Source organism: Porphyromonas crevioricanis, from assembly GCF_900167225.1.
GTDB classification, from domain to species: Bacteria; Bacteroidota; Bacteroidia; order Bacteroidales; family Porphyromonadaceae; genus Porphyromonas; species Porphyromonas crevioricanis.
The window spans coordinates 1-57,577 of sequence record NZ_FUXH01000012.1; the positions used below are offsets into that span (position 1 = coordinate 1).

General features: G+C 46.7%; 52 protein-coding genes, 1 tRNA gene and 1 pseudogene. 28 read left to right on the top strand and 26 right to left on the bottom strand.

Annotation, left to right across the window (positions count from 1 at the left end; translation table 11 throughout):
• The first annotated feature begins 654 nt into the window (after nucleotides 1-654).
• From B5D48_RS06845 to B5D48_RS06880, 8 genes are all read left to right on the top strand, one after another.
• Entirely contained in the window at nucleotides 655-1,614 is a 960-nt protein-coding gene (locus B5D48_RS06845; RefSeq protein WP_023936657.1) for a DMT family transporter, read from the top strand.
• A 133-nt stretch (nucleotides 1,615-1,747) separates the two neighbouring features.
• Nucleotides 1,748-2,821, top strand: coding sequence for a DUF4837 family protein (locus B5D48_RS06850; protein ID WP_052115537.1), 1,074 nt, complete (start codon nucleotides 1,748-1,750; stop codon nucleotides 2,819-2,821).
• 70 nt (nucleotides 2,822-2,891) lie between these two features.
• A complete protein-coding gene (gene pdxA / locus B5D48_RS06855; protein WP_023936661.1) occupies nucleotides 2,892-3,989 on the top strand; it encodes a 4-hydroxythreonine-4-phosphate dehydrogenase PdxA in 1,098 nt (365 codons plus the stop codon).
• A 33-nt stretch (nucleotides 3,990-4,022) separates the two neighbouring features.
• A complete protein-coding gene (locus B5D48_RS06860; RefSeq protein WP_023936663.1) occupies nucleotides 4,023-4,514 on the top strand; it encodes an FAD synthase family protein in 492 nt (163 codons plus the stop codon).
• 20 nt (nucleotides 4,515-4,534) lie between these two features.
• Nucleotides 4,535-5,275 (top strand): SDR family NAD(P)-dependent oxidoreductase, encoded by a 741-nt coding sequence (locus B5D48_RS06865; RefSeq protein WP_023936665.1) that lies wholly within the window; start codon nucleotides 4,535-4,537, stop codon nucleotides 5,273-5,275.
• Between the two features lie 31 nt (nucleotides 5,276-5,306).
• Complete coding sequence (locus tag B5D48_RS06870; RefSeq protein WP_023936667.1) at nucleotides 5,307-6,230, top strand: CDP-alcohol phosphatidyltransferase family protein; 924 nt, start codon at nucleotides 5,307-5,309, stop codon at nucleotides 6,228-6,230.
• A 7-nt stretch (nucleotides 6,231-6,237) separates the two neighbouring features.
• Nucleotides 6,238-7,098, top strand: coding sequence for a lysophospholipid acyltransferase family protein (locus tag B5D48_RS06875; protein WP_023936669.1), 861 nt, complete (start codon nucleotides 6,238-6,240; stop codon nucleotides 7,096-7,098).
• A 17-nt stretch (nucleotides 7,099-7,115) separates the two neighbouring features.
• The gene (locus B5D48_RS06880) at nucleotides 7,116-10,457 is read left to right on the top strand and encodes a UvrD-helicase domain-containing protein (RefSeq protein ID WP_023936671.1); all 3,342 of its coding nucleotides are present in this window, start codon (nucleotides 7,116-7,118) and stop codon (nucleotides 10,455-10,457) included.
• Nucleotides 10,458-10,465: 8 nt separating this feature from the next.
• Here B5D48_RS06880 and B5D48_RS06885 read toward each other — a convergent pair whose 3' ends face one another.
• Genes B5D48_RS06885 through B5D48_RS06910 form a run of 6 tightly spaced genes read right to left on the bottom strand, consistent with a single transcriptional unit; the run spans nucleotide 10,466 to nucleotide 15,989 of the window.
• Nucleotides 10,466-11,785 (bottom strand): phosphatase PAP2 family protein, encoded by a 1,320-nt coding sequence (locus B5D48_RS06885; RefSeq protein WP_052512518.1) that lies wholly within the window; start codon nucleotides 11,783-11,785, stop codon nucleotides 10,466-10,468.
• Nucleotides 11,786-11,816: 31 nt separating this feature from the next.
• Nucleotides 11,817-13,055 (bottom strand): peptidase T, encoded by a 1,239-nt coding sequence (pepT, locus tag B5D48_RS06890; protein ID WP_042120190.1) that lies wholly within the window; start codon nucleotides 13,053-13,055, stop codon nucleotides 11,817-11,819.
• 25 nt (nucleotides 13,056-13,080) lie between these two features.
• On the bottom strand, nucleotides 13,081-13,755 hold the full coding sequence (gene ung / locus B5D48_RS06895) for a uracil-DNA glycosylase (protein ID WP_023936677.1): 675 nt from the start codon (nucleotides 13,753-13,755) through the stop codon (nucleotides 13,081-13,083).
• A 5-nt stretch (nucleotides 13,756-13,760) separates the two neighbouring features.
• Nucleotides 13,761-14,177, bottom strand: a complete 417-nt coding sequence (locus B5D48_RS06900; protein WP_023936679.1) for a YraN family protein — start codon at nucleotides 14,175-14,177, stop codon at nucleotides 13,761-13,763.
• Nucleotides 14,164-15,132 carry a glycine N(alpha)-acyltransferase GlsB gene (locus tag B5D48_RS06905; RefSeq protein WP_023936680.1) on the bottom strand — a complete coding sequence of 323 codons (969 nt, stop codon included), beginning with the start codon at nucleotides 15,130-15,132 and terminating at the stop codon, nucleotides 14,164-14,166. Before B5D48_RS06905 ends, B5D48_RS06900 begins: the two co-directional genes overlap by 14 nt.
• Nucleotides 15,129-15,989: a 1-acyl-sn-glycerol-3-phosphate acyltransferase gene (locus B5D48_RS06910; RefSeq protein WP_023936682.1), complete on the bottom strand. Its 861-nt coding sequence runs from the start codon at nucleotides 15,987-15,989 to the stop codon at nucleotides 15,129-15,131. Before B5D48_RS06910 ends, B5D48_RS06905 begins: the two co-directional genes overlap by 4 nt.
• A gap of 386 nt (nucleotides 15,990-16,375) precedes the next feature.
• On the opposite strand from B5D48_RS06910, the gene B5D48_RS06915 reads away from it, so the two are divergent.
• The 6 genes from B5D48_RS06915 to B5D48_RS06940 all read left to right on the top strand — a co-directional run bounded on the left by B5D48_RS06915 (nucleotide 16,376) and on the right by B5D48_RS06940 (nucleotide 22,061).
• The gene (locus B5D48_RS06915) at nucleotides 16,376-17,392 is read left to right on the top strand and encodes a DMT family transporter (RefSeq protein ID WP_023936686.1); all 1,017 of its coding nucleotides are present in this window, start codon (nucleotides 16,376-16,378) and stop codon (nucleotides 17,390-17,392) included.
• A gap of 267 nt (nucleotides 17,393-17,659) precedes the next feature.
• Nucleotides 17,660-18,250, top strand: a complete 591-nt coding sequence (locus B5D48_RS06920; protein ID WP_023936688.1) for a hypothetical protein — start codon at nucleotides 17,660-17,662, stop codon at nucleotides 18,248-18,250.
• A 185-nt stretch (nucleotides 18,251-18,435) separates the two neighbouring features.
• Entirely contained in the window at nucleotides 18,436-19,176 is a 741-nt protein-coding gene (locus B5D48_RS06925) for a hypothetical protein (protein ID WP_143742822.1), read from the top strand.
• A 319-nt stretch (nucleotides 19,177-19,495) separates the two neighbouring features.
• Nucleotides 19,496-20,621 (top strand): peptide chain release factor 2 gene (prfB, locus tag B5D48_RS06930; protein WP_111759317.1). Its coding sequence is split into 2 segments (ribosomal slippage): nucleotides 19,496-19,558 and nucleotides 19,560-20,621, totalling 1,125 coding nucleotides; the frame shifts between segments, so codons are not numbered across the junction.
• Nucleotides 20,622-20,661: 40 nt separating this feature from the next.
• Nucleotides 20,662-21,765, top strand: coding sequence for a DNA replication/repair protein RecF (gene recF / locus B5D48_RS06935; RefSeq protein ID WP_023936692.1), 1,104 nt, complete (start codon nucleotides 20,662-20,664; stop codon nucleotides 21,763-21,765).
• 5 nt (nucleotides 21,766-21,770) lie between these two features.
• Nucleotides 21,771-22,061: a DciA family protein gene (locus tag B5D48_RS06940; RefSeq protein WP_023936694.1), complete on the top strand. Its 291-nt coding sequence runs from the start codon at nucleotides 21,771-21,773 to the stop codon at nucleotides 22,059-22,061.
• 16 nt (nucleotides 22,062-22,077) lie between these two features.
• Here B5D48_RS06940 and B5D48_RS06945 read toward each other — a convergent pair whose 3' ends face one another.
• The 5 genes from B5D48_RS06945 to B5D48_RS06965 form a co-directional block, all read right to left on the bottom strand.
• Nucleotides 22,078-23,310, bottom strand: coding sequence for an L-serine ammonia-lyase (locus B5D48_RS06945; RefSeq protein WP_036889515.1), 1,233 nt, complete (start codon nucleotides 23,308-23,310; stop codon nucleotides 22,078-22,080).
• Nucleotides 23,311-23,370: 60 nt separating this feature from the next.
• A complete protein-coding gene (locus tag B5D48_RS06950) occupies nucleotides 23,371-24,000 on the bottom strand; it encodes an IMPACT family protein (RefSeq protein ID WP_023936698.1) in 630 nt (209 codons plus the stop codon).
• Nucleotides 24,001-24,128: 128 nt separating this feature from the next.
• A complete protein-coding gene (locus B5D48_RS06955) occupies nucleotides 24,129-24,677 on the bottom strand; it encodes a hypothetical protein (protein WP_023939984.1) in 549 nt (182 codons plus the stop codon).
• Between the two features lie 201 nt (nucleotides 24,678-24,878).
• The gene (locus tag B5D48_RS06960) at nucleotides 24,879-25,541 is read right to left on the bottom strand and encodes a YiiX/YebB-like N1pC/P60 family cysteine hydrolase (protein WP_023936701.1); all 663 of its coding nucleotides are present in this window, start codon (nucleotides 25,539-25,541) and stop codon (nucleotides 24,879-24,881) included.
• Between the two features lie 108 nt (nucleotides 25,542-25,649).
• Nucleotides 25,650-26,030: a hypothetical protein gene (locus B5D48_RS06965; RefSeq protein ID WP_023936702.1), complete on the bottom strand. Its 381-nt coding sequence runs from the start codon at nucleotides 26,028-26,030 to the stop codon at nucleotides 25,650-25,652.
• A 398-nt stretch (nucleotides 26,031-26,428) separates the two neighbouring features.
• On the opposite strand from B5D48_RS06965, the gene B5D48_RS06970 reads away from it, so the two are divergent.
• The 3 genes from B5D48_RS06970 (at nucleotide 26,429) to B5D48_RS06985 (ending at nucleotide 29,642) form a co-directional block, all read left to right on the top strand.
• Nucleotides 26,429-27,001 (top strand): sigma-70 family RNA polymerase sigma factor, encoded by a 573-nt coding sequence (locus B5D48_RS06970; RefSeq protein WP_023936703.1) that lies wholly within the window; start codon nucleotides 26,429-26,431, stop codon nucleotides 26,999-27,001.
• 364 nt (nucleotides 27,002-27,365) lie between these two features.
• The gene (gene rpe, locus B5D48_RS06980) at nucleotides 27,366-28,022 is read left to right on the top strand and encodes a ribulose-phosphate 3-epimerase (protein ID WP_023938742.1); all 657 of its coding nucleotides are present in this window, start codon (nucleotides 27,366-27,368) and stop codon (nucleotides 28,020-28,022) included.
• 3 nt (nucleotides 28,023-28,025) lie between these two features.
• Nucleotides 28,026-29,642, top strand: coding sequence for a ComEC/Rec2 family competence protein (locus B5D48_RS06985; RefSeq protein WP_023938740.1), 1,617 nt, complete (start codon nucleotides 28,026-28,028; stop codon nucleotides 29,640-29,642).
• Here B5D48_RS06985 and B5D48_RS06990 read toward each other — a convergent pair.
• From B5D48_RS06990 to B5D48_RS07005, 4 genes are all read right to left on the bottom strand, one after another.
• Entirely contained in the window at nucleotides 29,557-30,117 is a 561-nt protein-coding gene (locus tag B5D48_RS06990) for a shikimate kinase (RefSeq protein ID WP_042120627.1), read from the bottom strand. The genes B5D48_RS06985 and B5D48_RS06990 overlap by 86 nt on opposite strands.
• A gap of 33 nt (nucleotides 30,118-30,150) precedes the next feature.
• Entirely contained in the window at nucleotides 30,151-32,196 is a 2,046-nt protein-coding gene (locus B5D48_RS06995) for an HD family phosphohydrolase (RefSeq protein WP_023938738.1), read from the bottom strand.
• 458 nt (nucleotides 32,197-32,654) lie between these two features.
• On the bottom strand, nucleotides 32,655-34,844 hold the full coding sequence (locus tag B5D48_RS07000; RefSeq protein WP_023938734.1) for a leucine-rich repeat protein: 2,190 nt from the start codon (nucleotides 34,842-34,844) through the stop codon (nucleotides 32,655-32,657).
• 24 nt (nucleotides 34,845-34,868) lie between these two features.
• Nucleotides 34,869-36,572, bottom strand: a complete 1,704-nt coding sequence (locus tag B5D48_RS07005; protein WP_023938732.1) for a T9SS type A sorting domain-containing protein — start codon at nucleotides 36,570-36,572, stop codon at nucleotides 34,869-34,871.
• Nucleotides 36,573-36,928: 356 nt separating this feature from the next.
• Between B5D48_RS07005 and B5D48_RS07010 the strand changes: the two genes are divergently transcribed.
• Nucleotides 36,929-37,012: transfer RNA gene (locus tag B5D48_RS07010), tRNA-Leu, on the top strand.
• 146 nt (nucleotides 37,013-37,158) lie between these two features.
• Here the strand turns inward: B5D48_RS07010 and B5D48_RS07015 are convergent.
• Nucleotides 37,159-37,500 (bottom strand): hypothetical protein, encoded by a 342-nt coding sequence (locus B5D48_RS07015; protein WP_023938727.1) that lies wholly within the window; start codon nucleotides 37,498-37,500, stop codon nucleotides 37,159-37,161.
• A 162-nt stretch (nucleotides 37,501-37,662) separates the two neighbouring features.
• Nucleotides 37,663-38,133: a hypothetical protein gene (locus tag B5D48_RS07020; protein ID WP_023938725.1), complete on the bottom strand. Its 471-nt coding sequence runs from the start codon at nucleotides 38,131-38,133 to the stop codon at nucleotides 37,663-37,665.
• A 739-nt stretch (nucleotides 38,134-38,872) separates the two neighbouring features.
• On the opposite strand from B5D48_RS07020, the gene dtd reads away from it, so the two are divergent.
• The 3 genes from dtd to deoC are packed head-to-tail and all read left to right on the top strand — an operon-like array spanning nucleotide 38,873 to nucleotide 40,581.
• On the top strand, nucleotides 38,873-39,325 hold the full coding sequence (gene dtd / locus B5D48_RS07025) for a D-aminoacyl-tRNA deacylase (RefSeq protein WP_023938724.1): 453 nt from the start codon (nucleotides 38,873-38,875) through the stop codon (nucleotides 39,323-39,325).
• Between the two features lie 59 nt (nucleotides 39,326-39,384).
• Nucleotides 39,385-39,696, top strand: a complete 312-nt coding sequence (locus B5D48_RS07030; RefSeq protein ID WP_143742823.1) for a nucleotide pyrophosphohydrolase — start codon at nucleotides 39,385-39,387, stop codon at nucleotides 39,694-39,696.
• 24 nt (nucleotides 39,697-39,720) lie between these two features.
• Complete coding sequence (gene deoC / locus B5D48_RS07035) at nucleotides 39,721-40,581, top strand: deoxyribose-phosphate aldolase (protein ID WP_023938720.1); 861 nt, start codon at nucleotides 39,721-39,723, stop codon at nucleotides 40,579-40,581.
• Between the two features lie 114 nt (nucleotides 40,582-40,695).
• Here the strand turns inward: deoC and rny are convergent, their stop codons facing one another.
• The 5 genes from rny to B5D48_RS07060 all read right to left on the bottom strand — a co-directional run bounded on the left by rny (nucleotide 40,696) and on the right by B5D48_RS07060 (nucleotide 44,934).
• Complete coding sequence (rny, locus tag B5D48_RS07040; RefSeq protein WP_023941438.1) at nucleotides 40,696-42,240, bottom strand: ribonuclease Y; 1,545 nt, start codon at nucleotides 42,238-42,240, stop codon at nucleotides 40,696-40,698.
• Nucleotides 42,241-42,379: 139 nt separating this feature from the next.
• Nucleotides 42,380-42,694, bottom strand: coding sequence for a cell division protein ZapA (locus tag B5D48_RS07045; RefSeq protein ID WP_023938083.1), 315 nt, complete (start codon nucleotides 42,692-42,694; stop codon nucleotides 42,380-42,382).
• Nucleotides 42,694-42,990: a hypothetical protein gene (locus tag B5D48_RS07050; RefSeq protein WP_023938082.1), complete on the bottom strand. Its 297-nt coding sequence runs from the start codon at nucleotides 42,988-42,990 to the stop codon at nucleotides 42,694-42,696. Before B5D48_RS07050 ends, B5D48_RS07045 begins: the two co-directional genes overlap by 1 nt.
• A 136-nt stretch (nucleotides 42,991-43,126) precedes the next feature.
• Nucleotides 43,127-43,705, bottom strand: a complete 579-nt coding sequence (locus tag B5D48_RS07055; protein WP_023938081.1) for a ribonuclease HII — start codon at nucleotides 43,703-43,705, stop codon at nucleotides 43,127-43,129.
• 14 nt (nucleotides 43,706-43,719) lie between these two features.
• On the bottom strand, nucleotides 43,720-44,934 hold the full coding sequence (locus B5D48_RS07060; RefSeq protein WP_023938080.1) for an aminotransferase class V-fold PLP-dependent enzyme: 1,215 nt from the start codon (nucleotides 44,932-44,934) through the stop codon (nucleotides 43,720-43,722).
• 155 nt (nucleotides 44,935-45,089) lie between these two features.
• On the opposite strand from B5D48_RS07060, the gene porX reads away from it, so the two are divergent.
• The 6 genes from porX to B5D48_RS07090 all read left to right on the top strand — a co-directional run bounded on the left by porX (nucleotide 45,090) and on the right by B5D48_RS07090 (nucleotide 50,651).
• The gene (gene porX / locus B5D48_RS07065; RefSeq protein ID WP_042120426.1) at nucleotides 45,090-46,631 is read left to right on the top strand and encodes a T9SS response regulator signal transducer PorX; all 1,542 of its coding nucleotides are present in this window, start codon (nucleotides 45,090-45,092) and stop codon (nucleotides 46,629-46,631) included.
• A 9-nt stretch (nucleotides 46,632-46,640) separates the two neighbouring features.
• The gene (tsaE, locus tag B5D48_RS07070) at nucleotides 46,641-47,063 is read left to right on the top strand and encodes a tRNA (adenosine(37)-N6)-threonylcarbamoyltransferase complex ATPase subunit type 1 TsaE (RefSeq protein WP_023938077.1); all 423 of its coding nucleotides are present in this window, start codon (nucleotides 46,641-46,643) and stop codon (nucleotides 47,061-47,063) included.
• An 89-nt stretch (nucleotides 47,064-47,152) separates the two neighbouring features.
• Nucleotides 47,153-47,872: a UMP kinase gene (pyrH, locus tag B5D48_RS07075; protein WP_023938076.1), complete on the top strand. Its 720-nt coding sequence runs from the start codon at nucleotides 47,153-47,155 to the stop codon at nucleotides 47,870-47,872.
• A gap of 35 nt (nucleotides 47,873-47,907) precedes the next feature.
• Nucleotides 47,908-48,468 carry a ribosome recycling factor gene (frr, locus tag B5D48_RS07080; protein WP_023938075.1) on the top strand — a complete coding sequence of 187 codons (561 nt, stop codon included), beginning with the start codon at nucleotides 47,908-47,910 and terminating at the stop codon, nucleotides 48,466-48,468.
• A gap of 65 nt (nucleotides 48,469-48,533) precedes the next feature.
• Nucleotides 48,534-49,481 (top strand): ribosome small subunit-dependent GTPase A, encoded by a 948-nt coding sequence (gene rsgA, locus B5D48_RS07085; RefSeq protein WP_036888315.1) that lies wholly within the window; start codon nucleotides 48,534-48,536, stop codon nucleotides 49,479-49,481.
• Between the two features lie 87 nt (nucleotides 49,482-49,568).
• On the top strand, nucleotides 49,569-50,651 hold the full coding sequence (locus B5D48_RS07090) for a leucine-rich repeat domain-containing protein (RefSeq protein WP_023938073.1): 1,083 nt from the start codon (nucleotides 49,569-49,571) through the stop codon (nucleotides 50,649-50,651).
• A 457-nt stretch (nucleotides 50,652-51,108) separates the two neighbouring features.
• Here the strand turns inward: B5D48_RS07090 and B5D48_RS07095 are convergent, their stop codons facing one another.
• From B5D48_RS07095 to B5D48_RS07105, 3 genes are all read right to left on the bottom strand, one after another.
• Complete coding sequence (locus tag B5D48_RS07095) at nucleotides 51,109-52,257, bottom strand: Ig-like domain-containing protein (protein WP_023941451.1); 1,149 nt, start codon at nucleotides 52,255-52,257, stop codon at nucleotides 51,109-51,111.
• Between the two features lie 59 nt (nucleotides 52,258-52,316).
• Nucleotides 52,317-53,414, bottom strand: coding sequence for an Ig-like domain-containing protein (locus B5D48_RS07100; RefSeq protein WP_148292444.1), 1,098 nt, complete (start codon nucleotides 53,412-53,414; stop codon nucleotides 52,317-52,319).
• A 291-nt stretch (nucleotides 53,415-53,705) separates the two neighbouring features.
• Nucleotides 53,706-54,467 carry an Ig-like domain-containing protein gene (locus tag B5D48_RS07105; protein ID WP_042120424.1) on the bottom strand — a complete coding sequence of 254 codons (762 nt, stop codon included), beginning with the start codon at nucleotides 54,465-54,467 and terminating at the stop codon, nucleotides 53,706-53,708.
• A 606-nt stretch (nucleotides 54,468-55,073) separates the two neighbouring features.
• Between B5D48_RS07105 and B5D48_RS07110 the strand changes: the two genes are divergently transcribed.
• Nucleotides 55,074-56,735 carry a leucine-rich repeat protein gene (locus tag B5D48_RS07110; protein ID WP_023938069.1) on the top strand — a complete coding sequence of 554 codons (1,662 nt, stop codon included), beginning with the start codon at nucleotides 55,074-55,076 and terminating at the stop codon, nucleotides 56,733-56,735.
• Nucleotides 56,736-57,065: 330 nt separating this feature from the next.
• Here the strand turns inward: B5D48_RS07110 and B5D48_RS07115 are convergent.
• A pseudogene (locus tag B5D48_RS07115) lies at nucleotides 57,066-57,577 on the bottom strand (transposase); the annotation flags it as partial.

A 57,577-nucleotide genomic window follows, 5' to 3' on the forward strand; every position in this document is an offset into this window, starting at 1 on the left:
TCGAAAGTGCCACAACCCTTGATCGGGTTGTGGCACTTTCTTTGTTTAGAGCATGGGCCAAAGCCTCCCCTCCTGTGCACAATGTGTGGGCAGATCTAAGAGGCTGTTACAGCTGCTTTCCATGAAATCATCGTGTCCTCATGCAACAACCCTTCCCGTGAATCTCACAAAGAGCAGCTGAGCAATCAGAATGCAGTCAAGAAGCTCCTATTTTATCCTCTCGGAATAGACATGTTTTGTAAATTCTTCTCGAGGCAAAAATCGAGGAAAAAGGAGGAAAAAAGAGTTCCGTATAGGGGTGGATATATCTCCCTCTTATATGCTCCGAATTGCTCTCCCAAAACACCGATGAATAGGGCGTTCTGAGAGGGTCGAAATTCTCTCCTGAGAAAAATTTTGCTAACACAGGAGAGAATTATTTTTTCCTCAGGAGAGAATTTTTGTTTTCTCCCGTGTCAGCAAAAAATGTCTCCCGTCAGCATCAAAAAGAGGAGGGAAAATCCTTGGAAAAAGTCCCCAATTCGGGCATAAAAAACACCTCAAAACCAAAACAAAAAGACACAAAAGAAAACAAAAAGATACAAGGGCTAAGCCCGAGAATACTTTGAGAATTTAACTCGCCCAAGCAAAGGTCTCTATGACTACCTTTGTAGCATGAATCGACCCTCCAAATCTACCGGTTGGCTGATCGGGATCCTCTCTTCGGCCTCTTTCGGTCTTATACCTCTCTTTTCACTCCCTATCCTAAAATTGGGTGTGCCACACGAGACGGTTGTCTTTTACCGTTTTCTTTTCGCTTCGCTTATGCTCGGGGCTATTCACTTAGCTAATGGAGGGAGTTTCCGGATCAATAGGCGAGAGCTGCCTCCTTTGCTGATATTAGGCGGATTATACACCGCTTCGGCTATGCTGCTGTTCTGGGGGTATTCGCAGATGTCCTCGGGTATCGCCACGGTGATTCACTATATGTACCCGTTCTTTGTGAGCATTATACTCTTCTTGTTTTTCAGAGAGCGCATTGGGGTCGTTACCTTGTTGGCTATGTGTTTGGCTGTGCCGGGTGTCTCTTTCCTCATGGGGCTTTGGGAGAATACCGGGCATATTAGCATGACCTTTTGGGCCTTTCTCGTGGTACTGGCTTCAGGACTGTCGTATGCTCTCTACATCGTTGTGGTGCACCACTCCGCTGTTCGTAGTATGTCCGGCAGGTTGCTCTCTTTTTGGGTTCTGCTGATCGCAGCCGGAGGGAGCCTGATCAACACACTTGTGGCACATGGGCAGGTGGCAGCTTTGCCGGATTATACCTCCTGGATCAATATCCTGCTGTTGGCCCTCGTGCCTACGGTCATTTCCAACATTGCGCTGGTGGTGGCAGTGCAGCAAATCGGGGCTACTCGCACGGCCGTGTTGGGAGCCATGGAGCCACTTACGGCTGTGTTGGTAGGCGTCAGCTTCTTCGATGAGAAAATCCCGGCCTCCGGCTATGTAGGTATTTTGTTTATCCTGGCAGCTGTGTTACTCACGGTCTTGTCCGGAGGGTTGGAGCAAAAAGTCCGTAATTACATCCGTCACCTCAAGCGGAAAATCACCCGACGATCCGTAGAAGGCTCTTAGCCCCAAGACAAGCCCTCTCTCAATCGCTTTTTGAGGGCTGAAATCGGCATCGGGAGTGGCTGTGGCAAAAGAACTTCGGAGTACGCCAAAAGTGACTACCTTTGGAGAGATAATCAGACAAAAGATACAAACCATGAAGTTTTGTCCCTGCATTAGAAGTCTTGCTGCTTTGTCGGCAATCTTTTGTTTTCTGCTATCGCATATCTCTTGTAATAACAGTGGCAGTAGCAGCTATCTGAAGGCTACCGGTATGCCGGGAGAAATTTTGCTGGTGATGGACAACGAGCAGTTGTCGGGGGCTGCCGGCCGGGCTGTCGAAGACCTGCTTGCGCAGTCGGTGCCCGCATTGCCACAAGACGAGCCGCTGTTTAAGGTCTCTCGCAGTACTATAGAGGGGTTTAGTGGTTTCTTGACTTATGTGCGCAACGTGATGTATGTAGAAGTCGATGAGTCGCGCTTTACAACCACCTCGGTCAAGTTCGACTACAACGTTTGGGCCAAGGGACAGATGCTTGTGAAGATGACCAGCCCAAACGCCGATTCGATTGTCTCCTATATAAAGGACAAAGGGGAGGCTTTGGTAAATCTGGTTTTGCGGCATGAGTTCTACCGCTTTGCGGATCTGCTGCACGATGAGTTCAGCCCCACAGCCATGCAAAAAGTAGACAGTATGTTCGGCTATCGGATCAATGTCCCTAAGGATATTCGCAGCTACAAAGTGGGGAAAGACTTCTTGTGGATGTCTAACAATGCAGCGTCCAAGCGACACGATTTGTTGGTCTATACATATCCCTACCGCAGCAAAAGGGATTTGGAAATGGATCGTATGATAGAAGTACGAGATTCCGTGCTAAGGCAGAATATAGAGGGAGGGGACGAAGGGTCGTACCCCTCTACCGAGACCGGCTTCAACCTCTATCATCGCTATGTCTTCGGTCCCGAAAAAGGGCAGATGCGCTCCGAACTTCGAGGGCTGTGGAAAATGACAGGCGGAGGCATGATGGGAGGCCCCTTTGTCTGTCAGGCTACATACGACAAGGAGAGCGGTTTGGTATACGTAGCAGAGGGCTTTGTCTATCACCCCAACGAACCCAAACGCAACCTGATACGAATGATGGAGGCTTCGCTCTATACTTTTAGGAAGAGAGCTCAAAAGGATTTCAATCCCGAAGGTCTCAAAAAGATGACTTATTCTCCGGTGTTCTAAAGGAATTGTTGCTCATGGGAGTCACCTCTTTCCCGAAGCAATACCAAACAGATCACTCTACAATAAAACAATGGAAAAGAACCTTCTACGCATAGCTATCACACACGGAGATATTAATGGCATTGGCTATGAAATTTTGCTCAAAGCCTTTGCGGAGCCGATGTTTGCAGAGCTGTTTTGCCCAATCGTGTATGGCTCAGCCGTGGCAGAGAAGTACTGGCGCGATGCGCTACAGATAGAGAGTGAGCCATGGCAATTGATCTCTCAGGCCTCGGAAGCACGTCCGGGGCAGGTCAATCTGATAGATGTATGTGGCGAACAAATACAGGTACAGCCCGGGGAAGCCAATCGCACGAGTGGTATGGCTGCTTTGGCAGCTCTCGAGAGGGCAATGTCCGACATCAAGAGTCGGCAGTGCGATGCCTTGGTGACAGCTCCGATCAACAAATCGGCTATGCCGGTCGATGTATTTCCATTCAAAGGGCATACCGACTACTTGGCACACAAATGCGGAGCAGAGGCCCGGGGCTTGATGATCCTCTTTAGCGATGAATGCCGGGTGGCTCTGGCCACAACCCACTGTGCATTGCAGGAGGTATCACAGCATCTCTCCGTGGATTTGATCGTAGACAAACTGCAACAGATGGAGCATAGCCTGATACAGGACTTCGGCATAGTCAAGCCTCGCATAGCTCTCCTCTCTGTCAATCCGCATGCTTCGGATCATGGGCTGATGGGGGATGAAGAGGAGCGTATTCTTCTCCCAGCCTTGGAGCAAGCCCAGCGGGAGCATATCCTGTGCTTCGGCCCCTATGCCGCAGATGGTTTTTGGGGTTCGGATTCGTCGATGCGTTTCGATGCCATATTGGCCATCTATCACGATCAGGGGTTGGCTCCATTCAAGGCCTTATATATGAATAGAGGGGTCAATTTCACTGCCAATCTACCTTTTGTACGCACATCTCCCGACCATGGCACCGGGTACGACATTGTGGGCAAAGGGGTTGCCAGTGAGGAATCTCTGCGCTCGGCCGTCTATGCGGCAATTGATATTTACCGGGCTCGCAGTCGCTATCAGGAGGCAACGAAGTCTCCCTTGAGAAAAACTTATTTCGAGAAAGGGAACGATAACGAAAAGCTCGAAACACCACCCGGAGGGGAGGAGTAACCAAAGAGCAGACAAAAGATAAAAATCAGCGATATGTTTAAGGACAAGACCATTGTGTACACTTCGGGAACATTCGATATGTTCCACTACAATCATCTTAGGATGATCAACTACGCCAGAGCATTGGCTGATATCCTTATTGTGGGGGTGAGTACGGACGAACTGGTATCCTCCTACAAAGCTCCTCCGATCATTCCTTTCAACGAGAGAATGCAGATCCTCGAAGCTCTCAAAACTCCGGATATTGTGATTCCCCAGCATACGCTCGACCACACCGAGATCGTAAAAAAGCTCAATATAGACGCTTTTGTGGTGGGAGATGACTGGAACGGCAAATACGACTATCTCAAGGATCTGGGGGTGCAGGTATTCTACTTCCCCTATGGCACAGGTGTTTCTTCCAGCAACATCAAGAAAGCTATCCACGAGAGTTATGACCACCAACTCCGAAACGAACAGCAGCAAAAACCGCATTCGGTGCTGCATTCGCATGGAGCCAGTCTGGAGAAGGTGAGCAAGGAATAAATATAGATCGATAGGGTAGGATGGAGAATCTGACCGACAAAACCGTACTGATAACCGGGGCGAGTAAGGGGATAGGCTTGGCTGTCGCCCGCCGATTGGCCAAAGAGGGCTATCGATTACTGCTCACCTATGGGCATGATCACGAAGCGGCGGAGAAAGCATGTACTCTTTGCTTGCAAGACGGAGCTTCCGATGTACAAATAATACAGGCCGATGGAACCGACCTGCGGACGATAGAGACGGTGAAGCAGGCTGTCCACCAACACACGGAGGGTTTGAGTGGCTTGATTCTCAATACCGGCATCACTTGCCGCTCTCCTTTCGAGGAGATTAGCTACGAGGACTGGTCTCAGGTGTTTGTAGCCAATGTTCACTACCCAACCTTCCTGCTGCAGCGTCTGTTGCCATTGCTGCAAAAGGGTAGTGCGGTGATTTTCACCGGCTCGATGATGGCCGTACAGCCACATGGCATGGCTCTACCTTATGGAGTGAGCAAATCGGCCGTACATGCTTTGGTGCACAATCTGGTCAAGCACCTTGAGCCCTATGGGGTCCGTGTCTGTGGTGTGGCCCCGGGTTTTGTAGACACCGATTGGCAAAAGGGGAAACCGGAAGCGATCCGGAAAAATATAGAACGGAAAGTGGCTGTACACCGCTTTGCCCTGCCCGAAGAAATTGCCGAAGCATATCTCTTTTTGCTCCAGAACAACTATTGCAATGGCGAGATATTACAGCTCAGCGGAGGGTATGCCTACGCCTGAGAGAAGCAGGCTCTGAATACACAAATCGTATATGGAGAATAATACAAAAGACAGCTATCTGTCTTCGCTCAAATCAATTGAAACAGAGAATTGGTTGGACCGCCAATTCTACCGCCCGATAGGTTATCGCCTGGCAATGGCACTCAAAGGCACAGGCATAACCCCCAATATGGTTACCATAGCCTCTATATTCGTAGGTCTGGGGGGCGGGTTGAGCTTCGTTCATTCCGAACCTTTGTGGTGGGCTTTTGTCGGTATCGCCTGTATGGTTGCAGCCAATATCATGGATTGTGTGGATGGTCAGCTTGCTCGGCTTACGGGTATCAAGAGCGAAGTCGGTCGTATTCTGGATGGTCTGGCTGGAGACATTTGGTTTGCCTGCATCTATATCTGCCTTGTGGTAAGGCTTTCGCATGAGCATGCCACTTGGCTCAATGGAAAGGGGTGGATCCTCTTCCTTGCCATGGCAATCCTCTCCGGCTTCAGTCATTTGGTGCAGGCTGCTGTTACGGATTACTACAAGACGATCCATTTGTTTTTTATCTCCCCGGAGAAAGGGCGAGATTTTGAATCCTCGGATGAGATCCGCAATCGTCTGTGTCGGATGAGGCCCGGTATCAATCGAGTACTGACCTCGGCTTACCTTGTTTATACTTCCGTGCAAGAATTCTTTTCCCCTCACCTGCAATCCTATTTGCGCAAACTCTTGGAGCAATATGGGGCAGCAGGCATACCACAGGAGCAGCGCAAAGCATTCCGGAGTGGCAGCCAAAAAGTGATGAAAGTATTGGATCTGCTTACTTTCAATGGTCGCTCGATACCTCTGTTTGTGTTCGTTTTGCTGGGGCAGGTGTGGCTCTATTTCATTTATGAGTTTGTGGTGCTCAATGTCGTGCTGGTGCTGAGTATCTCCAAGCACGAAGCAATGTGCAAGAAGCTGGCCACAGCAGCGTGACGGCAAAATGAAGAAAGATGTCCTTTCCGAACAAGATGTGTATGAGCTTTTCCCGGCTGTGGATAAGCCCGGCATCCGTCGCCTGATACGTACCATACTCAGGCGACTCAAGATTGTAGACATCAACGAAGTACACGCCAGGCATATCCATTTGCGGGGAGCCGAATTTGCTCGTGCGGCCCTCTCCGATCCGGCTATTGATGTGCGCTATGTGCTCCATGGGGCGGAGCGTCTGGAGCAAATGAAGCAAGATGGGGCCTTTGTGACAGTCTCCAACCATCCTTTTGGCTCGGTGGATGGTATTATGCTCATTGATATTGTCGGATCTGTTCGTCCTGACTATGGGGTTTTGGTAAATGGGTTTTTGAGTCAGATCGGCTGTCTCAAAGACAGTTTCATACCAGTTAAGCCTCCCAAGGGAATTAGTGGAGGCAGTAGCAGAGAAGACAATGCCTCGGGACTGAGAGAGCTGATAAATCGTCTTTCGGAAGGACATCCGGTAGGTTTTTTCCCGGCCGGAGGGATCTCGATATACAATGCACGTTTCAACAGTGTGATGGATGTTCCTTGGCAAGACAGTTGCTCCAAGATCATCCTGCATAAGCCGGTTCCCGTCTATCCCATTTATTTCCATGGGCGCAACAGCTTGTATTTCCATTTTCTCGGCTGGCTCAGTTGGGCCATACGCTCTCTACGCATACCGGCAGAGCTATTCAACAAGAGAGGACATACCTTCCATGTTTATATAGGAGAGCCAATCAGTGCCGAAACGATCCGTCAATTCAAGGGAAAGGCCCATGAGTTGTCTTTGTTTCTCTACGATCGAACCTATGCCCTGCGTCCCAAGCGAGACCATCGCCAAGAATAAGCCACTCCGAGTCTTGTATGTCTGCCCCTACCAAGCCTTCTCTTTCTGTGTACAGTGCTTCTGCCGGATCTGGCAAGACACACACACTTACGGGTGAATTTCTTCGGCTGGCTTTGCAAAACAGCACTTCTTTCCGACAAATACAAGCCATTACTTTTACCAACAAGGCCACAGCGGAGATGAAGGAGCGTATCCTCTCCGAGCTGCACACCTTGCATACCAATCCCGAGGTTTCGCCTTTCCGGGAGGAATTGCTGTCTCTTTTTCATGGCAGCATGGAGCAACTGTCGCATAGGGCAGGGGAGGTCTTGTCGGAGATTTTGTCCGGTTACAGCTATTTGCGCGTTAAGACCATCGACTCGTTTTTTCAGGAAGTAATTAGGGGTTTTGCTCGAGAGTTAGGAATTAGAGGGAGTTTTCGTGTAGAGCTTGATCAGAATGATGTATTGGAGCGATCTGCCGTGCAGCTGATCACCCAACTTGACTTGGGCGAAAACCGAGACCTGAGCATTTGGCTCAGAAGGCTCGGGCGAGATATGATCAACCGAGGCAAGGGCCATAATGTGATAGGTGAAATCAAAAGACTTGGCCGGGAGCTTTTCAAAGAAGGTCTATTGGAGGCGGAGAACAGCAGACTTCCCGAACGGGAGTTGATAGAGGCCTATCGGAAAGACATGAGCGGCATCATCGAAAGTTTTGAATCCGAACTGAACGATCATGCCGAAGTACTGCAGGCGATATTCGACTCTGCCACATTTCACCCGAGTGACTTCAAATGGGGTTCGACCTCCGCTCCGGCCTCTCTGTACAACTCCCTTGTTGTAAAAAAAGAGATAAAGGAGCCGACAAGTAGGATGAAGAAGTTTGTCGATGGAGAGATTTTATCCAAAGACAGCTTGGGCAAAATTTCCGAAGAAGATCCCCTGGTATTGAAGTTGGTGGAGCTTATAGCCTCCTACATAGAGCTGTTCCGCAGCAAATATCCTCTCTATCTGTCGGCCAAAGCTGTACTTGAGAATCTTTTCCGTCTTGGTATCCTCCGAGACTTGCAGCTATCTATACAGCAACTCTCGGATGAGGAAAATACGATGCTAATATCGGATAGTACAAGTCTGATATCTCGCATTATAGACAATTGCGATACCCCTTTTATATACGAGCGACTTGGCAGTACGATCAAGCACCACATGATAGACGAGTTTCAAGATACCAGTCGTAAGCAGTACGACAACCTCAAGCCGTTGTTGGAAGAAGGGGTATCTCACAGCTGGTTCAATCTGATCGTTGGGGACGTAAAGCAAAGTATCTACCGTTTCAGGAATGCAGATCGCAGCATCCTGAGCGAACAACTTCCGAAAGACTTTGCAGACTGCTATCGCTTGTTCAATCTGCAACAAAACTGGCGCAGCTTGCCCCAAATCGTCTCTTTCAATAATGCTCTCTACGGAAAGGTTCCCTCTCTGGTGAGGGATTTTATGAGGGAAAGGCTTCGGACAGAAGAGGAAATTTTGCCGGAGCATAAGTTGGAGTGTATGTTGGAGCCGATAGTTGCTGCTTATGAAGGGCAGAAGCAGGTGGTTGCGCGCCAATCGGATGAAGAAGGGGCTGTCGTACTGCATCTATACGATTCGAGCCATCCCCAGTCCGAAGAGACCGAGCAACAAGAGGCAGAAGAGGCTGCTGATGATGTCCTTTGTTCTCTGCCCGAAACGCTCATAGACATACAAAAACGAGGAGTGCAGGCATCGGATATAGCCATATTGGTGCGAGACCGGAAAGACGCAGGCCGGATAGCGACCTATCTGATGTCCTGGCAGAAAGAGTATCCGGACTATAACCGCTCCTTTCCGCATATTACCCTCAATGTCCTGTCATCGGAGGCTTTATCTGTCAAGTCCTCTCCCAGCGTGCGATTTTTGACAGATGCAATGGCATTCTTGGCAGGCCCCTCGGATGAGAATTTGCGCAAGAGTGCTTACCAAAGTTTTATACGAATCGGAGACAGAGAGCGAGCAGAGGCCGCCCTGCACTATAATGAATACAAGCAGGCCGATTTTTCGCCACAAGAAACAGAGAGATTATTGCAGATAGCACGCACCGATCTGCCCAATATGGTAGAGATGTTGATTGCCATGATCGGAGAAAAAATGGAGAGCAGCGAACAGCCCTATGTGTTGGCTTTTCTCGATCTGGTTTCCGAGTACTTGGAGCATGGCCTTCCTGACCTACGCTCGTTTTTGAGCTGGTGGGAGAGCAAGAGTGCGAGCAGCTGTATCGAATCTCCGGCTAATGCCAATGCCATTCATATCCTCACTATCCACAAGTCCAAAGGGCTTGGATTTCCGGTAGTTCTCTTGCCCTATGCCGATTGGGGCATTGATATTGACTACAAAAAGGCTAATGGTCAAATCATCTGGTGCACGACGCAGCAAATAAAAGACGATCGCTTCCACCGGTTGAGCCACGTCCCCCTTTCGATGAACTCTGGCTTGAGCAACACGCTCTTTGCCGAATATGATGCTCAGGAGCGAATCAACTGTGCTATCGACAACCTGAACCTCCTCTATGTATTGACGACCAGAGCAAAGGACGAACTTCATATTTGGATAAATACACACAAGGGCAAAGAGAGCAAAAGTGAAAAACCGCCACAACAAACTGTCCAGCAGATCATAATAGACAGCCTTGAGGTGGATGTAAATAGCAATAGCTCTCTATATACTTTGCACAGGCTTGGGGAGGAGTCGATTACAGACCTTGCTCTACCAGTCTATCGACCCGTACAGAAACAACAAGTAGAGCAAATAAATCTCCGTATCACAAATACTCGAGACAGTCTTGACCCCCATCTACTCAGCCGGAAATTGAAAATCAAGCGTGAAGCCGACCATTATACTTCCGGAGAGCAGGTCGATGCCATAGCAAGAGGTAGAGCCTTGCACTATGTACTGGAGCAGACAGAAACAACCAAAGACTTGGATTCGGCTATCGAGAAAGCGATTGTCGAGGGGCTTATCCCATATCAAGAAGTAGAAGAAACAAAGACGAAGCTCCACGAGATAATGGAGCATCCATTGGTGATAAGCTGGTTTGATGGCCATTTGAGGGTACTACGAGAGGTAGCTATTGTAGTGGGGAGAAGAGGGGAAACCTATCGTCCGGACAGAGTTATGCTATATCCCGATGGACATACAGCCATAATTGTGGATTATAAGTTCGGTAAGAAACGACAAGCCTACGCCAGACAGCTCAATCGCTACCGTGGTTTGGTCGAAGCCATGGGTTACCCATCGGTGAGTGCCTATATCCTCTATGTCGATGCCAACGAGATAGAGGAAGTCCGCCCTGCAGTCGAATAATAGTGATCTTAATAATGGATTGTAAACCCGGCTCGGAACAGAGGGTGGAAGCCGGATGCGTGTTTTGAGTGTAAATGTCTCTCCAGAGGTATCGCTTGTATGTCTGTGATTTTCAGGTGGAGAGGTTGGTGGTAGAAGCCTATCATCGCAAATGGCTCAAAAAGAGAGGACAAACGGACAAAAGACCCCAATTCGAGGCTGAAAGAAGGAGCTATTGAATGGCTCATGCGCAATGGGTGAGGCTCGGAAAGGTCTACTTGCCCTGGCATGGATAGCCCCAAAGAGGCGGAAACCCTCATGCCCCATAAAGAGTTGAAGAGATAATCATAGTCCCCCTGCAACACAAATGCTATGCGCTTGATCGGTATCGAAAGATTTTCCTTGGGGCGCAACTCTTCGGGCAAAGCCTGCTCTGTTACATATTCTACAGAGGGCGAAATACCAGTACCCAATCGCCATCGGGAGTTAAAACGATAGTGCAGTGTGGCACTTATCGGATTGCTATGGTGATGCAAACCGGCTACAAATCCCAAAAAGCCATCGACAATGTTGAGGGAAGATATATCCAGCTCCATCCCAGATTTGGGGACTTCGTCTCTTGGTGGAAACCACACGATCCGAGGTTTTTCGGGAGAGAAAATCAGGTCACTTACAATATAGCCCAGCTCGGCCGAAAAGATACCGGCACCGGCACCGAAAAGGACATCACCAGCCCAGTGTCTATTATTTAGCACCCGTCCCACACCTACCGTCAAAGCGGAGAAATATGCCACAGAGCCCAAGAGGGGATACCGAGCTCCATATTCACGCTGAAAAAGGTGGGCGGACATGAAAGCTGTAGCCGTATGTCCTGAGGGAAAACTATTATTGCTCGATCCGTCCGGCCGGGTACGCCCGATTGAGTATTTGAGGGAATTAACGATAATGGCGGTGGAAACGGCGGCTGTGAGGTTTGCTGTAAGAGTTTGCCATATATGCCGGCTATGCCCCTCTATGCCGGCTGTGCGCATACCGAGTTGAGCAACAAGAGGGATCAGTTGCACATAATCATCATAGTGATTGCGAAACTGCCGCAGGTGCAAATTACGAATACTGCGTACTGTGGAATCCGGAGCAATGAGGCTGGTCAGCATCATCGGAGCTGCGGGGATAAACAAGTGATGATAGTCGAGCCCACTCCCTACTAATGCTCCTGCCTGTACATCCTTGAGAAACTGTCTGTGAAGACTATCCGCACGCCCTTGTACAACCCAGCTTGGCTGCTGAGAAGATACAGTAAAGGGCAACAATAGGAGCCACGGTGCTATAAGGCGAAAAAGGAATCTCATTGGGAGAAGCAAGATTTTATACAAAAGCCGTCTACTGTCTACCCTCTTTCTCCGCCTGCCCCCAAAGAGCAAGCAAATGCAGGAGTGTATCGACAGCTCGCTGCATAGAGGTGAATGAGACATACTCATACCTGCCGTGAAAATTCATCCCTCCGGTAAAGAGATTGGGACAGGGTAGGCCCATGAAAGAGAGACGTGCCCCGTCTGTACCCCCCCGTATGGGCTTGAGTCGTGGAGATACACCACAATGTTTCATGGCTTCGAGAGCCTTGTCGATTAGTTGAGGGTAAGGCTCTACTTTTTCACGCATATTGTAGTATTGGTCCTCCAATTCCAGCTTTATGGAAGCTCCGCTATGTAGGGCTGATATCTTTTCCACAAGTTGGGTAAGGAGGGCTTTCTTTTCTTCAAAGGCGGACCTGTCGTGATCTCTCAGTATATAGCTCATTTGTGCCTGCTCCACACTACCCGAAAGTGCATGTAGATGATAGAATCCTTCGTATCCTTCGGTACACTCTGGCCTCATCTTTTCGGGTAGTTGGCTATGCAGATCGATGGCCAGCTGCAGAGCATTGATCATCTTTCCTTTTGCATAGCCGGGGTGGACATTGCGCCCACGAATATCTATTTTGGCTGAGGCGGCATTGAAATTCTCATACTCGATCTCTCCTTCGTAGCCACCATCTATAGTATAGGCGAAGTCGGCCCCGAAAGCCGGGACATCGAAATGATCGACTCCTCGCCCTATTTCTTCGTCCGGGGTAAATCCGATGCGCAAAGGACCGTGTTTTAGTTCAGGCTGAGTCTGCAACAGCTCTACCACAGTCATTATTTCGGCCACTCCGGCTTTGTCGTCTGCCCCGAGCAGGGTGGTCCCATCTGTAGTGATGAGAGTATGACCTTGCAAAGTTGCCAATTCAGGGAAGTCGGCTACACGCATGGTCAATTGGGGATTGAGAGCTATATCCTGCCCATCATAATTCTCGATGATCTGAGGTTTAACCCCACAGCCGATCATGTCGGGTGAAGTATCGACATGGGCAATCAAGCCTATCACGGGGGCATTCTCCATACCCGGAGAAGCCGGGACGCCGGCTGTCACATAGCCGTACTGATCCATTTTTACGTCTTGCAAGCCCAGATCTCTCAGTTCTTCGGCAAGCATATTCAGCAAATTCAGCTGTTTGGCTGTAGAAGGGAAATCGGTACTCCCCTCGTCACTCTGTGTATCTACTGCCACATAGCGAAGAAAACGCTCCAACAAACTCATACTCTTTGCTTCTATTGCCATACAACTACCAAACGATGGGTTCAAACCCATGATCTTGCAAATAGGCATTCGCCTGACTGAAATGTTTGCAACCGAAAAAGCCTCGATGGGCCGACAGAGGCGAAGGGTGAGGGGCCTCGAGTATTAAATGACGACTCCGATCTATCATGGCAGCTTTCCGACGAGCATAGCTCCCCCAAAGCATGAATACCACGTGTTCTCGCTGTTTGGCCAGAGCCTCGATTGCAGCATCGGTGAAAGTCTCCCAACCTTTGCCCTGATGAGATCCGGCACGGTGAGCTTCTACCGTAAGGGTGGCATTGAGCAACAATACACCTTGCTCGGCCCAGGGCCCCAAGTGGGCTGAGGCAAGCTGGGAAGGTTGCCCCAAATCATTTTGTATCTCGGTGAGAATATTTCGCAAACTCGGAGGGGTGCTGATACCGGATGGTACCGAAAAGGCCAAGCCCTCTGCCTGCCCCGGCTCATGATAGGGATCCTGCCCGAGGATTACCACACGAGTTTTCTCGAATGGGCAAACATCAAAAGCTCGGAAGATATGCCGGGCTGGAGGATAAATTGCTTGACCGCTACAGTAAGCCGAGCGAACAAAAGAGGTCAAAATCTCGAAGTACAACTTCCCAAACTCTTCATCGAGGGCTTTTTTCCAACCCTCTTCCATACGTACATCTACTCTCATGGTACTTACTTGTTCTTATTTCGACTTCTGTGATGTAAAGCCCGATAGGTTTGTCTCATCATCGGGGGATGAAAAGCGGCCTCAGTATGATTGAGAGTTAATGTGCCATCGGTATGAGCAATTACATCTACGATATCGTATCTCACTCTCAGTGAGGTTCCACTTGTCCGTATGTAATGATTGGCTGCGACTACGATGTTGTAGATCTTCTGCCGGTCTATGGCCTTATGAGCAGAGAAGGCCGTTCCCTCGGTGCGGGTTTTGACTTCCACAAATACGATATAAGAGTGGTCTTGGCAGATAATATCGATCTCTTTACTACTCCAGACCCAATTACACTCCAGAAGCCTGTAGCCTTTGGCTTGCAACAAATTCCGGGCAGCTTCTTCTCCTCTTTCTCCCAAAAGGTTATGCCTTGCCATTGGCTTTCTCCTTGCGATAGGACTCGATATGTCGCTTCTTCTTCTCGTCGAGTATCCGATCCACAGCGATGAAGATACCGGTCTCTTCGACCTGACCGAAATGTTCGTTGAAGACGGTGCCAAAGACTCTCATTTCCGGAGAGAGATTCATGTAAGAATTTACCAGTGGAGGTATGCTGATCCCCAGTGCACGTATGATCCGGTTGAGAACTTTGTAGTTCTCCGAATAATCATCGGAGGGGAAAAGACTCTCAGCCCTCGCCTCGTCTATCTCTATCTGCAGAGGGACGATAGGGGTGATGAGCTTCTCTGTGTCGGCAAAATGCTTGCGTAGGAAATAGAGCAACAAATTGCGTGCTTCTCTATTGTAATGGGTGTACATCGTCACTTTGCCATAGAAATACCTGATTTGTGGGTACTCCACGGTGAGGGCACCGATGCCGTCCCATAGGTTATCCAATGCAAAAATCGCCTTACTACCTTTCTCGGTAGACTGGTAGCCTTTGGCCACAAACGAACGCCCCAGCTCCACTGTATAGGGGAGGTATTCTTCGATAAACTTCGGGCTGAACCGGAACAGCTCCGCTGTTGCCAGCTTGGGTACCCCATCGGTACCTACCTTTACTCGGTCTCCGAGCATAAAACGGTATCCTCCTATAATTGCTCGATCGACCGGATCCCAGACTATCAACTGCAAATAACCGTCCGCATCTAAATCATATTCGTCTATATCACAAGATTTTCCTGTCCCTCCTCCATGGTATCGAAAGGCCTCCTCGCGTAGACGTCCCAGCTCCTGCATTGTATAGGGAGCCTGAGAGGCATGGAAAACGTAAATCTCATTCCCTCCTCGGTTGGTGCGCCTGAGACGAAGCTCTGGATTGAGTTCGGCAATAAGAAAATCCGGCTCTATGGCCGGGATCAGTGGCTGAGGCTGACTGTCTGTGGTACTCATAAATGATGGGAGGAATTGGTAGGGTTTGAAACTTGCTGTGTCGGTCTTGTACGATCCAACATATACACACGACGGCGAATGTCCTGTGCTATCTCTATCGCCGGACGTTTGTCTCGGCTCAACTCTTCGGGAGTAATAGGCTTACCTACAAATATCTCGAAGGATTTGCCCCGAACACCGAACATCTCGTGTGGTAAGAGAGCAGTCCCGAGATTAAATCGAATTCCCAGGGCTTTACGCCAACGTTCTATGCGATAAAAGGATCGAGAATTGCGACCCGAAAAGAAAAGAGGAACAATAGGTCTGTTGTAACGGATACTCTGCTGCACGAAACTTTTGGCCCAGGGTAAATCTTGTATACGCCCGTCAATTAGGCGCGAACAAATGCCGGCAGGAAAAGTGACAACCGGCAAATCCGATTGCATTGCCTCATCCAGCATCTCTACCGACTCTCGTGCCTGTCTGCCAAACTTGTTCACAGGCAGGAAAATCGGTCTCAATGGCTCCAAATGATAGAGCAGATCATTCACGATATAGCGCACATTGCCATATCTATTATGGATAAGGTGGGAGATACAAATACCATCGAATGCCCCCAGCGGATGGTTGCAGACAAAAATGCAACGGCTGGATTGTGGCAAGTCGGCCGGATTATGCCAGGAGACGGAGACAGAGAAATAGTCCACCAAAGCCGCCATAAAGGCTGCTCCGCGCAGATGGCCGTATCGAGAGAGGATTGTATTGATTTCATTCTGGTGGATCAGACGCTCTATTGTCCACACAATGGGGCGGGGCCAAGGCCTACCGGACTTGGACGCTATCACGGCCCCGATATCTACCAATTGTGTATTCTGCATAGTTGTCGTCTGGTATCCGATACACTGGCTCTTCACCCCAAAAGGGAGACAGGGAGGCATCCCTGTAATTGGACTGTTGGGAAGCAAAGAACCACCGCGAGATCTCACACAAAGATAGCATTTTGCCATAGCCACCGAGTTGCTCGGGGCTATAGCTCAGCCTTTTTGCCAGATACCATGGACAACACAAATTCCTTTGGGCTCATAAAACAGGTGATTGAACATTGTTTCAATAACTTAAAATGACCTGATCCAGCCGTGGTAGTTCCGGTTGAGTGACATCTCCCGAAGAATGGTAACTTTGGGGAGAGGCATATCTTGGAGAGTAACTATACCCTGAGATGTAAGGTCTGGCTCTCCTTTCTGGTGTATTCTCGTGAGTTGCTATGCAGAAGAATGAAAAAACGATTGAACGAAAAACGGGCTTAGGCCCTGTTTCTCCGAAAGAGAAGAAAACAAAAAGGCTATTCTTTAGGGATCGGAAGTTTAGAGCTTACATTGGTATGACCCTCTCGACCATGATCGTAGGTCTCTCCTTCGTCTTTGTTAAGCTTGCTCTGCGGAATGCCCAGCCTATCGACCTTTTGGCCCATCGCTTCACTGCAGCTACTCTGGTGCTTGTGTTGCTCTACCTTTTTCGGTTGATAGAGTTGCCGCATTTTCATCGCAAAGATGTATTGCAACTGCTGGGATTATCTCTCTTTTATCCTCTTCTCTTTTTTGGTCTGCAGGCTCAAGGTTTGCTCTATACCACAGCTGCCGAAGCTGGTATATTGTCGGCTACTATACCAGTCGTAACTCTCCTTCTGGCTATGACTATTCTCAAGGAAAAAAGTTCATGGGTCCAGATGGTAGGAGTAGGGGCTTCTGTGGGAGGTGTTATCTATATTTTCCTTCGCAGTGGAGTGACGATACATACCGAGAATGTCAAAGGATACGTGCTGATACTGCTTTGTGTATTGGCTGTGTCTTGCTACTACATATTGGGCCGTAAGATCAATAAAAACTACAAGGCTATGGACATAACCGGCTTTATGATCATTATGGCTTGCCTTGTGTTTAATGTTACAGCAATAGTTTTTCATCTCTATTCCGAGGGGTCGTTGCGCTCATTCGTGTCTCCTCTCAGACACCCTGATTTCATCTATTCTGTGCTCTATCTCGGAGTTCTCTCTTCTCTTTTTACTTCTCTTTTCAGCAACTATGCCCTCTCCGTGGTACCGGCTTCGCGTGTAGCTGTATTCAATAACGTATCACCCGTCATTTCTGTCATGGGAGGGATTGTCTTGCTGGGCGAAGAGCTGCACCTCTACCACTACATCGGTGGGATATTTGTTTTGTTGGGTGTTGTCGCCACTAATCTACCAACTAAGCGTGTTCTTCCTTCAGATTCTTCGCTGTAAATCTATACAATGTCCTCGTCTTTAGAATTCTCTTTGAAATTCTCACTCCAACACAAGTTCTGCTAACGACAACGTGTGAATACACACCTTTTATTAACGGTAAAGATGTAGGTCGATAAATATATATATCTTTGCCGGAGGGCCGTTCGGTATGTAATCATCCATAATTGAGTTACTTGTGTCCAAGTTACAAGCCGAAGGGGGGCTTGTCTATTGAATATGTCTTATTGGGAGTGAAAATATTATTAACAAATAAAATGAGAAGCTATGAAAAAGTTTTTGTCCGTGGCTATGGCTCTTTTCGTGATGTATTGGGGACTGCTGTTTGTCGGATGCAGTAAAGTAGAAAAGGGTAATATCGATCCCCAATCAACAACTCTTACCATCACTATCCCTGCCAAAGAAGTTCCTTTTACCATTGATCCTGCATCTTTTGCAGGGGCGAATGAATTGCGAGGAGGCTCGGAAAAAGTTCTTTACGAGGATATCATAGAGTGGGATTATGAGGAGGCTCTTGAGTCTCATGGTATAAATCCTCAAGCCCTGCAAAGAGTACGAATCAAAGGATTGGATATTCTTTTCATCGAACCTCAAGATTTGGATGTCGTTCCTTTCAGAACATTCAAAGCTTACATGGGGACTCCATATGATTTAGTTGCAGAGGGAGATTCTCAAACAGAGGGAACAGAGAAAAAAGTGGATTTTATCATACATAAACCGGACTTCTTGAAATTGTTGCAGAGCAAGAATATTCCCATTAAGCTCACTTGTGAAGGTCAGATACCTCCTGTACCAAACAAAATAGAGGCTGTCCTGACAATAAAAGTAGAAGTCACAGGGTTTCTTTCTGATATGTAATGGTACAAACTTTTTTGTCTACTGTCATGTACAACAGATATAAAACCTTATTTCTTTTTCTTCTTCTGTACTCTTTATGTAGTTTGTCCTTATCTGCGAATAGTAGAGACTTGTATTTGTCTTCTCCGGTGGGAGAATCGGATGAGATCCAAGGTGCGGACTTGTCTATGGATGGAACAGATAGAATGGACAAGATTCGTTATGCACTTGGAACCCACATTGCTGTTTGGGGAGGAGTCGGCATAGAGGGAGCTGTAGGGTTCACTCCCAAGTTGACGGCTCGTTTGGGTTATAATTTTTTCTCGTGGAGTGTTTCTAGAGACAAATCTCTCTCATCTTTTGGGCTGCCCAAAGATGTATCCAATTCCGTCCAAGAATCTTTGGGGTATGATCCCCAAGCTGCCTTGAAGGGATCTGTACTCTCTTCTATGGGATATGCTTTGGTGGACTATCACCCCTTTTCTTCCTTTCGGATGTTCCACGTTTCGGCCGGGGCATACTTTGGGAAAATATCTGTTTCTGCAAAGGCTTTGCTGAATAACCCAACAAGCGGAAGATCAATAGTATATGATTGGGATAGCCCGGATGACCTTCCGCAAGGTTCGTTCAAGGATACGGATGGAAATCAGTATACTATCCGTCCGACTGACGAGGGAGAGCTACATTTGACATCCATATTTGGAAATGCCATAAAGCCTTATGTGGGAGTGGGATTGGGCTATTCTGCTCCCGACTCCGGCAGGGTTTCTTTCCGTTTGGGAGTAGGAGTACTTTATTCCGGGATGCTTCGTTTTGAAAGCCCCAATGTTGTAGAAGGGGATGTCAATAAATTGGTGCTGGTGGAGCAGGATTACGTCCCAACTGTTGTTCAGTGGACACAGTGGTTGCCTTCATTGAGTCTGGGGCTCTCTGTTCGTATTCTGTAGAAGTATTTTCCTCTGTTTTTCCGATGCAGGCACTCTCAATTATTGGGAAGCCTGCATTTTTTTATGAGACTATTGCCTAACACGTATTCACTGTGTTATTTTCGACATCTAAGTTCGGTCATAACTATAGGTATACACCTTGCGCCTCAGACCTCAATACCTTCAAGATTACCACATTCCGCAGAGTCGACAGAAAGTGCAAGTTCAATTGCCTTTTTGGGGTTTATACAAGGGTTTATCTATCTAATCCGAAGTAATCCAAGACTGTGGCAACGGGCTCCTTTTGCTAACTTTGCCACGAATAATAATTTATGTATCAATGATCACAATGGACCAACTGAACTCTCTGTTGGAGCGCCGGGATGCGCTGAGGGGGTATCTTTGACGTCGACAGGCGTCGTATACAATTAGAGGAGGAAGAGCTCAGAACACAAGATCCGGAATTTTGGCAAGACCAGCAGAGGGCCGAACAGCAAATGCGTAAAGTCAAAGACTTGAAGCGCTGGATCGGCTACTACGATGATATTGTTTCGGCCGTAGAGGAGGTGCAGCTGGCGTATGACTTCTGCAAAGAAGGCATAAGCGAAGAGAGCGAACTGGATGAGGCCTATCATCATGCTCTTTCGTTGATAGAGGATGTGGAGCTGAAAAATATGCTTCGTGCTGAAGAGGATAAACTCGGGGCCGTCCTGAAGGTTAATGCCGGAGCCGGTGGTACGGAAAGTCAGGACTGGGCGTCCATGCTCGTCCGTCTCTATCAACGCTGGGCCGACAAGCATGACTATAAAGTCACCATAACTAACTGGCAAGACGGAGATGAAGCCGGTATCAAGACCGTCACCTTGCAGATAGAGGGCGATTTGGCGTATGGTTTCCTCAAGTCTGAGAATGGCGTACATCGATTGGTGCGTGTCTCTCCCTACAATGCACAGGGCAAGCGAATGACCTCTTTTGCTTCTGTTTTCGTTGTGCCACTGGTAGACGATAGCATAGAGATAGAGATCAATCAGGGAAATTTGTCTTGGGATACCTTTCGCTCCAGTGGGGCCGGTGGGCAGAATGTCAATAAGGTAGAGACAGGTGTGCGTCTGCATTACCTCTACAAAGACCCCGATACAGGAGAGGAAGAAGAGATCGTAATCGAGAATACGGAAAGCCGCTCTCAGCTCAACAACAGAGAGAATGCTTTGCGTTTGCTGCGCTCTCAACTCTACGATAAGGCTCTGGAAAAGAAGCGTGCCGCCCAAGCTGAGGTGGAAGCCGGCAAAAAGAAAATCGAATGGGGCTCTCAAATACGCTCTTATGTCTTCGATGATCGTCGGGTAAAGGACCACCGTACAGGCTGGCAAACTTCCAATGTCAATGCCGTAATGGATGGCGATATAGACGACTTTATCAAGGCTTTCTTGATGGATATGGGAGGCAAGTCCGTAGGCGAAATCTGAGCCGGACATATATCTCACGCAACAGTAATAATTTACTGCTATGATAGCCCAAAGTCTCAGGTTGCACTGTTTCAAAAATATCTCGGCTGCAGATTGTTTTTTCTCTCCCAAGCTCAATTGTTTTTTCGGGCTTAATGGGATGGGTAAGACCAACTTGCTCGATGCTCTGCATTACCTGAGCTTTACTCGCTCTCACTTGTCTATACCGGACAGCTTGGCCGTACAGGAAGGGGCGGATATGGCTATTCTGGAGGGTAAATACCTCAGCGACGAAGGGGCTGTAGAGGAGATAGTACTCTCTATAGCCCCTCCGAAGCGTAAAATTCTCAAGCGAAATGGGAAAGATTACCGACGCATAGCCGAGCATATAGGGCGTTTGCCTCTGGTGATCGTTTCTCCGCAGGATTACCTGCTTATACAGGGGACAAGTAGTGAGCGCAGACGTTTTATAGACCAATTCCTCTGCCAACAGTCGGCTGTGTACATGGACGGTCTGATGCGTTACAACAAAGCCTTGGCAGACCGTAATGCTCTCCTAAAGGCAGAGCGGCCAGACCCTTCCCTTTTGGATGTCTATGAATGGCAAATGGCCATGGAAGGCGCGAAGATCGTGGCAGCTCGGCAATCTTTTATCTCTTATTTCGTTCCGCTTTTTTCCCGTCACTACCGTCTTATCTCGGCTGATAGCGAACAAGTCTCTTTGGCCTATCGCCCTTCTTTGTCCGAGACCTCTGCAGAAAGCTTTGCCATGGCTCTTAGAGACAACCGCAGTAGAGATCTCTTGTTGGGCTATACCTCTGCGGGCATCCACCGAGATGAGCTTGAGATGAATCTCGGGTCCAGATTGATAGGCAAGGTCGGTTCGCAAGGTCAAGCCAAATCTTTCTTGATAAGCCTCAAGTTGGCGCAGTACGACCACATGCAATCGGTACTTACCGAGCGACCGATACTTTTGCTGGATGATATTTTCGACAAGCTTGATTCCGAGCGAGTAGAGCGTATCATGTCTGTTGTCAATCAAGACAGCTTTGGGCAGATATTCATCACCGATACCAATCGCAAACACTTAGACGAGATGATCGCCAAGCAATATGACGACTATCGTCTCTTTGTTATTCATAAGGGACAGGTCCGTACAGAGTAAGGGCTATGAAAAAGAAGCAGGCGAAAAGGATCGGAGAAGTAATTCGCGATTGGATGAGTCAGGAGCCGGAAGTGCATGAGAGACTCTTGTCAACCGAGGTCGAACGCATATTCCCCGAGCTTTTAGGCCCTTTGGCCAGACATATACGTAGCTGTGAGGTGTATAACCGAGTTCTTTTTGTCCGGCTTTCTTCTGCCAGTGTGCGCCATGCCCTCTCCTTGCAGAAAAGCGATTTGATCCGCCGAATCAACCAGCAGATCAACGCCAATCTGATTATGGATATATCTCTCAGATAGAGGAAAACCTCCCCTCTTAGTGGCAGCCCGGACAACCGCCTTTCTTGCAAAAAGAGTAGGCGATCGCAAGCCCTCCTTCAGAAGTTTCTTTGTACAGGCTCGGTAGGTCTTTGCCTGTCTGACGCATTACCTCTACAACCTGATCGAAACTTACACGGTGTCTGCCGTCACTGAAATTTGCATATACATTAGCGTCGAGGGCTCTGGCTGCGGCAAAAGCATTGCGCTCGATACAGGGAATTTGCACCAAGCCACCCATCGGGTCGCAGGTCAGCCCCAAGTGATGCTCAAGCCCTATCTCTGCTGCATACTCTATTTGAGCCAGTGTGCCTCCAAAAAGTTGTGCAGCTGCAGCCGCAGCCATGGAGCAGGCAACTCCTACTTCTCCTTGGCAACCCACTTCGGCTCCGGAGATGGAGGCGTTGGTACGAACCACATTGGCAAAAAGACCGGCTGTGGCCAGGGCGTGTAGTATGCGCTTGTCGGAAAACTCTCGTTGTTCTTGCAAAAAATAGAGTACACCGGGCACTACTCCGCAGCTGCCGCAGGTAGGGGCCGTAACGACCACTCCTCCGCTGGCATTTTGCTCTGCCACAGCCAAGGCATAAGCGAAGAGGTTGCCACGGCTACGCATCGTGGGGAGATAGCCGGCTGCTCTTGTGTGGTAGTTGGCTGCTTTTCTTCGCAGCCCCAATCCTCCGGGCAATACGCCCTCGGCTTCGAGCCCCTCTTTCACGGCACGACGCATTACAGCCCATATCTCCGAGAGGAAATCCCATATCTGAGGGCCTTCGTTTTCCTCCACATATTCCCAAAAACTCATTCCTCTGGCATCCAAATCATTGAGGATGTCGTATATCGTACTAAGCGGATAGACCTCGGCCGACTGCTGCTCGTTGAACTGCTCATTAGCCAATACCCCTCCTCCGATACTGAATATCGTAAAGCTGTCCAGTATGTTCCCTTTGCTGTCCAATCCTTCAAAGAGCATCCCGTTGGGGTGGAATGGAAGAACGATTTTAGGCTCCCAGATAATCTCCGTAGGGGCCGATTGCTGCAATATGTCAAGTATGGCCACATCGGTAAGGTGACCACGACCTGTGGCTGCCAAACTGCCATAGAGTGTTACTCTGTATGAAGCGGCTCTGGGGCATTGATCCAAAAAACGCATGGCTGCCCTGCTGGGGCCCATTGTATGGCTGCTACTTGGTCCGTGACCGATACGAAAAACCTGAGTGATACTATCCATGGGCATGGCTGCAGTGATTTAGAAGTCTGAATATGTTTTGTTTGTTAGGGAAGATCTGGTTCATTCGGCTTGACTGCTGTCGGTCTTTTCGTTCGGTACGGACAGCTGGCAACCATAGAGAGAGCTCAAACGGCTTTTCAGTTGCGGGCTATCATTGGCTCGAATACGGATCCTCAATCGGCAGGATTCTCTGCAATCTTGCTCTATGACTTCTGCCGATGAGTCTTTCACCAATCGCATAATCTCGCCCATCAGCTCATAGCCGAACTGAATATCCATCTCCTCCTTGCGGATGACAGGCAAACGATCCGCCTCTTCAATGGCCATAGCCATAGCTGTTCGATAGGCTTCGATGAGACCGGAGGTTCCGAGTTTGATACCTCCGAAGTAACGCACCACGATACCTACCACATCGCTAAGGTCAGCAGAGACGAGACGCCCCAGTATGGGTTTGCCGGCTGTGCCGGAGGGCTCGCCATCGTCGTTGCTACGCTCGATACCGTCCGCCCCTAAACGATAAGCCCAACACACGTGCCGAGCATCATAGTACTTCTTGCGGTAAGTCGCCACGATCTCCAAAGCCTGCTCGGCTGTACAGACCGGCTCCAGAAAGGCCAGAAAGCGACTACGCTTTTCTGTGAGAGAAGACTCGGATTTTGCAGCTATGGTATAGTAAGTATCGCCTGTCATCAGTACAAAAATAGCAAAAGAGCAGGGTCGATGCCTTTGGAGGCTTATCGACCTTGCTCTTTTCTGTATACAATAGCCTCGGGAGATCTCGCACGGAGAGAGCGAAGACTCTCGGGGCGTTTGATTTGTCAGAAGCGCATGGTTGCTCCTATTGTGGCATAGGATATTCCCGACCCAGCTTCAAAGAACGCCCCCCACGCAGGAGTAAAGAAGTATCGAATACCAAAGAATCCGCTGTTGGCAAAGTTCCATTCGGATTCGGTCTTGACATTGTATATGTTGGAAGATACTGTGGATAGTCCGTACCCGATCATCAAGCCCAGATAGGTATCCAGTCGCTCTATAAATTCGTAGTGCAACGTACCACGTACGCCGAATACAATATGGCTTTCATCGGCTTTGGCATTGCCATATTTTAGTCTGGAGGAAGTAAAGCCGGTGTATCCGCCCAGCCCCACAGAGCCATTCTGATTGAGAAACCCGCTCAATACACAATGGTCGTAAGCCAGAGAAACCGGGGGAATGAGCATGTTGTAACCTTTTGAGTAGAGAGAGCTACCCATGCCGATACCCAGATTGAGTGTACCGGTACCTTGATCGAAAGTGGTACTCTGTGCGTTTACCATGCCCACGGAGAGGGCAAAAAAAGAGATGATAGAGAGCAAAATCTTCTTCATTGTAGAGGTATTGTTTGCTGTTTTGATAATTATTGTCTGATTAAATGATCGCTCTTCAGGCACATATTTGTATGGCCTTTCGGGACAAATATAGCAAATGAATGGGATCGGGTAGTTCAGAGCCACACTAAAGCCATCGGGCTGTCTGCTGTCGCCGTGGTACAACAAACTTTATATCCAAAAAGGTGGACACTCAATCTATCAAAGCTCTGCGGAGGCAAACCACAGAAGGCGACAGCCGGGTAGGTTCAACAAGTCATCCACTCCATAGGTCTTATGTCCTTGCCAAGATGCACTGCGAGCTATCGTGTCGATAGAAGAGTTCAGCAGACAACGAGCCACAAATTCCGTGCAGTAGAGTGTTTCGTCGCTATCCGAATCGAAATTGTAGTCGAAAGGCTTTTTACAAGCCAAGTAATCTTTAGCTTGAGCCAAGATTCTTTCTCGATCCTTAGTACTGAGACTATCCAGCCGATAAATGCCGACATTGGCCGAAGCCATCATGAAGCTATCCAATGGCTCTCGGCATGCGCCATAGTGTCCGGCAGAGGCATAATCTTCGCAGTGATAAACAAAAGACCGCCCCGAAGAGTCGATACCGATCACTCCAACATGGCTGTACAGATGACTCTCGGAAGCCCAGTCCCGAAAGAGCTTGGAGTACCAGGCTCGCCCTAATCTAAACACCAAATCTCCGGTCCGAAGCTCCAACGAGTCGGGAATGGCTATTTCCATTCCTCCGGATTTGTCTTTGCAAGCTGGTAGCAGGCTACAAAGCAGCAATGTGCACAGGATGAATATATAGGAGGGGCGGGGGAGAGATATATTTGTATGATGAGAATTCTTGTCTTTTGTGTCTGTCATTATCCTCTCTTTTTTGAGGGAGTATCCCAAAGAGAAACAGTCCCATAAATCGATAGGATACGATCTATGGGACTGCTTATAATTACGATAAAGGCTTCTTCTTACCGATTACTTCTTGTTATCCACAAGCCATTTGCCGTCTTTCAGGATCACTTGAGAAACTGTAGTGTCTCCTTCGGCATTGATATACTTCACCCAGCCGGCTTCCTTGCCCACGCTGTCTTCCAAAGCCTGAAAGGTGTACTCCTCTTTATTTTCGTTCTTCATCAGGGAATCGATACCCGGCACTGAATTGAAAGACTGTGCAAGGTCTACCAATTTCTTGGCATCTTCGGAGCAATACTCTTTGGCCTTGTCGTACTCTCTCTTGTACATGCACTCTTCAAAATTCTTTACTGCCTCTCTGGCCTTGTCGGAATTGCTCTCCGAACTACAGCCGGCAAACAACAAGCTTACACACGCAACGGCTGTAAAAACAAATTTCTTCATCTTTCTACTGAGATAAATTTTAGTATCACTTCCCCGTCACGTTATAGCCAAGGAGAGGGAAGCATGTCTCCACTGGCACATCTCGGACTTTCGACAAAGGTATATATTCTTTATTAACAGCAAAACCGCAACTCTATAGCTCTCTTTACACAGATGTCGTACTCCTTTTTTCCGACCTTTTGAGCCCTTTGTACGAGCTTCAAATGGCAATTACAACTTGTCACTTGGTTGACTTTGCAGAATGCGACAATTTCAAGGCACCGTTCCTCATACTCTTAGAGCCTCATTTGCATATTTATTCGATTAGGTATACTTTCGCTGAAGTACAAACCGCAAAAACATTTCTGCCTATAGGATAGACATTACCTTCTGAGTAAAAACAACAAAGCAGAAAAGCTATGACTGAATATGCTAAGCTGACCGACGATCAGCTTGTACGTATGTACACAGAAGGAGATGCCAAGGCGTTCGATGCTTTGCTCGATCGCTACGATGCGGTAGTCCACACCTACATCCGATTCTCCATAAGCGATACCGATATAGCAGAGGATATCTTTCAGGATACCTTTGTGAAAGTGATCATGACGCTCAAACGTGGGTTATACACAGCTGAGGGCAAGTTCAAAGCCTGGTTGCTGCGTATCGCGCACAACCTGATCATGGATCATTACAGACGGGAAAAGACTGACCTCAAGTGGCAAGCCCCACGAGAGGAAAGCCGAGACCCGCTGGAGCTTATCGGCTGCGAAGAGCCCAATGCCGAGGAAAAAATAAGTCACCGGGAGCAACTCAGCGAACTGTATATGCTGCTCACCCGGCTGCCTATGGAGCAGCGAGAAGTGCTCATGCTGCGTTATTGGCAGGATATGAGTTTCAAAGAGATTGCCGATCATACCGGTGTAAGTATCAATACCGCTCTGGGGCGTATGCGCTATGCCCTGATCAATCTCAGACGAATGGCAGTGGGATGAGGAAAATCTGCGGCCGGTAGCAATAAATAGGCGTCACTTGTCGTTGTTATGGCGGGAGGGAGGTTGTGCTGCCTGTCTCTTTGTGGATGTAGCTCCTTGCCTCCCTCTTGTCAAAGACATTCAAAGAAACGAGCCTATGAAAAAAAGTTACTCTTTTGCGGATGAGTCTCCACTCACCATCTTATTGAAATCCGAGAGCGAGCGATGCTCGGCGAGACACTTGGCTACACTCTCGACCTTGCGGCATCTGGCCAGGATATTGTAAATTTGCAGCAATAGATCACCAGCTCCACAAAGACAACTCCCTCGGGGGTACAGTGGACTTTTGTGGGGTGGTCTTCTCTCTAAAATTATTGTTGCAACAATGAATACTATTGTATCTCCCTCTCTTCTCTCAGCTGATTTTCTGCATCTGGCGCAAGATGTGGAGATGGTCAATCGCAGTCGGGCGCAGTGGCTGCACATAGATGTGATGGATGGAGTCTTTGTCCCTAACCTTTCTTTTGGCTTCCCCATACTGGAGGCTATTGCGCCTATCGTAAAGAAGCCCTTGGATGTGCATCTGATGATTGTAGAGCCGATGAAATTTGTCGATCGATTGGCCGAATTGGGAGTACACATCATGAATGTCCACTACGAAGTCAGCCCCCATTTACATCGCTCTCTTACTGCTATTCGGAAGGCCGGGATGAAATCGGCCGTAACACTCAACCCTCATACTCCCGTGTCGGTGGTAGAGGATGTGTTGGAAGAATTGGATATGGTATTGCTGATGAGTGTAAATCCCGGTTATGGTGGACAGAAATTTATCGAACATAGTGTTGAGAAAGTACAACGCCTCCGAGAAATGATAGACAAACGCCAACTGTCTACACTTATCGAAGTGGATGGCGGAGTCAATCAACAGACAGGAGCCAGACTGGTGGCTGCTGGGGCCGATGCGCTTGTGGCTGGTAGCTATGTGTTTGGTCATGCCGACCCTTTGACAGCTATTTCCGGTCTTTGTGATCTGAAACGATAAAACATGAAGCCGACAGATCGGCAAATCGGGCTCTTGCCTTATGAACTTAGCCGGCGTCCAGCGGTGGGGATTGCCCTCCCTCTGGTCGCCGGCATTTTTATGTCCGGTCGGCTACAATCTTCGATACCACTTATCGCCCTCTTCCTCATCAGCCTATTGCTCATGGGGCTGGCATACAGCCCACTGCTCCGAGGTGGTAATCCCTTGGCCAGGCAGTTGGCACGGAGTTTCTCCGCTTTTTTCTTTTGTCTTTTCATTGGAGCTTTTCCGGCTTACACAAGACTGAGATCGGTAGATCCTTACACGCAAGAGCAGTCAATCAAGGCTCTTGTCCGGATAGAATCGCCAGCTTCCGACAGAGGGAGCAATTATCGCTATCGAGCACGGATCTATACTGTTGGATCTACCAAAAGAGATAGCCTTTGGCAGGGAGCCGATATTTTGCTCTACCAATCCAAATCCGTAGAGGATGCACAGGAATGGATCCCTGGTAGTCTGGTAAAGACAACATTGCAGCTTGTGCCGGTGTCGCAACTCCTTCTACAAGACGAAAGAAAAGGATTTGCACATTACCTCCTCTCTCACTCTTGTGTTGCTACCGGCTATAGCGGAAATGCGGCTGAGCTGGTTGGCCTCGATTCTTCTGCCCTCTCTCAAAAAATCTTTCATGTAAACAGAAAAATGCGTGCCACTCTGGCTACGCTCGGCTTGCCGACACAAGAAGAGGCAGCCCTATCGGCTATGTTACTTGGTCGGAATTTGAGTAGGGGAAAAGAATCGCAGAGACTGTACCAACAGTATGCAGAGGCCGGAGCTGCTCACTTATTGGCCGTGAGTGGATTTCATTTGGGGGTTGTGGTTGGATTGGTATTGCTGCTTACCTATCCGCTGAGGCGTATCTCTTATGGCCGTGTTTTCTCCGATCTGTTGCTTTTGGTCGTTGCCTGGGCCTTTGCCCTTGTAACCGGAGCTGCCTCTTCTACCTTGCGAGCAGCTCTGATGCTCTCTTTTGTCTTATTGGGACGATGGATGTACAGAGAGACCGACAGCATGAATATGCTTGCAGCTTCAGCTTTGGTATTACTCCTATACAATCCCTTCTATGTGTATGATGTGGGATTTTGTTTGAGCTATGTATCCGTATTTTCGATTTTGCTCTTTTTCCCTCTTTTGCAGAGACTTCTACCCGATCTGCGCAATCCTCTTCTGCGCTATCTGTGGTCATTCTTTGCGATCGCAGTAGCTGTGCAGCCACTGAGTTTGCCTCTCTGTCTTTACTACTTTGGTCATGGAGCAGCCATTTCAGTTTTGACCAATATCCCTCTGGGTATTTTGGCAAGTTTGCTTATTCCGTTAGCCTTGATTTATGTTCTTTGGAATTTGACAGGAATAGGGGGAGCTTCTCTTCTGACAGAACCGATACGCCTGCTATCTTCGGCCAATAGCTATCTGTTGGAAAGGATAGAATTGGCTACTCTCCCGAGCATTGACTATCGCCCACAGCTGTGGCTCCTTTTCCTGCTGTGGGGGCTTTTTATTGTTGCGGCTCTTTATTGGCGTAGATTCTTAGCTCTGCGGCAATCTGTGTGGCAAGACGGCGTTCATCGCTATCAGTCATAAGTGTATCGGCCGGAGCTACAAGTTTGGCTGTATCGTAGATAGGGGCGCGCACGGCCATTGCTTCGACCACGTGATGTAGCAAAACATCTCCCTTCTTGCCTTTGACTGATGGGCGAGTCCCTCCGCATAATTCGAGCCGTTTAGCCAAGATCTCATTGGTCACTTTGAGGTAGACAGTAATACCGGTATCGTTCATCAGCTGCATATTGTTGTGAAAACAAGGCAGTCCTCCTCCGGTGGCAATCACAGCATTGGTCATCCCCGATAGCTCCTCGATCACGACCTTTTCTCTTCGCCTGAATACTTCTTCCCCTACCGAAGCAAACATATCCTGTACCCTTTGCCGAAAACGGTTCTCTATAAAAAAGTCTGTATCGATAAAGCGGAAGCCGAGTATATCGGCCAGATAGCGTCCGACGGTACTTTTGCCGGAGCCCATATACCCCACGAGATAGATCGGTTCGTTGCCCAACATGGAAACAGAGTTGTGATAATCGGTTTGTGCAGACTAAGCCCTTTTCTCCGGGTAGGCGATCCGGGTATGATAGATTGTTTTGAGCTTTTCGTAGAATACATCTTTCGCTTTCTTGATGTCTCGGAATGTGATCGGAGCATCGCTCAAGAGTCCTTCCTCTACAATGCTGTCCACAATACGATCTATCAGGTTGCGTATGTTTTCTTCTGTGTACTCTTTGAGACTTCTGCTGGAGGCTTCTACCGCATCGGCCATCATCACAATGGCTGTTTCCTTGCTAAACGGATTTGGGCCAGGGTAGGTAAAAGGAGCCGGGTCTACCTCTATGCCGGGATGTTCATTGCAATAGCTATTGTAGAAATACTTGGTCTTACCTTCTCCGTGGTGAGTCCGGATAAAATCGATAACCTGATCGGGCAATTTATATTTCTGGGCCATTGCTATACCATCCGTGACATGGCGGATAATGATACGGGCACTTTCGTCGTACGAAAGGCTTTCATGTGGATTGCTGCCCCCTTGGTTTTCGGTGAAGTATTGCGGATTGCGCATTTTACCAATGTCGTGGTAGAGAGCTCCGGTGCGAGTCAGAGCTGCATCGGCATCGATCTTGATAGCAGCTTCGGTAGCCAGGATAGATACCTGGAAGGAGTGTTGAAATGTGCCCGGAGCTCGCTCGGACAGCTCTTTGAGCAAGGGCGAATTCATATCGCCCAGCTCCACAAGGCTGATGATTGAGACATAGCCGAATAGACGTTCTATGATGTAGATGAGCAGATAGGAGAAGGTCAGGAAAATCAGGTTGATACCGAAGTAGATGATATGCGTCCAGTTGTCAGCTGTTAGACCTCCATGCTGCCAGAAAGCCAATGCAAAATAGGTGAGCAGATAGGTGACGAAGATCAGGAATGTGGCGCGGATGAGGTCTACACGAGAACGAAGCGAGCGTAGGGAGAAAATTCCCGTCATACCGGCTAACATCTGCAAGACAATAAATTCATATTGGAAGGGTACAAAGAGAGCTGCCGACAGCACGCAGACAATATGAGCAAAGAGGGCTGTGCGTGAGTCGAAGAAAGTACGCACCACTAAGGGCAGGATAGCGAAAGGAATGATGTAGAGGTTGAATAGATCCAGCCGGATATTGATCACAGTCACGACAACGAGGAAGAGCAGCAGAGAGACAAACAGTATCACGTTGCGCCTGTGTGCGAGGAAGTGGACCCGGAAGATCCACAGATAGAGCCAAAAAGCGATGAAGAACATCGCAATTAAGGCGAAAGTAGCCAGAGAAATGACAATCCGATCGCTTACCGCAGCTCTGGACTGGTACTCTATCTTGAACGAATTAAGCACATTGTATATCCTGGCATCTACAATCTCCCCCTTGTCCACAATACGTTCTCCGGTCTGAACAATTCCGGTCGATACGGAGATCTTCCGCAACTCCTCATCCATCACATTGCTGCTCATATCGGAGTTGAAGGCCACATTCACTCTCAACAAAGAAGACAGGTCGAAACTATTGATCACTTCTTTGCTCAATTGCTCGGGAGTCCCATCTATGATTTTGTAGTAAGCTTCCTTCAGGGTGTAGAAATAAGAAATGGGTGTACGCTCTGCCACTTTTGTTTCCGAGTTGCTGAGCATGACTTCCAGCTTTCCGTTGGCTCTCAGATTTTCTTTTTCGGCCTCATCCATCATACCATTGTGGTACAACTCGTTCAGCTGTTTTTCCACATAAGAGTAGTAAGCCGGGGGCAACTGTTTGGCATACCGTTCCTTAAACTCATTCTTCCAATGCTCCAGAGCTGTATCAAGCAAATCCATACGCAGGTTGTAGTAGGGCAGTTGACGCTCACACAAGCTGTCTTGCTCTTCTTTGATTGCCTCTTTTGTTTTCAAAATAGGAATGTCGTATGGGGCTGTCAGCAAGTCGTATGCCCAAGGTTTTCCTTCAAAGAAAGTATACTTGAATTTCTGTTCGCTTGGAGCCAGCAGAGTAATCAGCAGGGCAGCCCCGAGAAGGATTAGCAGGGATTGTATATGCTTGTCCGGTCTTATGTTGAAGGGGTTCATTGCTTCTATATCGTGTATGGAGTGTGTATACCTGAGACCGACGTGTACTGAAAAAAGTAGACAGTCGGGGATTGATAATTCAACACAGGGTTTACACTGTTTTGGGTTGTTGCTAATTAGGATTGACACACATCTCCTTTGAGGAGACACGGGCTGTCATCTCCCAAAATTAGCTCTTTGTTTCGATGTGACCCATTGGTATAGCTCGGAGGAGGTTTCGGAGCGTCCTCCTTTAGGGGCCTTTCTATCACAGAGGACCAGGCTCGAATGTCGAAAATAATGCAGTGAGTGTTTGCGTTATGCAGCAGTTCTCTTTGGGCAAAAGAAGAGGGGGAGAGGCTGCATCCTATATGTAGGTCTGCATCTCTCCCCCCCCTCTCTTGTTTGTTTTAATCTCGTATTTGAGAGACTAAAAAGCTATAAATCGGTTTTCTTTCTGTTTGATTGCGCCCGATGAATCACAGTAGTTTGATGCTGTGTGTCCCTACTTGTAAGATTAGGACTGTTTCCTGTACATCGAATACCAGATCTCCCGAGGTAGGAGTAGCCCCTTTTTGGAGTAGGCTCCCCGAGAGGTTATACAGATAGTAGGGTATCCCTGCATTGAGGCCTGTGATCCTATATTGTGATCCTGTCTTTTTTATGGCAATCTGACAGCGATCCAGACTATCAATTCCGAGATAATCCGATGCTTTGACAATAGTCAGTTGGTTCCATTTCTCATCGGCCGTAAATGAGTCGAAAGCTGCATCAGGCACGACCAAGCTAATACCCTTCATCACCTTTGGGTCATCAATAAGACCTCTGAAAGTCTTGGGGTTGAACTTTGGAGCTGTTGTCCCTTTATATTCGGTCCAGTCGATTGTCTTGAGGGCAGTACAATCGCCAAACATGGACTCTCCCAAGAGAGGGATGGCTGGCAATTCAATCTTCTCAAGAGCTGTACACATATAGAAGGCATCATTCGTATTGGTGACGGAGACGCAGTCTTTCAGGTTATTCACCTGCTTGAGGGCAGTGGCGTTGGAGAAAGTATTCTCCAATGATGTGACGTTGCTACACCCAGCTAAGTCGATCGTCTCTAACGAGGTACAGAGCCAGAAGGCATCCTTCAGGTTCGAGAATTTCGCACACTCCTCCCGAGAGGGCATCTTGATTACTTTGAGAGCTTTGCAGCCCTTAAAGACTCCTGCATTAGAGATACCGACAGAGACATAGAGAGAGGTATTCTCTTTCAGAGTTATGGCACTCATATCAACCTCTTCGAGGGTATTGTTTCCCACAGGTGGGATACCGACATTATTACCCAAAGTGGTACTCAACTTGGAGAAGTCTGCTGTGCCCCAAGTGCCCGTAAGGATGATCTTTTTTGCTTTAGGCAGAGTTGACGGGATATTGTTTGCGTCGAAAGTCAGTTGCTCCTCTATATCATCATTCTTGACTCCTACGAGTATTGGTTTACTCTCGAAAGTCATGAACTCTTCCTCAACACAATTACCCAGCTCTCCTCCTCTATTTCTACCCCACGCATAGAGCTCGCCATTGTCAGCAAGAGCCATTGTGTAGGCCTGGCCAGACCCTATCATGGTGAAATTTAACCCTTGCTTGGGGAACAGTACTTCTACAGGCGTGTATTCCACAGGGATATCACTGGAGCTATTTGCTACGCCTTTGCCATCACCGAGTGCTCCATCTATATTCTTGCCCCAAGCGAAGATTTTGCTGGCCTTGTCTGCTTCTCCTACACCAATGATTTTGGCTTCGGCGCATCCTGAGATGAAGAGTACACGACCTTCTATAGCAGTAACTTGTCGAGGCGTTTTCACTGTATTGCCTTCTTGATCTAAGTTGAGGTTTAGCCCGAGGCTGTTGTTCTCGTTTTGTCCCCAAGTCCAGAGAGTGCCATCTTTTTTGACTGCATAAGAAGAGTTCTCTATGGCAAAGACTTTCTCCCAATTTGTCTCCATACCATACCTTGTGGGTACTTTGACATGCGTAGCCATATCGGCAAGAGAGTTGTGTTGATTCCATCCCCACATCCAAAGAGAACCATCATTTTTGATAGCCATGACATGCGATGCTCCGCAAGAGATCTGCGCCCAATCAGTGTCGTTCCCTATTTTCACAGGTTTGGATACATTCTTATACGCTCCGGTACCTAAGGCTCCGGTTTCTCCTTCACCCCAAGCCCAAAGAGTACCATTGGTCTTGATAGCAAAGGCGAAATAGCCGAAGAAATGAGAGGTAGCGACGACCTTCCAGTCGTTGTCGGTACCTATCTGTGTAGGCTTCTGGTGCGACTGTCCGTCTCCTACTCCCTGTGCTCCTTTGGAGTTGTCTCCCGTAGCCCAGAGAGTGCCATCGCTCTTAATGAAATAGGCTCGTGCTTGTCCGGCAGCAGCATAGACCCAGGTGCTACCGGGTTCTATTTGTGTGGGAGTGCTTACTTTTTCTTTTTCCTTGATGTTGATACCTAATTCACCACTCGAGTTCCAGCCCCAAGACCAGAGGGAACCCTCCTTGTCGATAGCATAGGTGCTACTTGCACCTGTTGTGACAAACTTCCACTGTCTTTCATCGGCATAGCTATTGATAGCAAGTAGTGTACCAGCTACAATCAGCGATAGTAGTTGAAATATTCTTCTCATAACATTATGAATTTGGTGTACTGATTATTGTTTGATGATTTTGATGCCAACGCCATTAGGACCCTTGACAAGGTATATTCCCATAGGCAAGGACAATAGGTCTATGAGAGTTTGCCCAGCCTCTATCTGCTGTGTAGCCACGATGGCTCCTCGGAGGTCGAAAATGCTCAGACTCCCTGCTTGTGCAGAGAACACTTGCAGCGCACCGCCTTCTTGCACATGTGCATCAAAAGAGTCGGCCGGTCTTACCTTTTCGACACCGTCGTCTATCGTCTCGGCGATACGCACAATGGGGCAAATAGCAAAGCTGCCGAACCCTCCCCCATAGTGGCTAATGGGGCGTAAGTAGTCTTCTTCACCCTTGAGCTTCCCAAAGGAATTGTGTGCCAATCTGTTGCTGGCTTGTACATCATCTAATTGCTTCCCTTTGACATCCATTAACAGGCAGAAATCCTCTGTCTTAGGATCATTGCTAAAGCCCTCGATAGAGATGAAGATAATTGGCTTGCCATTGAGGTCGAGCGGAGTCTCGAACTTGAATGAAGCCACAGCTCCTTCTGTAGTCAATGCCCATGCTCCATCCTCGCCATCAGCCTTGATATCCTCCATTTTCATAAAGGCGGCTTCTATGGGCAGGTAAGTGAAGGTAACATCATCGCTCGTGACTTTCGATAGCCATACGCGCATCAGGATTTTGGCTCCCTCTTTGAACTTCGTTGGCTTGTGATGTAGGTATACATTTACCCCATCCATATAGGCATCATCGGTACCGAACATAAAAAGGTTGCCAAAGCCTTCAATGTTCATGTTATTGGTGCCACCTACATAGCCTCCCACATCGGCTCCGCCCTCGTAATGGAGTGTCCCAAGTAGGTAGGTATCCTCCCACTTCCTCATATCTATCGTTGTCACTTCCGAGGTACCACCTACCTTCAGTTTCAGATCAGCCTTGTAAGACTCCGTCCCCTGCGCTGTGGTCACTTCCAGAGTAGGATAGTCGTAAATTCCCGGGGTGCTGTATTCAAAGTTCGCTTTTGCTCCCTCCTGAGGGCTGTTCTTGGCTCCGGGTGCAGTCCAGTGCCATGCTGTCGGAGTCCCGGTGGAAGATCCGATGAAAATGACCGGTTTGTCCGAAGAGGCCAATATATGTGCCCCTTGGTTGATCTCTTTGTGTTTTGTCAGTAGATTGCACACGGCTCTATTCTCCATACTATTCGTGCCAAGATTGCTCAGCACAGCCGGGTGCGCATAGGTCACACCGGTAGTGTTCCCCTTAGCTTCTCGGAGGTAAGAGATACTATCGGACTGGGGCACAGCATTGTTGCTATAACCCGAAACAAAAGAGGCGGGAGAAGCCTCGACAAAAAATGGCAGCGATACTCCTATGACCATGTGCATAGCGATGCTGCTCCACCTACTCGGTAAAATGTGTAGCATACTGGATTTGTGATAATGATTATGTACGACAAAGCCACCACCGGTGATAGATGATGGCGGAGAGAACATCGGCATACGTCCGACTATGAGCTTGGCGAGCTCATCGGCATAGTAGGAGAGTAGAGAGTATATACCAGATAATAGGGATAATAGATTAAAAATCAGAGTAATGAGGCTGTATTCCCCTCTTCCTGAAGAGAGATGGTAAAAGAGCCCATCAGCCTTGGAACCCGGCTTGGCAAGCCGGTTCCCGGTAGTGTCGCGGTGCAGTGTTGTTTCTCTGTGTTGCATAGTCTGCAATAAGAATTACCCTATCTATACAAACTCTGATCGTCCGTGAAGATGGGGAAAATAAGTTGATTCGACAAGTAGTTGAGGTGGCCACTTTGCCGATAGTCTGTGGGGTATGGAGATATTCTCTTATTAGTCACGAGGATAGCTCCTCGGGTACACTCTATTGGAGTTTTTCCGACGCAAAATCATAGAGAGCCGTATGTCAGGATTTGGTTTTGCCTCAGTCCTTTTTTGTTTGCCCATTGTATTGCTTTTATGACCCAATAAGACAGCCAGCATTGATTAAGGTACGGGTCTTGCAAAATATAGAAATATGCTTATCTTTGCACGCACGCCGATCAAAAAGGCTCATCGCCCGGATGGCGGAATTGGTAGACGCGTTGGTCTCAAACACCAATGATAGCAATATCGTGCCGGTTCGATCCCGGCTCCGGGCACGCTTGAAAAGGCTCCCTTTCCAACATAGGAAAGGGAGCCTTTTTGTTACCTTCTATCACATTCTTCGGCATACTCTGAAAGAATTCTTTTTTAGACCTCTTTGCACAGTCTCTTTTTTCACTTCATCAGCCTCTCGCTTGAGTGGCTACTCTTTTGTTAATTCCTCAATTTTATTCTGGAGTTTTTGATCCCAAATAAATTCTACATTGAATTTCCCTTCCGGAGTAACTGTAAATATGGCTTTGTTCCATTTATTTTTGTCGTTCTCCGCTGTCATTATAGCATTTAGCTCCTTTATATCCCTCATATTCTTGAAGCTATCCTGCAAAACTGTATTTTCGACCTCTCCATTGTCTGTCTGGTATTCCAAAAAGGTCTTAACCCCTCCGATGTATTTAATGTGCAAAGTAGCAGTAAGCCATTTGCATCCAATTGAATCGACAATTCTTTGGCCAATCCTGCTATAAATTTCCGATACTGTACTCATAATCTTTTCTTTATTGTCCTGCTGTACTGACTGAATAATTTCGAGAATTAGTCAGGCTTGTATTACAGCATACTCAAACTCTTTTGCTCCCCTTAAGCATATCTATGTCCATAGTGATAGTATGATTTATCTGGATGGAAGAAGTCTGTTTTTTGCAGGGACTTAGCTATGCGACTCCTGATCTTCAACAGAGAATTTGCTCCAGTCGATTGTTGCAGGATAGATCTGGCTCTTGATAGCTGTAATGAACAGGTTTTCTTTTTTTCTCAGTACAAAGGCTTTAACAACATGAAAAGGGGAAAATAAAACGTTGTTTGGAGCATGCCCTTGTATTACGGGGAATCCGTAATACAAGGAGTTGTCTTCCTTATCAAGATTACAAATCCATTTCCCTTGAAATTCTTTTCTGACCACTTCCCCCAGATATGCGGCACAATCGTTATACTCATCACTATCTACGGAAACATCATTTTGGACGATATATTTCTCGAGCTCGCATAGACTATCCAAACTCACATCCAAATAAATCCCTTTTCGTTTGGCTCTCAGTTGTAAGTTTTCCACATAATCGTCTACACAAGAAAGAAAGGTCTCAAATTTTTCCTCCAATATCTCCGAATTTAGATTTTGCATACCTATGACGCTTAATTAGTTCTCAAAACTAAGATATTTTGCCTCCAATAGTGCAGAGCCTGTACCATTTGCTTTTGGTGTATCCAAAAGATTGTTTCGGTAATCCCTTTGTTGGGTTTTGCAGAATGTGGTAATCTTGAGATATATCCAAGTCGATTGTTTTGTTTGTTTGTGTGTTGTTTTGTTTGTTTATGTGTTGTTTTGTTGCTTTTTCAAGGTGCTTTTTTGTTCGGATTGAAGGGTTTTTAGCCAGATTTTTCCCTCCCTTTTTGATGTTGAGAGGAACTGTTTTTTGCTAACACGGGAGAGAACGAAAATTCTCTCCTGAGGAAAAAATTGCTCTCTCCTGTGTTAGCAAAAAATCTCTCAGGAGAGAATTTTGACCCTCCCAGAATGCCCTATTCATCGGCATTCTGGGAGGTCAGTAAAAGCCCATAAAAGAGAAGTACATCCACTTGTTTCTATGGCCTATTTTTCTTCCGTTTTTTCTGGTTTTTGTTGAGAATAGAATTTACAAAGTTTGTCAATCTAAGTCGCGGAAAATGACAGCTCTTTTCGAGATTGCTGCGGAATAAAATCTCTCATTATACAAAACCTTCATACCGATTCTGTTGGGGCTCTATGCAGTGAGGCATATTTTGAGGCTTATTTCAAACCTGTTGTCTCAATAGAGGATAAACCCTCCTCCAATCCAAGTAAATAGAAACGTTTACCTTTGCAGAACCGAATAAACTAAGCCATGAGAATAGTTGTGCAAAGAGTGTCCCATGCCCAAGTCTGTGTGGAGGGTAATGAGGTGGGGCGTATAGGTCACGGGTTGCTGGTACTGATAGGCATAGAAGATGCCGACAGACAGACCGATGCTGATGCTTTGGCCGAAAAATTGGTCAAGCTAAGGATATTCGATGACGAGCGAGGTGTTATGAATCTTTCCCTGCTTGATACGCACGGAGAAATGCTTGTCGTGAGCCAGTTTACGCTTATGGCCTCCACAAGGAAGGGAAATCGACCATCTTACATTCGAGCTTCCCGTCCGGAGTTTGCGATCCCTCTTTACGAATACTTTTGCCAACGCTGTACAGAACTTCTCGCCCGACCAGTGGCCACGGGGCAATTCGGAGCTGATATGCAGGTTAGCCTCTGCAATGATGGCCCGGTAACAATCCTTTTAGACACTCATACAGACTTATGAACAACCCCGATACACAGTCTTTGCCCCAAGGGCAAGAGCCGGAGATAGGCATCCGAGAGATGCAAGCTCTGGTGGATCAGTGGATCAGGACCTATGGGCAACGCTATTTTCACCAGCTGACAAACATGGCAATCCTGACTGAGGAGGTGGGTGAGGTGGCCAGGCTCATGGCTCGGATATATGGTGAACAGTCTCTGAAAGAAGGTGAAGATCCTCGGGCTTTGGCAGACGAGATGGCCGATGTGATGTGGGTCTTGCTTTGTCTGGCCAACCAGTGTGGTATAGATATGAGTGATGCCCTGCGAGCTAATATGCAGAAAAAGACCTCTCGAGACATTGAGCGGCACAAGAATAACCCGAAACTTAGATAACGAATAAATATTTCAAACTGAATTATGAGTAAATACGACGAGGCTTTTGCCAAATTTGAGTCAATGACAGACGAGGCTGTAAAGACCGCTGTAGACAAAATCGTATCCGAGAACTACGATAAGTACAATACGAAAGAAGTGATGAAATTCCTCATTGGAACGATAGACTTGACAAGTCTGAATGGAGCTGATACGGAGGAGCACATTGCACGTTTTGTACAACCGGTAAACGACAAAGATGGACAAGACCCCACGATCCCCTCTGTGGCAGCTATTTGTGTCTATCCCAACTTTGTCAAGACCGTGCGCGAGACCCTCACGGCTGGAGGTGTGCGTGTGGCTTGTGTGAGTGGATGTTTCCCGGCTTCGCAAAGTTTTATCGAAGTCAAGTTGGCTGAGACATCGCTGGCCGTACGTGACGGAGCCGATGAAGTGGATATTGTGCTCAATATGGGAGCATTCTTGTCTGACGACTACGAAACGGCCGCTAATGAGATAGAAGAGCAAAAGACAGCTTGCCGGAATGCACATCTCAAAGTGATTTTGGAGACAGGGGCACTCAAGACTGCCGAACTCATTCGCAAGGCTTCGATCCTTTCGCTCTTCTCCGGCGCGGACTTTATCAAGACTTCTACTGGCAAAGAATATCCCGGAGCCAGCCTTGAGGCTGCCTATGTGATGTGTTCGGTACTTAAGCAATATTACCAGCTGTATGGCAAACGCTGTGGGGTGAAATTCTCCGGTGGTATCCGTTCGGCTGAAGAGGCTGTGAAGTATTATGCTATTGTTCGTGAGGTGTTGGGCGAAGAATGGCTCACTCCGGAATTGATGCGTATCGGAGCCAGCAGCCTGCTTGGTAATCTGGAAAAAGCCATTGCCGGCTGAGACTCCTGATAACCCGGATCAAAGGTTCCCACAATAAAAAAGCGAGGCGGACAAGAAAATGTCCGCCTCGCTTTTTTTGTACGAAAAGAAAAGATTCTGCTTTTCTCCTCCTTTTTATTTGGCGTAGCTCACTGAGCGAGTTTCGCGTATAACGGTAATCTTGACCTGTCCCGGGTAGGTCATTTCCTCTTGTATGCGCCTTGCAATTTCGTTGGATAGGGTCGCAATCGAGTTGTCATCGGTATGTTCGGCCCCTACTATCACACGCAACTCACGACCGGCCTGAATAGCGTACGTTTTTATTACACCGGGGTAGGAGAGAGCTAACTGCTCCAAGTCGTTGAGACGTTTGATATAAGCCTCGACAATCTCACGACGTGCACCGGGGCGAGCACCACTGATGGCATCGCACACCTGCACGATAGGTGCCAATAGAGAGGTCATCTCGGTTTCATCGTGATGTGCACCTACAGCATTGCATATATCCGGTTTTTCCTTGTATTTCTGGCAGAGCTTCATCCCCAGCAGAGCATGTGGCAATTCGGGTTCGTCATCTGGCACTTTACCTATGTCGTGCAACAGGCCGGCTCGCTTGGCTTTCTTTGGGTTGAGCCCCAATTCTGAAGCCATCACTGCACATAGATTGGCTGTTTCTCGGGAGTGTTGGAGAAGGTTTTGTCCATAGGAAGAGCGATACTTCATTTTACCGACAAGACGTATCAGCTCGGGGTGCAGACCGTGGATACCGAGGTCGATCATTGTGCGCTTACCTGTCTCTATGATCTCTTCCTCTATCTGCTTTCTCACTTTGGCTACTACCTCTTCGATGCGTGCCGGGTGGATGCGTCCATCCTGTACCAGTTGGTGTAAGGCCAGACGAGCCACTTCTCTGCGTACCGGATCGAAGCCGGAGAGCACAATCGCCTCAGGTGTATCGTCCACAATGATCTCTATACCGGTAGCAGCTTCCAAGGCCCGGATATTGCGTCCCTCACGTCCGATGATCCGACCCTTGATCTCGTCATTTTCTATATGGAAGACTGTTACAGAGTTTTCGATGGCAGTTTCAGTAGCCACTCGCTGTATGCTTTGTATCACGATGCGCTTGGCTTCCTTGTTTGCCGTCATTTTGGCTTCTTCGATGATATCATTGATATAGCCGGAGGCCTCATTCTTGGCTTCATCTTTCAGATTTTCTACCAAGTAGTTCTTTGCTTCCTCGGCAGACATTCCGGAGAGAGACTCCAGCTGCTCTCTTTGTCTACGTGACAGGTCGTCAAGCTCCTTCTGCTTATTGTCGAGAATACCCATTTGGGCTGTCAGATTTTCCCGAATGGTATCTAACTCTTGGTTTTTCTTTGCAAGTTCTTCTTGCTTTTGCACGAGGTTGCGCTCTCTATTGCGTATTTTGCTCTCGGACTGTTGCAACTTGGCTGTACGCTGATTGACTTGCTTCTCCAGATCGGACTTGAGCTGAATAAACCGTTCCTTTACTTCGAGGAGTTTTTTCTGTTTGATAACTTCCGATTCTCTTTCTGCTTCGGCCAATCTTTTAGCGGCCTTTTGCTTCAAAAGAGATCGCTGCACGGCCCAGGCTACGACCAGGCCCAGCAAAAAAGTCATGATCGCTATGATCAAGGTTGTGCTTTCTACTGCCATTATTCTTAGCTATTCGTTTAAAAATCATACAACAAAGACACACCCCCCATCGGTGGTATGTCTCAAGCTATCAAGGACAAGAAGAAAGAGTAGGAGAGAGTATAGACAGTCGAACAAGCGCGGGATGAACAGACTTTTGTTAGCGGTATTGGCGTAAAAACTCCTCTACTGAGCTATTAAGACGTCTGACTTCTTCCATAAGAGGGGCTGTATCCACCTCCTTACGAGTGCGATGCAAGTAATAAGACCTATCCAGAGCCGCCATGGCAAGATAGTCTTCGGGAGAAATGCGATCACTTTGCCCATATTGCACCTTGTAAGATTCTATGCGAGCGTTGAGCTCAGCAGCAGCCATACGATAGCATGGCTCCAGCCTGCTATCCACGACCAATGGCAGACGTATGCCTTGCACAATGAGGGTAATGCTCTGTTGTCTGCCTTCTGTCGAATCCATTATTCTGTTTCAAGTAGTGCTATGCACTTATCTATATCTTCTATCAGGCAGTCCAAACGCTGTTTGGTCTGCTTTATTTCTTCTTGGCTTGTGGCTATGGCTCGGGCGGTAAGCAAGGTCTCGGATTTCCCCTTGGCTACTGCACATTGCAGTTCTGCTACCTTTATGCGCTCTTCCTGCTCCCGAATGGTTGCTTCGAGCTGCTCTATCCGTGCTGCTTGAGTACGTACAAGATCCATGAGACGGGCAACATTGTCGCCAAGCCTCTTTACATCGTACTGCTCCTCTTGCGTCATAGCACCAGCTTTGATGGAGCAAAGTTAAGCTAAACTTGCGAAAGAACCGACCCTTAGCCCATGGATACTCAATCCTTTAGAGACTGTTGTACAACATGGCTCTCGCTATGTTACTGTCGATATCCAGGGCAGTCTGTCAGTGAAGGCGAAAAGTAAGTCGATGAATAGGTGTCGTTCCCAGCCGTGCGATCGCTTCTCTATGGGTCTTAGTCGGGTAGCCCATGTTGTGCTCCCAATCGTAGCCGGGAAAACGCAAGGCGGCTTCTTGCATATAGCTGTCTCTATGTGTCTTCGCTAAAATGGAGGCGGCTGCGATGCTCTGATAGAGAGCATCACCATGTACTATGCAATAGTGAGGAAGGTTTCCGAATGGCTCAAAACGATTCCCGTCTATCAAAAGGAGTTCAGGAGAAATGCTAAGAGAGGCAATTGCCCTGTGCATAGCCAGAAAAGAGGCTCGCAGGATATTGATTTGGTCTATCTCCTCAGCCGAGACGCTGGCCACAGACCAAGCGAGGGCTTCGCGTTCAATCAAAACTCTTAGAGCTTCCCGTTTTCTGACCGAAAGTTTTTTCGAGTCATTGAGCAGGTCGCAAGAAAAGTCCGGAGGCAGGATAACCGCTGCGGCAAAGACCGGTCCAGCCAAACAGCCACGGCCGGCCTCGTCACATCCACACTCGGAACTTCTACCCGGTTGATAGTGAGATCGGAGCATTTTGGATCTCTGATTCAAAACATCGTGACGGTCCGCTTTATGGCTTTCAAGAAAGCCTGCACATCTTCCTCCGTATTGTAGAGGCCGACAGAGACGCGCACAGTGCCGCTCAGACCAAAATAGTCCATCAGGGGCTGGGCGCAGTGATGCCCCGTGCGAACGGCAACACCTTGCTGATCAAGCAGCATCCCCATGTCGTAGTGATGAATATCCCCGATTAGAAAAGAAATAACACCGGCTCGTTCCCGGCTTGTCCCCAGAAAGCGAAATCCCTTTATCTGCTCAAGCCCCTCTATGATTTGATGGGATAGCTCAGCTTCATGCCGGGCTATGGACTCGATCCCCAACTCCTCCACAAAGTCCAGTGCTGCGGACAATGCTACAGACCCTACATAGTCGGGCGTTCCTGCTTCAAATTTGTAGGGGAGCTCATTGTAAGTTGTTTTGTCGAAACTTACCTTGGCAATCATTTCTCCCCCTCCTTGGTAGGGAGGCATCGTTTCGAGCAGCTCTCTTTTTCCATAGAGGACTCCTAATCCGTTAGGACCGTAAATTTTGTGTGCAGAAAAGGCCAAAAAGTCACAGTCAAGGTCTTGTACATCCACTCTACTGTGGGCAATCATTTGGGCTGCATCCACCAACACCGGTACCTTGTGTCGGTGAGCGATCTCTATCATTTGTTTTACTGGATTGACAATGCCGAGCACATTGCTGATACCGGCAATGGCGACCATTGCGGTTTGAGGAGAGAAGAGTTTTTCGTAGGTGGCCAAGTCCAACGAACCATCTTCTAAGAGGGGAATGACTCGCAGTTTGAGCCCCACTTGTTCTCCTGCTAATTGCCATGGAACGATATTGGAGTGGTGCTCGGCTGTGCTCAGGATTAGCTCCGAACCGGGGCTAAAGTGCTCTTTCCCATAAGAGGAGGCCACCAGATTGATTGCTTCGGTCGTTCCTCGAACAAACAAAATAGAGGAGGAATCGGCTGCATTCAGATAGGTCGCAATCCGCTGTCTGGCCTGCTCATGTCTCTCGGTAGCCATTCGGCTGAGGTAATGCACTCCCCTGTGGATGTTGGCATTGTAGCAGCTGTATGACTCTGTAATTGCATCCAACACAGATTGTGGTTTCTGCGTTGTGGCTGCATTGTCCATATATATATAGGGCTTACCGCTGACAAGTCGGTTCAGCAGAGGGAATTGTTGGCGTATTTCTTTCACATTGTACATGGTGCCGGCAAAGTTACAAAATGCGACCTATGGAGTACATCTCCAACTTGCTTTCCTATTTCTCTCTGATCGATTTTGTTAGGAGCCTCAATCGAGAAGTTGGGAGGTCTCTGCTCTTTTGTACCTTTGAGCGGAGTAGATAAAACGAATTTCCTATGAGAAGATACAGCATATTGTGGGCGGATGATGAGATAGATTTGCTGCGTCCACACATCCTTTTTCTCGAAGCTAAAGGCTATGATGTTACAGCTGTAAATAGCGGTCTTGATGCTTTGGAAGCCCTGCGTGAGCAGGACTATGATATTATATTTCTGGATGAGATGATGCCCGGGCTTACCGGATTGGAAACACTGCTTCGGATCAAAGCCTTGAAAGCTCATATCCCAGTCGTTATGGTGACCAAGAGCGAAGAGGAGCAACTCATGAATGAAGCCATAGGTCGTAGCATTTCGGATTACCTGATCAAACCGATCAACCCTAACCAGCTTTTGCTTTCTCTCAAAAAACATGTGCATGAGCATACTCTCAAAAATGAGTCGGCCATACAGAGCTACCGTCAGGATTTTTCCGATTTGTCTGTACAGATATCCGACTGCAACAGTATGGAGCAGTGGAAAGAATTGTATCGGAAACTTGTCTACTGGGATCTTGAGTTGGAGCAATCGGCTCCCGATATGGCTGAAATGCTTGAGATGCAAAAACGAGAGGCCAATTTGCAGTTTGTTAAGTTTGTTAAAGAACATTACGCGGACTGGATGGCAGGACAGGGGCGGCCTCTGATGAGCTCCGAGCTTATCAAAACTAAAGTGTTACCTCTGTTAGATGCAGGCGAGAAAGTTTTCTTCATATTGATCGACAACTTTCGTCTGGATCAATGGGAAGCAGTCAAGACTTTGCTCACTCCTTACTACAGCTTCGATGAGGATCTCTATTGCTCAATACTCCCCTCGGTAACGCATTATGCACGCAATGCAATCTTTGCAGGGCTTATGCCGGCCGACATTGCCCGAATGTATCCTGATATGTGGATAGACGAGGAGAGTGAAGAGGGTAAGAATCAATACGAAGAACAGTTGCTTTCGGCTCTTCTGCAGCGATATCGTAAAAACTATTCTTTCTCTTACCACAAAGTCTATGATACGGCTTTTGGAGAGAAACTTCTCGGACGAATCAATAGCCTGAAACAGTATGACCTGAATGTGATCGTACTCAATTTTGTGGATATGATGTCGCATGCTCGTACAGAAAGCAAGATGATGCGGGAGCTGGCCGGCTCGGAAGCTGCTTATCGCTCTATTACCAAGAGCTGGTTTGAGCACTCTACTGCCATGGAGATGTTCAAACGCATTGCTCAGCAAGGGGCACGAGTCATCCTTACCACTGATCACGGCACCATACGTGTACACGAAGCGTTAAAAGTGATAGGAGATCGAAGTCTCAACACCAATCTGCGATACAAGGCGGCCAAGAACCTGACATACAAGGAAAAAGAAGTATATGAAATCCTCAAACCGGAGCAGTATGGGTTACCTAGACCCGGCCTGTCGGGCAAGTACATATTTGCCACGGGCAGTGACTTCTTTGCCTACCCCAATAATTTCAATCACTATGTGCAGTATTACCAGGGTACCTTTCAGCATGGCGGTATATCGCTCGAAGAATTGCTTATCCCGGTAGTTGATATGCAAGCCAAGTAGAAATCTAAAATGAAAACCAGCTATACAATCCATACCCTCGAGGATCTCTCCCTGGTGGCGAATCAGTTTGCTTCCGAAATAGGCTCTCGGAGAGTCTTTGCTTTCTATGCTCCTATGGGGACAGGCAAGACGACCTTTATTAAGGCCGTATGTGAAGCCCTCGGTGTGAAAGATGTGATCAATAGTCCGACATTCTCCATTATTAATGAGTACCGAAGTGAACCAACAGGAGAGACAATTTATCACTTCGACTGCTATCGTCTGGAGCAAGTACAGGATGCTCTCAACCTCGGGGCGGAAGACTATTTTGCTTCCGGTGCAATATGTTTTATCGAATGGCCGGAGGTTCTGGAGCCAATCTTGCCGGATGATACTGTGAGGATACATATCAGTGAGCAGGCAGATGGAAGTCGGGTGCTGGAGTTGAGGTAGGGGTATCTTTGCGGAGTGTAGTATAGAGTAGCTTTGTATAGCTCTTGGGTTCGTTTATCTTTGTAGAAGCGTAAACAAAACATTTAACAATGAACACTCTCAACCAGCCTTATCACCGTGTGTTACTCAAATTAAGCGGAGAGTCCTTGGCAGCCTCCGGCAAGCATGGTATAGATGCCCATAGATTGAGTGCCTATGTGCAAGACATTAAGGAAGCCCATGAGAGGGGCATAGAGATTGCTATTGTAATAGGGGGTGGTAATATATTTCGTGGAGTGACCGGTACCTATACCGGTATTGATAGGTACAGTGGAGATCAAATGGGTATGCTGGCGACCGTGATCAATAGCTTGGCTCTTTGCTCGGCTCTGAGGCATGCAGGTGTGCATGCAGATGTGCTGACTGCTGTGCGTATGGAGCCGGTGGGTGAGTTCTACAGCAAATGGAAAGCAGACAGTTTGTTGCGTCAGGGGCATGTAGTGATACTTTCCTGCGGAACTGGAAATCCCTACTTTACCACGGATACAGGTGCGGCCCTCAGAGGAATAGAGATCGAAGCCGATGCTATGCTCAAGGGGACCAGAGTGGATGGGATTTATACCGCTGACCCGGAGAAAGACCCTACTGCCAAGAAATTCGATACCATCAGCTATGATGAAATATACGAGCGAAAGCTCAAGGTAATGGACCTTACGGCTTCTACTTTGTGCAGGGAAAATGCTCTACCTATCGTTGTCTTCGATATGGACAAACCCGGCAATTTGCAGGCTGTACTTAGAGGAGAAGCTATAGGGACTATCGTTCGCTAACAACAAGGAATAAACACACCAAACTAAATACGTATATGGATATTCAAGAATACATCTCCGAAGCCCGGATGGGTATGCAAGATGCAGTAGAATACCTCGAAGAAACCCTTGCTCGTATTAGGGCAGGTAAGGCAAACCCTAAAATTTTGGATGGGATTATGGTAGAGTACTACGGTGCTCCAACTCCTCTGACTCAGGTTGCTACGGTGACTGTTCCCGATGCACGCAGCATTGTGATTACTCCTTGGGAAAAGAAAATCATTCGGGATATAGAGAAAGCTATCATCGATTCTCCATTGGGTATTACACCCGAAAACAACGGAGAGTTGATTCGCTTGGGAATCCCTCCTCTTACCGAGGAAAGACGCAAGCAGCTTGTCAAACAGATAAAGACAGAAGCCGAAGATGCTAAGATAAGTGTACGTAATGCCAGACGTGATGCTATAGACAAGATCAAGAAATCAGTCAAGGCAGATTCTACTCCGGAAGATGTGGCCAAAGATGCCGAATCCGAAGCTCAGAAAGTGCATGATGCCTATATCAAGAAGATCGATGAAATCTTCGCTGACAAAGAAAAAGAAATAATGACTGTCTGACACGAGATCGAAGCAGGGCAAGAGAGGTGAAAGGCCTTGGCCTCCCTGCTTCTTTTTCTTCAGCTATGCTCCAAGGTTTGGTGATTTGCAATACCGGCAGCCACTACACTGTGCTGACGGATGACGGGCTTCAATTAGATTGCCGGGCCAAGGGTAGTTTGCGCCTAAAAGGAATACGTTCTACCAATCCCATCGCTGTGGGAGATAGGGTTGAGGTTGATCCTCGCTCTACTACGGAGGATGATGCGGTCTGCTATATCAGACGAATATTGCCACGGCGCAACTATATCATTCGGCGAGCTTCCAACCTTTCCAAAGAGGTTCATATACTGGGAGCTAATCTGGATGCTGCCCTTTTGGTCTGTACTGTGGCACGACCGGAAACGTCTACAACTTTCATTGATCGATTTTTGGCTACGGCCGAGGCCTATTCTGTACCGGTGGAGCTGGTTTTCAACAAAATAGACGACTACGCAGAGCCGGAGCAGGAGGCTCTTGAGTATCTGCTTGATTTATACCGCAATATCGGTTATCGCTGTTTTGCCACCTCTGCTGTCACCGGAGAAGGAATAGAAGATTTAGGGCAGCACATGACAGGGCGTATAACTCTTGTCAGTGGACATTCTGGGGTGGGTAAGAGTACGCTTATCAATGCCCTTGTTCCGGGACTTCATTTGCGGACTGCTGCCATATCGGATATTCACCAGACCGGAATGCATACCACTACTTATTCCGAAATGATCCCTCTTTCGCAGGGTGGATATTTGATAGACTCTCCTGGTATCAAAGGTTTTGGTACGATAGAGATGGATGAGGCAGATGCCTCTCATTACTTTCCCGAGATATTTGCAATGTCTGCCCATTGCAGATTTGCCAATTGTACGCATTTGCATGAGCCGGATTGTGCTGTACTAAAGGCTGTTGAGGAGGGTAAAATTGCCCCTACTCGTTACAATAGTTATCTGAGTATATTGGGCGATAGCAAAGCCGGCAAATACAGACCGGAGTATTGAAAAGACTCCCCTGGTCGGCAGTATCGACAGTATGTGATACTTTGTGATTTTGAATATATAATCTTGCTAATCTAAAAGGAATTAGAAATGAAAAAAATCTCTCTCCGTTCTTTAGGGGTGATTTTTATCGCCCTGTTTGCTGCACTGAGTTTTTCCCAAGTGCATGCTGAAAACTATATCTCCTTCAAGACAAAAAAACAACCTGGAGAAGGAGTTTTTGTTCGCCTCTACATCATTGCCACTGGAAAAGTGGAATTTGAGGGTATTGATGGGAGTAGCTTCGTAAACAAAAAATTCTGCAATTACACTTTAAATTCCCAAGAGGTAAAAATCAAGGGAGACATCTCATGGTTCTACTGTTATGAAAACGACATTACAGAGCTAGATGTGTCCAACTGTCCTAATCTCTCTGTGTTGCTGTGTTACAAAAACGAAATAGAAAAATTAGATGTGACTGCCAATGAAAACTTGGAGAGCTTGCGTTGTCATAAGAACAAGATCAAAGAACTTGATTTGAGCAAATCCTCTTCTTTGAAGAATTTGGAATGTAGCAATAATCCAATCGAAAAAGTTGATGTTTCCCAATGCCTGAATCTAAGAGAGATTGATTGTCATGCAACCAAAGTCAGAACCATAGATTTTTCCAATAACACCCATGTCCGTGATGTGCGCGTTTTTCTCAACGAGATCCCCGAATACGAAATGTTGCATTTGGTCAGAACTCTCCCGATGAGGAAGTATGATCAGTTGAAAGGTAAAGAAGGAAAGTTTTATGTGGTAGAAAGCAGGGATAAGTTGAATCGAGAAGAGAAAAATGTGTGTAACACGGATGCTGTGAAAATAGCAGGGGATAAAAACTGGTTAGTGCTCGACTATAGCAATGGCAAAAATCAAGGTAAGGGAGTAATTTATCCGGGAGTGAAACCATCTGATATCGAGCTTGCTGAAGACGCCAATTATGCTGTTTATCCCAACCCTGCTCAAGATTATGTTATTGTTGCAACATATCCGTTCGCAGAGGTTAGACTCTTAGCTATGAATGCTGAATGCTTGCTTACGACAGTTGCTGATAGCGATGGTTTGGCTCGCCTGAATCTTGCAAAAGTCTCTGACGGTCACTACGTAATAATATCTGGTGATAAGGTTTTCAAACTGACTGTTGCTCACTGATAAATTTGATATGAGAGTAGTTTTCTTATCTCCTGTCTGGGTTTTGAAACTATTCAGTCCATAATAACTTCAAAAGTTTATATAAAGTAAAAGGGGCTGTGTTGAATACCATATTTTGACACAGCCTCTTCTTTTTTATTTGTATCAGTTTTTGCTCTTTCGATCTTGAGCTACTTAGTCATTCCTTAAAAACTTCTTTAAGGAATGACTAATATACTATTACGAAACTAAGCTCTAGTCATCTCTCTCTTTCTCTTCCTCTTCAGTTTCAAACCTTTCTATCCCCCCCCCTAAAGCTGCCAAAAACTATTAAGATGCTAAAAAAGAGACTTTTCATCTGCAAAGAACAGATTGTATGATTTCACAACAAAGAGGCTGTGCCAAATATCAGCACAGCCTCTTGTGTGTATCATCTCTTTGTTAAGAGAACAGCTTCCTATGTCTTCTCTATTGTTGGTTAATTACCAGTTGTATTCACGAGCATTGTTATACCTCTGAAATCACTCATATACAGAATAGAGAAATATTTATCACCGAATTTGAAACCATAGGCATTGTGTTTTTCCGAGTAATCCCATTCTTGAGGTTCAATTCCATTTATTTTGAGCCATTCTATAAAATCGGGTTTCTTTACATCGTGAATATCCTCTATGCAGTTGAGCACTATTGCAATATTCCCTTGTCTGTAAATAACTCGTCTGATATTACTTTGCTCAAATTTCTCTCCTTCAAGTGTGTAATCTAATTCTCCTCCAGGAGTTTCTTTTCTTAGACCCAATTTTTTCTCATGTTCTTGGAGTTTTTTCTTGTCTTCATTTGAAGGGGAAAGTTTCACATAAGAGAGATCAGGAAAGTCTTTTGCATTCTTTACTACAGGGTGTATGGAGTATCTCCAAATAGTAAGAGTAGATTTGCCCTTATAGTCAGGTGCTTCGTTCTTTTCTAATTGAGCAAAAACAGGCCCTCCATTGTCCCAAATAAGTGAACTGCCATCACTGGAGACACTTGATTCCGGATAATTCTGTTCGACCATCATTTCATTGATTTTTGGTGCTTGAGAAGCTAAAGTCTCGGTTGTATGACAGAGAATCAAGTCTCGGCCTGCAGCGCGAATTCCGTAAACAACAGCCGTGATTGTCAGGTCTTTGTTGACGTAGCCAGGGAATTTTTGTCCCCAAATATCCACATTAGACATGTGTTCTCTTCCAACTCCTTCTTCATGCTCGACGATATTGGGATCCTGGTCATTTGTAGAGAAGTTGAAAAGAGGAAGTTCAGTATTTACTGTTCCCTGAGGCTTTACAATCACTTTGAGTTGCACATCTTTTGCATTCTTTGCAGAAATGATAATCGTAGTTTCGCCAATCTCAACTCCCTCAATTTTGCCATCAGAAACTTTCGCTATCTTTTCGTCCAAAGACTTCCAACTTACCGGAGTGCGAGGAGTGGTTGTGACTGTAACAGTCTTGGTACGTCCTTTTGTTACTGAGACTTCCTTCTGATCTAACTTGATCTTCACTTCTGTTTTCTCTTTATCACAAGAGAAGAGGGAAAGAAGCAAAACAGAAGCAATTGCCATCAAGGCTATACTAAATGATTTTCTCATTGTCTTTTTAGTTGATTATTAAATACGGATGTCAATATTCGGTACCCCTACTTGTATATCTACAGAGTGAGTTGTTTAGATGTTCCATTCAAAACCGCAGGGTCAAAAATTTGCATCAAAATGTACTCTCCGGAAAGGTATACCACAAGCAAATGGGTTTTGGTCAGTAGTTGTGCTTTTGTTTTATTCGCATTAAGCTTCCATTCTCCTCCTTCTCCACAGTTGAGGCGGATCCACTTATTGAAGCTCTCATTTTTCACATCTTCAACCTTTGCCAAACAGTTGAGTCTGGTATTTAGGTATGGCCTTTCCTTCTGCTGTTGAGGTTTACGAATGTATATTACGGCATCAAAATTACTCAACATTGTTTTTTCCTCAAGGGGATAGTAGGCTGGATTTTCAGGGTTCGAAGCTTTCCCTCTTTCTCTGAAGCCCAATCCTTTCTCGAAAGATTCTATATCTTCCAAAGAACCAGTTAGAGCTTGCATGGATGGAAAATCTTTGACATCTTCCACTACGGGATGCAGGACTTCTACTATCTTCTCTTCCTTGGAGTATTGACCCTCCTCCATAAATTGAAGAACGGTTCTAGTTCCATACTCTTTATGAATAAATGAGAAAAGAATAGCCTCGATATTTCCCTTTTGCCATTTGATTGCAGGATCACCGTCCGGTTCCAAAGTAACTCGCTCTGGTTTCCCAAACCCTGCATCAAGCATCAATTTCTCAGTGCGCTCAAATCTATCCAAAGTTTCTTTGGAATAACACATGATTATCTTGTGTGTTTTGTTTGCAATACCATATATCACCACGGGGATCGTTGGTAGATCTACATTCAAATACCCAGGGAATCTTGATCTATTTAAGAAATTTATTTCTCGGTTGAAAACACGACCAACATTCTTTTCATAAGAGACAATGTCTTCGTCTAAGTCGTTTTTTACGAATTTTAGTAGAGGTAATTCCGATTTTTTTACCTCTACATCTATCACTACATCTTTGGCCTTTTCTGCTGAAATAACAACTTGAGTAACACCTTCCTGCATAGCCCAAAGCTCGCCGGATTGGTTTACTTTGACAACAGTTGGGTTTTTGCTGCTCCAATTTAGAATGGTCTCAGGCTCTGTAGTAACTTTCAATTTTACATACTGACCCATTGCTATAGTCATTGACAGAGGGCTATTTAACTTAATCTCAACTTTTTGTTGTGGTTTATCTTCTTTTGTGCAAGAAGACAGTAAAAGCATACTCACAGTCAACAATGACAAGAGCACCGAAGATAAAATTTGTTTCATTGTACTTGGAACTAAGATAGAGTTTGGATACAAACACTCACCAGAATAGATTTCCTTTCCCTTTAAAAGGGATTATCGAGAGTGTACCTTCTTAAAATTCAAATGGGAGAGCTGAGATTGCTTCTCCCATTTGATGCTGCTTATTGGTGTCTACTACTTTTTCTTGTAAAAGATAAGCAGAGAGTTGCTGTTTAACTCTTCTCTGTATTTGTCATCAACAATCTCAGCTTTTATACCATCCATGCGAGACCATTGGTAGCAAGGTTCATCCAGGAAGCCTTTTACAGGATCTTTGGAAGTGGCTACAAATCCCATTTTCTCCAAGTCGGTGGCCACTTCGGGATGATCATCCCAATTCTTGCGTAGGAATGCAAATGTTAGAGCCATAGTACCCTTTTCTCTTCTTTGATCGTAAATGGTGGCTGTTACTACTTTGTTTTCTTTATTTAGAAAACCACTGAGAGGCAGGACAACGGTAATTAAGGCCGGTTGGCGACCGAGGGCTAATTCGTGAGGACCAACAGCTCCTATTAATTCCTCTTTATCTTTAAAAAAAAGTTTTACTATGGGTAGCTCGGATCCCTTGGGAGGGGTACTTTCCCATTCTTTTACTGTTATTTTTACTCTCTCTGGTTGGGCTTTTGAAGCTTTTACCTGGATAAAGGTTTCGCCTTTTCCCTGAGCTTTCACTATGCCATTTTTGTCGACAGTGGCAATAGACTCATCAAGAGAGAGGAAAGAAAGTGGACCTGTGGGAGTTACTGAGACTTCGAGTTTGGCGGTTTGACCAATTGAAAGTTCTAGATTCTTGGTTATCAAGTTGATTTTACTACCCTCTACCTTCTTGTCGCAAGAAAAAAGAGACAAGACCATAAGACCTGCTGCAAGCAGAACGGAACTGATTTTGTTTTTCATTTTGTTGTTTAACTTATGCATTATTCGCTATTTAAATACGTTTTTCTAAGCAGAGTTTATGCCCATCATTTTTTTTCTACACTCGTCTCTGTTGTTTGTTTGTGCTTTGTTCTCTACACAAGAAAGAAGATATGAGATCTAAGATCTACTGCGGATATTATTCCGCACAAAAACTTTCCTCACAATCTAATTTCACACTAAAAACTTCTGAGTGTAAACACCAAAGAAAGACCGCAACCCCTTGCTCGGCAAACTTAATAAAAATCTGGTTTGACGAGAAAAAGACAATACGCGTTAGTATAGATAGTTCTTATCGTGATGTATTCAAGTTGATCAGAAGTTTTTTGAAATGGTATTAAAATGATATGCATATTTCTCTCCTTTGATTGAATTGGCTTTTTTTTGTCTGTTTTTTTTACTTGAATTATTGCAAGAAAAGAGGAATTCGGTGTCTTATTTTTTTTGAAAAGGATTTCCCATGAGAGATTCTGAAGAGCAGGACTAATTTAGGAAGTGGATACAGCTAAAAAATTGCTAAACTTGCAACTGTACAAAGTCTGCCAATTGCGGATAACAAATATCGAAAGAAATAAAAAGAGAATTGCTATGACCAAAAGACTAACTATTATTTATTTACTGAGCATTTTCTTCTCTCTCTTTGTCTTTTCTTGTTCGAAAGACAAGGACGAAGAGGAAAAAGTGTATTTCACTGTGACATTCGATGCAGATGGAGGTATGCCTATTCCCCTGGCTCAGCGAGTGGCAAAAGGAGAGACAATTGTAGCTCCTTCGATAGTTCCCCAAAAGACCGGCTTTGTTTTTGTCTGTTGGTCTGAGGATGGAACGAGTTCATACGATTTTCACACACCCGTAACACGAGATTTTACACTGCGAGCTAAGTGGCAGTCAGAGGCTGTTGCCGAATATTGGAATGTTACATGGGAACTTAATGGCGGTTCGTGGCCAACGGGTGATAATCATGTTGATAGGGTGCTCAAGGGAGGAACTTTGACAGAGCCTTTGGCTCCTGTTAAAACAGGAAACACTTTCGATGGATGGTATCAGGATGCCGGATTGAGTAAAAAAATCTCTTTCCCCTACGATGTGAGTACTCAGACATCAGATATCACTCTTTATGCTAAATGGATGAAAGAAGACATCCCTGGCGATTTTGTAGTGTTTTCCAGTATAGAAGACCTTTATAGCTGGCTCCAAAAGCAACCTTTTGACAAGGAATACAAAGTCGGTCTCAAGGGCATCAATCTCGACAGTGGTGACAATTGGAGAGAATTAAGGCGCACTATTAAAGCTGCTTCTATCAAAAATCAGACCATTTTTTTGAATCTGAAAAGTTGTACAGGAAGAATGATCCCCAATGGAGAATGGGAGGACAGTAAACTGTATGCCACATTTAACGAGCTTCGCAATTTGGAGAAAGTCATTCTGCCGGAGACCTTGGAAATAATCGGAGAATACGCCTTTTATAAATGCGGGATTTCAGAGATTGAATTTCCCGATCAGTTGCAAGTCATAGGCAGAAAGGCCTTTCTTGGATGTCATTTTTCAGCTATTGAATTTCCCGCAGCTTTGCAGAAGATCGGCGAAGCTGCTTTTGTCAGTTGTGGCGTTTTGGCGTCTATCAAATTGCCCCAAGGTCTGAAGGAGATCGGAGAGGGAGCTTTCAAATCTTCCGGTTTGGAGACTGTCACTATTCCGAATCCTGCGACCAAGATTGGAAGTGGGGCATTCTCTTATTGTTCTAAGCTGACTCGGGTAATGTTGCCTGAAGGAATAACTTCTTTAGGGTATTGGTTTGTAGAGAATGAAGCTTTGCAATCAATTAATATCCCTTCGACGGTGAAGGTAATAGAAAAGCTCGCATTATCTGGTTGTAAAACATTGCCCACCATCGCAATCCCCAATGGAGTGATCAAAATCGAGGAAGGTGCTTTTCTGGGTTGTGCAGCTCTGCCTTCCATCAAGCTCCCCGAAAGCCTAAAGGAAATAGGTGGGAAAGGAGTCTTTTCCGATTGTACATTCAGTACCATTGAATTTCCCAAAGGAGTCCAAACTATCGGAAATGGTGTCCTTGGAAAGAGCGCAATCATCCAAATCAGGATGTTAGGAGAGATACCTCCTATATTGGAAGGAGAGCTGTACACCAATTCTCCGTTCGTCTTTCAGATACGCGTGCCGGCCTCAGCCGTCGATACTTATAAGAAAGCGAAAGGCTGGAAGCAGTATGCCGATAAGATCTCAGCGGAGTAAAATCTGCAGAATTTCATTGAGAGAACATTATACGCTTCCGAAAAGTCACTAATCTTTTTGGGGAAAGATTAGTGACTTTTCTAGAAGAAATTAGCCGCTTTTGAAGAGGAGCTTATTCTACATATGGAGAGCCTTTTCGAAAGTCTTGTAAGTAAGATACTGTTACTTAATTTACATGAGACCTTTGAAAAATAAGGAGATGTAGGAAAGAGGTATTCTTCGGATAAAAGGAGGGAAGAATTTGGGGGGAAGCAAGGGACAAGGAATAAAATGGCTTGTAAATTACCCTTGCGGAGCTACATGAACGATCTCCGCAAGGGTAATTATGTCTTATCCTACACATGAGGACATAATTATCCCCGGTGTTCTGTATAGGTTAAAGGCGATGCTCTCAAGAATGTTTTGGGTATGGGTCTTTGCAAGCCCCCGGTAGCGACATCGTCCGCCATGAAACCACCGACGAATACTGCCAAAGGGGCGTTCGATGGTAGTCCGTATCGGACTGATTGCTTTGTTTCGCTGTTTCTCTTGCTCGGTCAATGCCCTGTTGCGTTGTGCCTTGTGCATAATGCCATCTTGAAGGTGATGTGTTTGCAGGTACGAACGATTTTCTCGAGAAGCATATCCTTTGTCCGCCAGGATGGCTGTGCCTTGTGGAATGTTTATACTCTCCAATAGCGGAATAAGCTCCTTCGTATCACTGCGGTTCGCTGCAGTCGTTATCACCCTTTGAACAATGCCTTGAATATTGGTCAAACAATGCTTTTTGTATCCATAGTGATAACACTTTTGTTTGTACACCCAACGTGCTTATTCATCCGTCCCTTTACGCTGACGGACAA

Coding starts and splice junctions, on each gene's coding strand:
- rpe (WP_023938742.1), top strand. CDS start 27,366: ATGAATACTATTGTATCTCCCTCTCTTCTCTCAGCTGATTTTCTGCAT.
- recF (WP_023936692.1), top strand. CDS start 20,662: ATGATAGCCCAAAGTCTCAGGTTGCACTGTTTCAAAAATATCTCGGCT.
- frr (WP_023938075.1), top strand. CDS start 47,908: ATGGATATTCAAGAATACATCTCCGAAGCCCGGATGGGTATGCAAGAT.
- B5D48_RS06885 (WP_052512518.1), bottom strand. CDS start 11,785: ATGAGATTCCTTTTTCGCCTTATAGCACCGTGGCTCCTATTGTTGCCC.
- B5D48_RS06920 (WP_023936688.1), top strand. CDS start 17,660: ATGAAAAAGTTTTTGTCCGTGGCTATGGCTCTTTTCGTGATGTATTGG.
- B5D48_RS06905 (WP_023936680.1), bottom strand. CDS start 15,132: ATGAGTACCACAGACAGTCAGCCTCAGCCACTGATCCCGGCCATAGAG.
- B5D48_RS06870 (WP_023936667.1), top strand. CDS start 5,307: ATGGAGAATAATACAAAAGACAGCTATCTGTCTTCGCTCAAATCAATT.
- B5D48_RS06915 (WP_023936686.1), top strand. CDS start 16,376: ATGCAGAAGAATGAAAAAACGATTGAACGAAAAACGGGCTTAGGCCCT.
- B5D48_RS07090 (WP_023938073.1), top strand. CDS start 49,569: ATGAAAAAAATCTCTCTCCGTTCTTTAGGGGTGATTTTTATCGCCCTG.
- pepT (WP_042120190.1), bottom strand. CDS start 13,055: ATGAGTTTGTTGGAGCGTTTTCTTCGCTATGTGGCAGTAGATACACAG.
- B5D48_RS07045 (WP_023938083.1), bottom strand. CDS start 42,694: ATGGATTCGACAGAAGGCAGACAACAGAGCATTACCCTCATTGTGCAA.
- pdxA (WP_023936661.1), top strand. CDS start 2,892: ATGGAAAAGAACCTTCTACGCATAGCTATCACACACGGAGATATTAAT.
- B5D48_RS07055 (WP_023938081.1), bottom strand. CDS start 43,705: ATGCTCCGATCTCACTATCAACCGGGTAGAAGTTCCGAGTGTGGATGT.
- B5D48_RS06880 (WP_023936671.1), top strand. CDS start 7,116: ATGTCTGCCCCTACCAAGCCTTCTCTTTCTGTGTACAGTGCTTCTGCC.
- B5D48_RS07030 (WP_143742823.1), top strand. CDS start 39,385: ATGCAAGCTCTGGTGGATCAGTGGATCAGGACCTATGGGCAACGCTAT.
- dtd (WP_023938724.1), top strand. CDS start 38,873: ATGAGAATAGTTGTGCAAAGAGTGTCCCATGCCCAAGTCTGTGTGGAG.
- deoC (WP_023938720.1), top strand. CDS start 39,721: ATGAGTAAATACGACGAGGCTTTTGCCAAATTTGAGTCAATGACAGAC.
- B5D48_RS06875 (WP_023936669.1), top strand. CDS start 6,238: ATGAAGAAAGATGTCCTTTCCGAACAAGATGTGTATGAGCTTTTCCCG.
- B5D48_RS07015 (WP_023938727.1), bottom strand. CDS start 37,500: ATGAGTACAGTATCGGAAATTTATAGCAGGATTGGCCAAAGAATTGTC.
- ung (WP_023936677.1), bottom strand. CDS start 13,755: ATGAGAGTAGATGTACGTATGGAAGAGGGTTGGAAAAAAGCCCTCGAT.
- B5D48_RS07060 (WP_023938080.1), bottom strand. CDS start 44,934: ATGTACAATGTGAAAGAAATACGCCAACAATTCCCTCTGCTGAACCGA.
- B5D48_RS07105 (WP_042120424.1), bottom strand. CDS start 54,467: ATGAAAAACAAAATCAGTTCCGTTCTGCTTGCAGCAGGTCTTATGGTC.
- B5D48_RS07020 (WP_023938725.1), bottom strand. CDS start 38,133: ATGCAAAATCTAAATTCGGAGATATTGGAGGAAAAATTTGAGACCTTT.
- B5D48_RS06940 (WP_023936694.1), top strand. CDS start 21,771: ATGAAAAAGAAGCAGGCGAAAAGGATCGGAGAAGTAATTCGCGATTGG.
- porX (WP_042120426.1), top strand. CDS start 45,090: ATGAGAAGATACAGCATATTGTGGGCGGATGATGAGATAGATTTGCTG.
- B5D48_RS07095 (WP_023941451.1), bottom strand. CDS start 52,257: ATGAGAAAATCATTTAGTATAGCCTTGATGGCAATTGCTTCTGTTTTG.
- B5D48_RS06910 (WP_023936682.1), bottom strand. CDS start 15,989: ATGCAGAATACACAATTGGTAGATATCGGGGCCGTGATAGCGTCCAAG.
- B5D48_RS06990 (WP_042120627.1), bottom strand. CDS start 30,117: ATGTTGGGCAACGAACCGATCTATCTCGTGGGGTATATGGGCTCCGGC.
- B5D48_RS07100 (WP_148292444.1), bottom strand. CDS start 53,414: ATGGGTCAGTATGTAAAATTGAAAGTTACTACAGAGCCTGAGACCATT.
- tsaE (WP_023938077.1), top strand. CDS start 46,641: ATGAAAACCAGCTATACAATCCATACCCTCGAGGATCTCTCCCTGGTG.
- B5D48_RS06970 (WP_023936703.1), top strand. CDS start 26,429: ATGACTGAATATGCTAAGCTGACCGACGATCAGCTTGTACGTATGTAC.
- B5D48_RS06950 (WP_023936698.1), bottom strand. CDS start 24,000: ATGACAGGCGATACTTACTATACCATAGCTGCAAAATCCGAGTCTTCT.
- B5D48_RS07000 (WP_023938734.1), bottom strand. CDS start 34,844: ATGAGAAGAATATTTCAACTACTATCGCTGATTGTAGCTGGTACACTA.
- B5D48_RS06860 (WP_023936663.1), top strand. CDS start 4,023: ATGTTTAAGGACAAGACCATTGTGTACACTTCGGGAACATTCGATATG.
- B5D48_RS06925 (WP_143742822.1), top strand. CDS start 18,436: ATGGACAAGATTCGTTATGCACTTGGAACCCACATTGCTGTTTGGGGA.
- B5D48_RS06995 (WP_023938738.1), bottom strand. CDS start 32,196: ATGAACCCCTTCAACATAAGACCGGACAAGCATATACAATCCCTGCTA.
- B5D48_RS07050 (WP_023938082.1), bottom strand. CDS start 42,990: ATGACGCAAGAGGAGCAGTACGATGTAAAGAGGCTTGGCGACAATGTT.
- B5D48_RS06960 (WP_023936701.1), bottom strand. CDS start 25,541: ATGACAGACACAAAAGACAAGAATTCTCATCATACAAATATATCTCTC.
- rsgA (WP_036888315.1), top strand. CDS start 48,534: ATGCTCCAAGGTTTGGTGATTTGCAATACCGGCAGCCACTACACTGTG.
- B5D48_RS06900 (WP_023936679.1), bottom strand. CDS start 14,177: ATGGCAAGGCATAACCTTTTGGGAGAAAGAGGAGAAGAAGCTGCCCGG.
- B5D48_RS07110 (WP_023938069.1), top strand. CDS start 55,074: ATGACCAAAAGACTAACTATTATTTATTTACTGAGCATTTTCTTCTCT.
- pyrH (WP_023938076.1), top strand. CDS start 47,153: ATGAACACTCTCAACCAGCCTTATCACCGTGTGTTACTCAAATTAAGC.
- B5D48_RS06955 (WP_023939984.1), bottom strand. CDS start 24,677: ATGAAGAAGATTTTGCTCTCTATCATCTCTTTTTTTGCCCTCTCCGTG.
- B5D48_RS06845 (WP_023936657.1), top strand. CDS start 655: ATGAATCGACCCTCCAAATCTACCGGTTGGCTGATCGGGATCCTCTCT.
- B5D48_RS06945 (WP_036889515.1), bottom strand. CDS start 23,310: ATGGATAGTATCACTCAGGTTTTTCGTATCGGTCACGGACCAAGTAGC.
- B5D48_RS06965 (WP_023936702.1), bottom strand. CDS start 26,030: ATGAAGAAATTTGTTTTTACAGCCGTTGCGTGTGTAAGCTTGTTGTTT.
- rny (WP_023941438.1), bottom strand. CDS start 42,240: ATGGCAGTAGAAAGCACAACCTTGATCATAGCGATCATGACTTTTTTG.
- B5D48_RS07005 (WP_023938732.1), bottom strand. CDS start 36,572: ATGCAACACAGAGAAACAACACTGCACCGCGACACTACCGGGAACCGG.
- B5D48_RS06985 (WP_023938740.1), top strand. CDS start 28,026: ATGAAGCCGACAGATCGGCAAATCGGGCTCTTGCCTTATGAACTTAGC.
- B5D48_RS06850 (WP_052115537.1), top strand. CDS start 1,748: ATGAAGTTTTGTCCCTGCATTAGAAGTCTTGCTGCTTTGTCGGCAATC.
- B5D48_RS06865 (WP_023936665.1), top strand. CDS start 4,535: ATGGAGAATCTGACCGACAAAACCGTACTGATAACCGGGGCGAGTAAG.